The 46822-nt window shown below is 34.4% G+C and carries 40 protein-coding genes, 1 riboswitch and 2 other annotated features; of the genes, 31 read left to right on the forward strand and 9 right to left on the reverse strand.

Annotated features, from left to right (window positions below):
- Window positions 1–453 precede the first annotated feature (453 nt).
- The 10 genes from K5S59_RS22045 to K5S59_RS22090 all read left to right on the forward strand — a co-directional run bounded on the left by K5S59_RS22045 (window position 454) and on the right by K5S59_RS22090 (window position 17094).
- Window positions 454–1656: an L-lactate MFS transporter gene (locus tag K5S59_RS22045; protein WP_000749494.1), complete on the forward strand. Its 1203-nt coding sequence runs from the start codon at window positions 454–456 to the stop codon at window positions 1654–1656.
- Between the two features lie 633 nt (window positions 1657–2289).
- Entirely contained in the window at window positions 2290–3075 is a 786-nt protein-coding gene (gene dhbA / locus K5S59_RS22050; protein ID WP_098872184.1) for a 2,3-dihydro-2,3-dihydroxybenzoate dehydrogenase, read from the forward strand.
- 25 nt (window positions 3076–3100) lie between these two features.
- The gene (dhbC, locus tag K5S59_RS22055) at window positions 3101–4300 is read left to right on the forward strand and encodes an isochorismate synthase DhbC (RefSeq protein WP_120450121.1); all 1200 of its coding nucleotides are present in this window, start codon (window positions 3101–3103) and stop codon (window positions 4298–4300) included.
- A gap of 12 nt (window positions 4301–4312) precedes the next feature.
- Entirely contained in the window at window positions 4313–5929 is a 1617-nt protein-coding gene (locus K5S59_RS22060) for a (2,3-dihydroxybenzoyl)adenylate synthase (RefSeq protein ID WP_098872186.1), read from the forward strand.
- Window positions 5930–5959: 30 nt separating this feature from the next.
- The gene (dhbB, locus tag K5S59_RS22065; protein ID WP_220784089.1) at window positions 5960–6853 is read left to right on the forward strand and encodes an isochorismatase; all 894 of its coding nucleotides are present in this window, start codon (window positions 5960–5962) and stop codon (window positions 6851–6853) included.
- A 31-nt stretch (window positions 6854–6884) separates the two neighbouring features.
- Window positions 6885–14042, forward strand: coding sequence for an amino acid adenylation domain-containing protein (locus K5S59_RS22070; RefSeq protein ID WP_120450123.1), 7158 nt, complete (start codon window positions 6885–6887; stop codon window positions 14040–14042).
- Window positions 14039–14263 carry an MbtH family protein gene (locus K5S59_RS22075; protein WP_000184069.1) on the forward strand — a complete coding sequence of 75 codons (225 nt, stop codon included), beginning with the start codon at window positions 14039–14041 and terminating at the stop codon, window positions 14261–14263. The genes K5S59_RS22070 and K5S59_RS22075 overlap by 4 nt, the downstream gene beginning before the upstream one ends.
- On the forward strand, window positions 14263–15702 hold the full coding sequence (locus tag K5S59_RS22080; protein ID WP_000659964.1) for an MDR family MFS transporter: 1440 nt from the start codon (window positions 14263–14265) through the stop codon (window positions 15700–15702). The genes K5S59_RS22075 and K5S59_RS22080 overlap by 1 nt, the downstream gene beginning before the upstream one ends.
- 67 nt (window positions 15703–15769) lie before the next feature.
- A complete protein-coding gene (gene sfp / locus K5S59_RS22085) occupies window positions 15770–16519 on the forward strand; it encodes a 4'-phosphopantetheinyl transferase Sfp (protein ID WP_120450125.1) in 750 nt (249 codons plus the stop codon).
- 35 nt (window positions 16520–16554) lie between these two features.
- Window positions 16555–17094, forward strand: coding sequence for a hypothetical protein (locus K5S59_RS22090; protein ID WP_000959139.1), 540 nt, complete (start codon window positions 16555–16557; stop codon window positions 17092–17094).
- 42 nt (window positions 17095–17136) lie between these two features.
- On the opposite strand, the gene K5S59_RS22095 is transcribed toward K5S59_RS22090, so the two are convergent.
- Complete coding sequence (locus K5S59_RS22095; RefSeq protein ID WP_001043907.1) at window positions 17137–17409, reverse strand: HU family DNA-binding protein; 273 nt, start codon at window positions 17407–17409, stop codon at window positions 17137–17139.
- Window positions 17410–17614: 205 nt separating this feature from the next.
- Here K5S59_RS22095 and K5S59_RS22100 point away from each other — a divergent pair, with 205 nt between their 5' ends.
- Both K5S59_RS22100 and K5S59_RS22105 read left to right on the forward strand, forming a co-directional pair.
- Entirely contained in the window at window positions 17615–18382 is a 768-nt protein-coding gene (locus K5S59_RS22100) for a DUF3891 family protein (protein ID WP_120450127.1), read from the forward strand.
- Window positions 18383–18396: 14 nt separating this feature from the next.
- The gene (locus tag K5S59_RS22105) at window positions 18397–18927 is read left to right on the forward strand and encodes a DinB family protein (RefSeq protein ID WP_000666443.1); all 531 of its coding nucleotides are present in this window, start codon (window positions 18397–18399) and stop codon (window positions 18925–18927) included.
- Window positions 18928–18974: 47 nt separating this feature from the next.
- Here the strand turns inward: K5S59_RS22105 and K5S59_RS22110 are convergent, their stop codons facing one another.
- Window positions 18975–20342 carry an alanine/glycine:cation symporter family protein gene (locus K5S59_RS22110; RefSeq protein WP_120450128.1) on the reverse strand — a complete coding sequence of 456 codons (1368 nt, stop codon included), beginning with the start codon at window positions 20340–20342 and terminating at the stop codon, window positions 18975–18977.
- A 107-nt stretch (window positions 20343–20449) separates the two neighbouring features.
- Window positions 20450–20569: riboswitch (glycine riboswitch) on the reverse strand.
- Window positions 20570–20777: 208 nt separating this feature from the next.
- A complete protein-coding gene (locus tag K5S59_RS22115) occupies window positions 20778–21353 on the reverse strand; it encodes a hypothetical protein (protein ID WP_000732312.1) in 576 nt (191 codons plus the stop codon).
- A gap of 127 nt (window positions 21354–21480) precedes the next feature.
- Between K5S59_RS22115 and K5S59_RS22120 the strand changes: the two genes are divergently transcribed.
- The 12 genes from K5S59_RS22120 to K5S59_RS22175 all read left to right on the forward strand — a co-directional run bounded on the left by K5S59_RS22120 (window position 21481) and on the right by K5S59_RS22175 (window position 35501).
- Window positions 21481–21855 (forward strand): hypothetical protein, encoded by a 375-nt coding sequence (locus K5S59_RS22120; protein WP_002071661.1) that lies wholly within the window; start codon window positions 21481–21483, stop codon window positions 21853–21855.
- A 193-nt stretch (window positions 21856–22048) separates the two neighbouring features.
- Window positions 22049–22669 (forward strand): YdbC family protein, encoded by a 621-nt coding sequence (locus tag K5S59_RS22125; protein ID WP_098239504.1) that lies wholly within the window; start codon window positions 22049–22051, stop codon window positions 22667–22669.
- A gap of 186 nt (window positions 22670–22855) precedes the next feature.
- On the forward strand, window positions 22856–23563 hold the full coding sequence (locus K5S59_RS22130; RefSeq protein WP_001222159.1) for a pseudouridine synthase: 708 nt from the start codon (window positions 22856–22858) through the stop codon (window positions 23561–23563).
- A gap of 124 nt (window positions 23564–23687) precedes the next feature.
- Window positions 23688–23911, forward strand: a binding site (T-box leader).
- 37 nt (window positions 23912–23948) lie between these two features.
- Window positions 23949–24171 (forward strand) — a binding site (T-box leader).
- Window positions 24172–24215: 44 nt separating this feature from the next.
- On the forward strand, window positions 24216–26135 hold the full coding sequence (gene thrS, locus K5S59_RS22135; RefSeq protein ID WP_098259235.1) for a threonine--tRNA ligase: 1920 nt from the start codon (window positions 24216–24218) through the stop codon (window positions 26133–26135).
- Window positions 26136–26387: 252 nt separating this feature from the next.
- Complete coding sequence (locus K5S59_RS22140) at window positions 26388–27155, forward strand: ABC transporter ATP-binding protein (RefSeq protein WP_120450130.1); 768 nt, start codon at window positions 26388–26390, stop codon at window positions 27153–27155.
- An 11-nt stretch (window positions 27156–27166) separates the two neighbouring features.
- Complete coding sequence (locus tag K5S59_RS22145; protein WP_098259233.1) at window positions 27167–29050, forward strand: FtsX-like permease family protein; 1884 nt, start codon at window positions 27167–27169, stop codon at window positions 29048–29050.
- Window positions 29051–29324: 274 nt separating this feature from the next.
- Complete coding sequence (locus K5S59_RS22150) at window positions 29325–30356, forward strand: alpha/beta hydrolase (protein ID WP_000720314.1); 1032 nt, start codon at window positions 29325–29327, stop codon at window positions 30354–30356.
- Between the two features lie 213 nt (window positions 30357–30569).
- Window positions 30570–31856 carry an MFS transporter gene (locus tag K5S59_RS22155; protein ID WP_098259088.1) on the forward strand — a complete coding sequence of 429 codons (1287 nt, stop codon included), beginning with the start codon at window positions 30570–30572 and terminating at the stop codon, window positions 31854–31856.
- Window positions 31857–31910: 54 nt separating this feature from the next.
- On the forward strand, window positions 31911–32777 hold the full coding sequence (locus tag K5S59_RS22160) for an ABC transporter permease subunit (RefSeq protein ID WP_120450132.1): 867 nt from the start codon (window positions 31911–31913) through the stop codon (window positions 32775–32777).
- Window position 32778: 1 nt separating this feature from the next.
- Window positions 32779–33783 carry an ABC transporter permease subunit gene (locus K5S59_RS22165; protein WP_120450134.1) on the forward strand — a complete coding sequence of 335 codons (1005 nt, stop codon included), beginning with the start codon at window positions 32779–32781 and terminating at the stop codon, window positions 33781–33783.
- A 117-nt stretch (window positions 33784–33900) separates the two neighbouring features.
- Window positions 33901–34659, forward strand: a complete 759-nt coding sequence (locus tag K5S59_RS22170; protein WP_000166253.1) for an alpha/beta fold hydrolase — start codon at window positions 33901–33903, stop codon at window positions 34657–34659.
- Entirely contained in the window at window positions 34656–35501 is an 846-nt protein-coding gene (locus K5S59_RS22175) for a DUF2785 domain-containing protein (RefSeq protein ID WP_120450136.1), read from the forward strand. Before K5S59_RS22170 ends, K5S59_RS22175 begins: the two co-directional genes overlap by 4 nt.
- A 312-nt stretch (window positions 35502–35813) precedes the next feature.
- Here K5S59_RS22175 and K5S59_RS22180 read toward each other — a convergent pair whose 3' ends face one another.
- Complete coding sequence (locus tag K5S59_RS22180) at window positions 35814–37514, reverse strand: pyruvate oxidase (RefSeq protein WP_000462090.1); 1701 nt, start codon at window positions 37512–37514, stop codon at window positions 35814–35816.
- A gap of 83 nt (window positions 37515–37597) precedes the next feature.
- Window positions 37598–38335, reverse strand: a complete 738-nt coding sequence (locus K5S59_RS22185; RefSeq protein ID WP_120450138.1) for a ZIP family metal transporter — start codon at window positions 38333–38335, stop codon at window positions 37598–37600.
- A 135-nt stretch (window positions 38336–38470) separates the two neighbouring features.
- Between K5S59_RS22185 and K5S59_RS22190 the strand changes: the two genes are divergently transcribed.
- Together K5S59_RS22190 and K5S59_RS22195 are read left to right on the forward strand one after the other, a co-directional pair.
- The gene (locus tag K5S59_RS22190; protein WP_212981870.1) at window positions 38471–39259 is read left to right on the forward strand and encodes a class I SAM-dependent methyltransferase; all 789 of its coding nucleotides are present in this window, start codon (window positions 38471–38473) and stop codon (window positions 39257–39259) included.
- Window positions 39260–39338: 79 nt separating this feature from the next.
- Window positions 39339–40205, forward strand: a complete 867-nt coding sequence (locus tag K5S59_RS22195; RefSeq protein ID WP_001186123.1) for an MBL fold metallo-hydrolase — start codon at window positions 39339–39341, stop codon at window positions 40203–40205.
- Between the two features lie 154 nt (window positions 40206–40359).
- Here K5S59_RS22195 and K5S59_RS22200 read toward each other — a convergent pair whose 3' ends face one another.
- Complete coding sequence (locus K5S59_RS22200) at window positions 40360–41301, reverse strand: nucleoside hydrolase (protein ID WP_033656045.1); 942 nt, start codon at window positions 41299–41301, stop codon at window positions 40360–40362.
- 33 nt (window positions 41302–41334) lie between these two features.
- Entirely contained in the window at window positions 41335–41937 is a 603-nt protein-coding gene (locus tag K5S59_RS22205) for a DUF2441 domain-containing protein (RefSeq protein ID WP_000273208.1), read from the reverse strand.
- 212 nt (window positions 41938–42149) lie between these two features.
- Between K5S59_RS22205 and K5S59_RS22210 the strand changes: the two genes are divergently transcribed.
- The 4 genes from K5S59_RS22210 (at window position 42150) to K5S59_RS22225 (ending at window position 44439) form a co-directional block, all read left to right on the forward strand.
- On the forward strand, window positions 42150–42635 hold the full coding sequence (locus K5S59_RS22210) for a DUF2798 domain-containing protein (protein ID WP_097845106.1): 486 nt from the start codon (window positions 42150–42152) through the stop codon (window positions 42633–42635).
- Between the two features lie 176 nt (window positions 42636–42811).
- Window positions 42812–43237, forward strand: coding sequence for a DMT family transporter (locus tag K5S59_RS22215; RefSeq protein ID WP_120450140.1), 426 nt, complete (start codon window positions 42812–42814; stop codon window positions 43235–43237).
- Window positions 43238–43256: 19 nt separating this feature from the next.
- A complete protein-coding gene (locus K5S59_RS22220) occupies window positions 43257–43952 on the forward strand; it encodes a Crp/Fnr family transcriptional regulator (RefSeq protein ID WP_000431593.1) in 696 nt (231 codons plus the stop codon).
- 16 nt (window positions 43953–43968) lie between these two features.
- On the forward strand, window positions 43969–44439 hold the full coding sequence (locus tag K5S59_RS22225; RefSeq protein WP_000579005.1) for a DMT family transporter: 471 nt from the start codon (window positions 43969–43971) through the stop codon (window positions 44437–44439).
- 113 nt (window positions 44440–44552) lie between these two features.
- On the opposite strand, the gene K5S59_RS22230 is transcribed toward K5S59_RS22225, so the two are convergent.
- The gene (locus tag K5S59_RS22230) at window positions 44553–45377 is read right to left on the reverse strand and encodes a class I SAM-dependent methyltransferase (protein ID WP_000237857.1); all 825 of its coding nucleotides are present in this window, start codon (window positions 45375–45377) and stop codon (window positions 44553–44555) included.
- A gap of 37 nt (window positions 45378–45414) precedes the next feature.
- Window positions 45415–45855, reverse strand: a complete 441-nt coding sequence (locus K5S59_RS22235; protein WP_000192922.1) for a MarR family winged helix-turn-helix transcriptional regulator — start codon at window positions 45853–45855, stop codon at window positions 45415–45417.
- Window positions 45856–46359: 504 nt separating this feature from the next.
- Between K5S59_RS22235 and K5S59_RS22240 the strand changes: the two genes are divergently transcribed.
- The gene (locus K5S59_RS22240; RefSeq protein ID WP_001065746.1) at window positions 46360–46767 is read left to right on the forward strand and encodes a GNAT family N-acetyltransferase; all 408 of its coding nucleotides are present in this window, start codon (window positions 46360–46362) and stop codon (window positions 46765–46767) included.
- Window positions 46768–46822: the final 55 nt, after the last annotated feature.

The raw sequence follows: 46822 nt of genomic DNA on the forward strand, positions 1-46822 counted from the left end.
TTTTATTATATATATTAAACCACGTATAGATATATTAGTGAATATTTAGTTTTGTTTATCAATAAAATATTTTTTTATTTTATAAAAAATAAAGTGCATCGTAGTGTAAAAATCATTTTTTTCTCTTTGTATAGGAAAATCAAAATTTTGTAATCTAGCTATGATATAACTTGAGAAATAATTTTTATAAAAGAAGAGGATAAAACAGCTGTAAGTCATACGGATGTAAAACATGATAATAGCTACTTACGTATTTAATAATTCTTTTTTTGTATTTCGTCCTTCGTTTTCTGTAACTGATTCCATATTTTTGACGCTCTGTCTTGTAAGTGCTTACATAAGCGGGAACATCTTATACAATGAAGGTGTTAAATCAAAAGAGGTGGTCAATATGAACATAAAAAAAGTAAATTTAGCGAAAAGCATTGAAATAGAAAGAGGAGGCGGGAAGGTATGAAAAAATCAAATGTTAATCCATGGCTGGTTGTCCTTGGCACAGTCATCGTACAAATGGGGCTTGGAACAATATATACATGGAGTTTATTCAATCAGCCTTTAGTTAGCAAATACGGTTGGAGTCTTAACGCAGTTGCTATAACTTTCTCAATTACTAGTCTTTCCTTAGCATTTTCAACTTTATTTGCAAGTAAATTGCAAGAAAAATGGGGACTTCGTAAACTTATTATGATAGCTGGACTGGCATTAGGACTTGGGTTAGTACTTAGTTCACAAGCTTCTTCATTAATATTGCTGTATGTACTAGCAGGAGTTGTTGTAGGTTATGCAGATGGTACAGCATATATCACTTCACTATCCAATTTAATAAAGTGGTTTCCAAAGCGTAAAGGTTTAATTGCTGGAATTTCTGTCTCTGCATATGGTTCAGGTAGCTTAATCTTTAAATACGTTAACGCACAGTTAATTGAATCAGTTGGCGTATCACAAGCGTTTATATACTGGGGTTTAATTGTTACAGCTATGATTGTCCTTGGAGCTTGTTTAATCCATCAAGCTGCTGATCAAGGTGCGGTTCATGAAACAAAAACTCATGAATATACAACGAAAGAAATGTTAGGCACAAAACAAGTATACTTATTATTTATAATGTTATTTACATCATGTATGAGTGGCTTATACTTAATTGGTATGGTAAAAGATATTGGTGTTCAACTTGTAGGACTTAGCGCAGCGACAGCAGCTAATGCGGTGGCTATGGTTGCAATCTTCAATACATTAGGTCGTATTATTTTAGGACCGTTATCAGATAAAATCGGTCGTTTAAAAATCGTTACTGGTACTTTTGTTGTTATGGCAAGTTCAGTCTTAGTTCTAAGTTTCATAGATTTAAATTATGGTATTTACTTCGTATGTGTAGCAAGTGTAGCATTTTGCTTTGGTGGAAATATCACTATTTTCCCAGCTATCGTCGGTGATTTCTATGGTATGAAAAACCATAGTAAGAACTACGGAATTGTGTATCAAGGATTTGGATTTGGAGCGCTTGCAGGTTCCTTTATCGGTGCACTTCTGGGTGGATTCAAACCAACCTTTATGGTGATCGGCGTATTATGTGTCGTGTCATTTATTATAGCAATTGTAATTCAAGCACCTAAGCAGAAAAAAGAGCGAGAAGATGAGTATCGCAGCGTAGCATAAGTATATAAATCGTCTATCACACTATGATTACGAAAAAGCATCCTATTAAATAGGGTGCTTTTTTATGAATTATTCTAACGAGGTTATATAATCTTTGGGATCATTTGAGACAAAAAAAGTGAGTGAAACACTCATTTGGATTATATTGGAATATTAAAAGTAATACATTATATTCGAAATATGTATTAAATCTTAAATTATAAACAAGACATACATCAGTAATTGCAAGATATATTTTCTCGATATTTTCAGAAAAATGTTGAGAAAATATATACTTGAGTTTTTGATAAGGCTTTGTAAATGAAGGTATCTACAGTTTATCTTCTTCAATTTTACAAAAAAGGAGTTTAAATGTGTAATGTAGGTACTTATTATTGCTTTTAGATGTAATTGTATTGAGAATCACTAAAATATTTTGTCTGAAAAATAAAAATAGGTTGACAAGTTTATTGAGAAAGATTATCATTTCGATGTAAGAATATTAAATGAAAAACATTATCAATGAATAATATTTTGATGAAAAGTACACTTGACCAATTAGTTTAGTAAGTGTATTATTTTTTACATTGATAATGATAATCGTTATCATTATTTGTTTAATTAGATTAATTTTCAAATGAAAGGATAGAGGAAATGAACTTAGGGGAATTTGATGGGAAAACGGTTTTAGTAACAGGTGCAGCCCAAGGTATAGGTAGTGTTGTTGCCAAAATGTTTTTAGAAAGAGGAGCTACAGTTATTGCGGCTGATCAAAATGAAGAAGGGTTAAACGTACTCTTAAATCAAAATGAATTAAATGAAACACGCTTGAAAACGTTTCGTTTAGATGTGAGTGATAGTACCGCTGTTAAAGATATGGTAAACAGTATTGAAAATGATATAGCGCCGATAGATATATTAGTAAATGTTGCAGGGGTTTTACGTATGGGAGCAATTCACTCTTTAAGTGATGAAGATTGGAATAAAACATTCTCTGTAAATTCTACAGGAGTTTTCTATATGTCACGAGCGGTAAGTAAGTACATGATGCAAAGAAAGTCAGGGGCAATTGTTACAGTTGGTTCAAATGCAGCAAATACCCCGAGAATGGAGATGGCTGCGTACGCGGCATCCAAAGCTGCAACGACGATGTTTATGAAGTGTTTAGGATTAGAACTTGCAGCATGTAACATTCGCTGTAACTTAGTTTCTCCAGGTTCAACTGAAACTGAAATGCAACGCTTACTATGGGCAGATGAGAATGGAGCAAAAAATATCATTGCTGGTTCTCAAAGTACATATAGACTTGGTATACCATTACAAAAAATTGCAAAGCCTTCAGAAATTGCCGAAGCGGTATTGTTTTTAGCTTCAGATAAAGCAAGTCACATTACAATGCACAATTTATGTGTCGATGGCGGAGCTACATTAGGCGTTTAATAAAAAAATAGGGGGCTACTATACTATGAATGAACTTACGGCTGTAAAGGAACTGTCAGAACAATTATTAGAAGATTATAAGACTGAATCTTCATTCTTTTTTGCTTCACCAACTCGAACGATATTGACAGAAGGAGAGTTTACTACAGTAAAACATCGTGAAATTGAAAGTTTTCCAGAACTAGTACAGGCAGTATTACGTAATGCAAAACAAGCTGGAAATCCGAATCCTATCGTTGTCGGTGCTTTGCCATTTGATCGCAGAAAAGAAGTGCAACTTATCGTACCAGAATATAGCAGAATATCTGAACGATTACAATTAGATACAACAAATCAGCTTGAAACAAATGAAAACTTAACATTTGAAATGACGCCTATACCAGATCCGGAAGTGTATATGAATGGTGTGAAGCAAGGAATTGAAAAAATACAAAACGGAGATTTAAAGAAAATCGTTCTATCTAGATCGTTAGATGTTAAATCTTCCAAAAAGATTAATAAGCAAAAACTTCTTCGAGAATTAGCAGAGCATAATAACCACGGTTATACATTTGCTGTGAATTTACCGGAAGATGAAAACGAGTGTAATAAAACATTAATTGGAGCAAGTCCTGAATTACTCGTTTCACGTAATGGTATGCAAGTTATTTCTAATCCGTTAGCTGGTTCAAGACCACGTAGTGATGATTCAGTGGAAGATAAGAGAAGAGCAAAGGAATTAATTTCTTCACCAAAAGATTTACATGAACATGCGGTAGTAGTAGAAGCGGTTGCTGCTGCGCTTCGCCCATACTGTCACACATTACATGTTCCAGAAAAACCATCTGTTATTCATAGTGAAGCGATGTGGCATTTGTCTACTGAAGTGAAAGGTGAACTAAAGGATCCGAATACTACTTCTTTAGAATTAGCAATTGCACTTCATCCTACGCCAGCAGTTTGCGGAACGTCTATGGAAGAAGCGAGAGAGGCCATTCAAAAAATTGAGCCATTTGACCGTGAATTCTTTACAGGAATGCTAGGGTGGAGCGATTTAAATGGAGATGGTGAATGGATTGTTACAATTCGTTGTGCTGAAGTGCAAGAAAATACACTTCGACTATTTGCAGGAGCGGGAGTTGTTGCTGAGTCAAAACCAGAAGATGAGTTAGCAGAAACATCAGCTAAGTTCCAAACAATGCTGAAGGCTCTAGGTTTAAGTGATAATTCATTGAATGAAAAATAGGGGGAAGAAAGAATGTTAACAGGTTATACAAAGTGGCCAAAAGAATTTGCCGATCACTATCGAGAGGAAGGGTGTTGGCTTGGTGAAACATTTGGCGGGATGTTAAGAGAGCGGGCTGAAAAATATGGAGATCAAATTGCGGTTGTAAGTGGTAATACGCATATAACGTATAGTGAGCTTGATAAAAAAGTAGATCGCTTAGCGTCAGGTTTACTGAACTTAGGAATAAAGCAAGAGGATAGAGTTGTAATCCAATTACCTAACGTTATCGAGTTTTTCGAAATATGTTTTGCGCTATTTCGAATTGGAGCACTTCCTGTCTTTGCACTACCTTCGCATCGAAGCAGTGAAATTAGTTATTTTTGTGAATTTGGTGAGGCGAGTGCATATGTTATTTCAGATAAGGCCCTCGGCTTTGATTATCGAAAACTAGCAAGAGAAGTGAAAGAGAAAGTGCCAACTTTACAACATGTAATTGTAGTAGGAGAAGAAGAAGAGTTTGTGAACATAAGTGATCTGTATATAGATTCCATTCCATTACCAGAAGTTCAGCCAAGTGATGTTGCGTTTCTTCAATTGTCAGGAGGGACAACAGGACTTTCTAAATTAATTCCTAGAACACATGATGACTATATTTATAGTTTACGTGTTAGCGCTGAAATTTGTAATTTGAATACGGATAGCGTCTATATGGCAGTTCTTCCAGTAGCACACAATTACCCGATGAGTTCTCCAGGGACATTTGGAACTTTCTATGCGGGTGGAAAAGTAGTGTTGGCAAATGGAGGTAGTCCAGACGAGGCATTTGCTCTTATAGAAAAAGAAAAAGTTACGATTACTGCTCTCGTTCCGCCATTAGCAATGATCTGGCTTGATGCTGCATCTTCTCGTAATAACGATTTATCGAGCCTAGAAGTGATTCAAGTCGGAGGTGCGAAATTTGGCGCTGAGGTTGCAAAGCGTATACGCCCTACATTTGGATGTACGTTACAGCAAGTGTTCGGTATGGCAGAAGGTTTAGTAAATTACACAAGATTAAATGATCCTGAAGAAATCATCATTCATACACAAGGTAGACCGATGTCTACATACGACGAAGTAAGGGTTGTTGATGAAAATGATAACGATGTAAAAGTTGGTGAAGTAGGAAGTTTATTAACAAGAGGACCATATACAATTCGTGGTTATTATAAAGCGGAAGAGCATAATGCACGTTCATTTACAGAAGATGGATTTTATCGTACAGGTGATCTTGTGAAAGTAAATGAACAAGGCTACATCATTGTAGAAGGTAGGGATAAAGATCAAATTAACCGTGGTGGTGAGAAAGTTGCTGCGGAAGAGGTTGAAAATCATCTATTAGCACATGATGCAGTACATGATGTTGCAATTGTATCAATGCCTGACGATTATTTAGGAGAACGTACTTGTGCATTTGTTATAGCTCGCGGACAAGCTCCGACAGTAAGTGAATTAAAAATGTTTTTAAGAGAACGTGGTATAGCTGCTTATAAAATTCCAGATCGAATTGAATTTATTGAATCATTCCCGCAAACAGGTGTTGGAAAGGTAAGCAAAAAAGAATTACGTAAAGTCATTGCTGAAAAGCTTATTACCGTAAAACGATAAAGAATATAAAAATTGGAAGGAAGTGATTAGATGGCTATCCCATCTATTTCAGTATACAAAATGCCAGTTGAATCAGAACTACCAAAAAATAAAGTGAACTGGACGCCAGATCCAAAACGTGCGGTTCTTTTAATCCATGACATGCAAGAATATTTTCTTGATGCATATAGCGATAAAGAGTCACCGAAAGTAGAACTCATTTCAAATATTAAGGTGATAAGAGAAAGATGTAAGGAACTTGGTATACCAGTTGTTTATACAGCACAACCAGGTGGACAAACGTTAGAACAACGAGGGTTATTACAAGACTTCTGGGGTGATGGTATTCCTGCTGGACCAGATAAAAAGAAAATTGTCGATGAACTTACTCCTGATGAGAATGATATATTCTTAACAAAATGGAGATATAGTGCATTTAAAAAGACAAATCTATTAGAAATTTTAAATGAGCAAGGAAGAGATCAACTTATTATTTGCGGTATTTATGCGCATATTGGCTGCCTTTTAACAGCTTGTGAAGCGTTTATGGATGGTATAGAGCCGTTCTTTGTAGCAGATGCAGTTGCTGATTTTTCATTAGAGCATCATAAACAAGCATTAGAGTATGCATCTAATAGATGTGCAGTGACGACATCAACCAACTTACTATTAAAAGATTTACAAAATGTAAAAGGCGATAAGAGTGAAGGGATCACTTTACAGGAAGTACATGAACTAGTTGCACAATTACTTCGTGAACCAGTAGAAAGTGTTGAAACTGATGAAGATTTATTAAATAGAGGACTCGATTCGGTCAGAATTATGAGTCTAGTAGAGAAGTGGCGTCGCGAAGGAAAAGAAATCACTTTTTCAGATTTAGCAGAGAACCCAACCGTTGTCGATTGGTACCGCTTATTATCTCCGCAAACAGAACATGTACTTTAATATAGACTACATAATAAAGGGGTAGTAAAGAATGCCTAATAGTCAAAAGGTTCGTCATTCATTATCATCTGCGCAGACTGGTATGTGGTTTGCACAGCAATTAGATCCGTTGAATCCGATTTATAATACTGGGGAATATGTAGAAATAAACGGAAATATTAATCAAGATATTTTTGAATTAGCAGTACGTAAAGTTGTAACAGAAGCAGAAACACTACATGTTCGTTTCGAAGAGGATGAAATGGGACCATGGCAAGTTATTGAAGAATTACAGTTTCATATGCATTTTATTGATGTTCGTAAAGAAGAAAATCCTGAAGAAGCTGCTAAATTATGGATGAAAAATGATTTATCTATGCCAGTCGATTTGAAAACAGATACATTATTTACTGAAGCACTTATTCAAGTTGAAAATAATCGTTTCTTTTGGTATCAGCGCATCCATCACATTGTGATGGATGGCTATGGATTTTCACTTCTTAGCCAAAAGGTAGCGAAAGAGTATACATCTCTAATAGAAGAAACAAATAAGAAAGGGAAGCCATTTGGTTCTCTTTCAAAGATTGTACAAGAAGATATTGAATATCGTGAGTCGAAACAATTTCAGGAAGATCGTACTTTTTGGTTAGAGAAGTTTACAGATGAACCAGAAGTTGTAAGCTTAGCAGAACGAGCGCCGAGAACATCAAATGGATTTTTACGAGAAACAGCTTATTTATCCAGATCTAGCACGAAAATTTTATTAGAAGATATTAATGTTTCCTTAACAAGTTGGCCAGAATTTATTGTCGCTGTAACAAGTATTTATATGCATAAATTAACAGGTGCAAATGATATTGTTTTAGGTTTACCGATGATGGGGCGCCTAGGTTCAGCATCTATTTATACACCGAGTATGGTAATGAATTTAGTACCGCTTCGTCTCACAGTAACTCCAAATATAACTCTTGCGGAATTATTAAAGCAAGTTTCTAAAGAAATTCGAGACGTACGTCGTCATCATAAATACCGTCATGAGGAATTAAGAAGAGACTTAAAGTTACTAGGTGAAAATCAAAGGTTATTCGGACCGTTAGTGAATGTTATGCCTTTTGATTATGGGCTTAACTTTGCTGGGAATCGTGGTATTACACATAATTTATCAGCAGGACCTGTCGATGATTTATCGATAAATGTTTATAAAAGTTTCGATGAAAATGAGTTAATGATTCATTTTGATGCGAATCCGGAAGTATATAATGGCGCGGAACTAACGCTGCAAAAAGAGAGATTTATGAATGTATTAGAATTAATGATAAGTTCATATCAAAAAGACGCGTCGATTGGAAGCATAAACATTACTCTTCCTGAAGAAAATCATAAAGTTTTATTGGAATGGAATGAAACTAAGGAAGCTGATAAGTTAATCTCTCTACCTATATTATTTGAAAAACAAGTACAAAAAAATCAAAATAAAATAGCGGTTACGTGTAACGGAGTAAACCTTACGTATAAAGAGCTAAATGAACGGGCGAATGAACTAGCGCACTATTTAGTAGAAGAAGGAATAGGGTCAAATCAGTTTGTAGCTTTAGTGTTTCCAAGATCAATAGAAATGGTAGTTAGCATGCTAGCAGTTTTAAAGGCTGGTGCAGCGTATTTACCGATAGATCCAGAATATCCAGCTGAGCGGATAAATTATATAGTAAATGATGCAAAACCAATTTATATCATCACACATTCATCTGTTTCATCTACTTTAGTTATAGAAAATGATATAAAAAAAATCGAATTAGATCGAGAAGAAACAGAACTAGCATTAAAAGCATATTCTCATATGAATCTACCATTTAGGAAAGATGAATCACTTTTAAAGCCTGCGTATACAATTTACACTTCAGGATCAACGGGAAATCCAAAAGGTGTAATTGTTCCTATGAGAGCTTTAAGTAACTTTTTATTGGCTATGGACGATATGTTTTCATTAAATGAAAATGATCATTTAGTAGCAGTTACCACGTTTGCGTTTGATATTTCTGCACTAGAAATTTATTTACCTCTTATTAGTGGTGCAAGTTTAACAATCGCACAAAAAGAAGTAATTCAAGAACCTTCTGCGTTAACGGCATTGTTACAAGAAGAAAGAGCGACAATTATGCAAGCTACACCAACGCTTTGGCAGGCGTTAGTAACGGAATATCCAGAGAGACTACAAGGGCTAAAAGCGCTCGTTGGTGGTGAAGCACTTCCAGCTCATTTAGCAAATACATTAAAAGAATTAGGTTGCTCTATTACAAACTTATATGGACCTACTGAAACGACTATTTGGTCTACTTTCAAGAACATCGACGAAAATGAAATTGGTATACCTTCTATTGGAAAACCGATTTGGAGTACAGACGTGTATGTATTAGATGCAGGATTACAACCAGTTCCACCTGGAGTAATTGGTGAATTATATATCGCGGGTGAAGGACTTGCAAACGGATATTTAAGAAAACCAGAGTTAACGGCGGAACGATTTGTTGCAAATCCTTTTGGAGAACGAGGGAAGCGCATGTACCGCACAGGTGATCTTGTGAAATGGCGTAACGATGGTGTGCTGGAATACGTGAGCCGAGCAGATCATCAAATAAAAATCCGTGGTTTCCGAATTGAATTAGCTGAAATTGAAATGGTATTACAACGACATGAAAATATTAAACAAGCAGTAGTAATGGTACGAGAAGATCGCCCGAATGATAAACGAATTATTGCGTATATCGTTGCTGAAGAGAAGGATACAATTAACTTTGCAGAAATTCGATCTTATGTTTCAGAAAGTTTAGCGAATTATATGGTACCATCAGCGTTTGTGTTGTTAGAAGAATTACCATTAACACCAAATGGAAAGGTTGATAGAAAGAAATTACCCGCTCCTGATTTTAATGAAATGAACAAGGAGAGAGTTGCTAGAAATCCGAAAGAAGAAATATTATGTGATTTATTTGCAGGAGTACTTGGTGTTTCTCGTATTAGTATAGACGATAATTTCTTTGAAATGGGAGGCCATTCACTTCTTGCATCTCGTTTAATGGCAAGAATTCGTGAAACGTTAAGTGTTGAATTAGGAATTGGAAAACTATTTGAATCGCCAACTGTTGCTGAACTAGCGAAGCAATTGGATCAAGCAAAAAATGCACGACCAGCTATTAAGAAAGTAAGTAGACCAAGTGAAGTTCCACTTTCATTTGCACAGCGTAGGTTATGGTTCTTAAATTGTTTAGAAGGTCCAAGCCCTACTTATAATATTCCGTTAGTCATTCGTTTGACTGGAAAGTTGAATGAGGAAGCATTGCAAGGTGCCCTTTATGATGTAATTGAGAAACATGAAACGCTTAGAACAATTTTCCCTAACGTATTAGGTAGTTCCTATCAGAAAATTTTAGATATGGAAAATTTAAATTTAGAAATGATTGTAACAAGAACGTGTAAAGATGAATTAGAAAGTGTGCTTGCAGAGGCGGTAAGATATAGCTTTAACCTCGATGTTGAACCAGCAGTTCGTTTGCAACTATTTACAGTGAATGAAAACGAACATGTATTGCTAATTCTATTGCACCATATTGTAGGGGATGGCTGGTCATTACAACCGTTAACGAGAGATTTTACAACGGCATATAAAGCGCGATGTCAAGGTGACAGAGTACAGCTGGAGACACTTCCAGTTCAATACGCAGATTATGCCCTTTGGCAACAGAAATTGCTAGGTGATGAAACAACACGAGAGAGTCTCATTTCAACACAATTAGATTTTTGGAAACAAGAGCTAAAGGGTTTACCAGATCAATTGGAGTTACCTACAGATTACCAGCGTCCAATTGAAACGAGTTACCGAGGAGAAACAATTCATTTTAAAATAGATGCAGGCATGCATAGTAGGTTAGTAGAGCTTGCACGGAAAAACGGAGTTAGTTTGTTTATGGTGTTGCAAGCAGGACTTAGTGCACTATTTACAAGATTAGGTGCAGGTACTGATATACCAATCGGAAGTCCAATTGCTGGAAGAAACGATGATGCTCTCTCTGATATTGTCGGTTTATTTGTAAATACATTAGTGTTACGTACAAATACATCAGGAGATCCAAGCTTTAAAGAATTATTGAATAGAGTGAAGCAGTCAAATCTTGCAGCTTATGAAAATCAAGATATTCCATTCGAACGACTCGTTGAAGTGTTAAATCCAGTACGTACTCGAAATAGTCATCCGCTGTTTCAAGTTATGTTAGCTTTCCAAAATACGCCAGAAGCAACCTTTGATGCTCCGGATATAGAAGCGAGCCTTGAAATTCAAAGCGTTGGCTCTGCGAAATTTGATTTAACATTTGAAATTAGCGAGAGTAACGGAGTTGATGGTACGCCAAATGGCTTACATGGATTGTTAGAGTTTAGTACTGACTTATATAAACGTGAAACGGTTCAAAAATTAATAGAAAGATACATTCTATTATTAGACGATGCGGCGAAAAATCAGGATCAATCAATTGGTAGATTAGAAATATTAACTTTGGCAGAGAAAAATACAGTGTTAGAAAAGTGGAATGGTGGTTTTCAAATTGTACCAGAAATGACAATACCACAATTATTTGAAAAACAGGCTTATATAAATCCAAATTCTATTGCTGTCGTCTTTGAAGATGAAAAATTAACTTATGAAGAATTGAATAAAAAAGCGAATAAAATAGCTCGATTGCTAATAGCAAAAGGGGTCGGTCCTGATCAACTTGTTGCATTAGCAATGCCGAGATCTTTAAATATGGTTGTGAGTTTACTTGCGGTTCTTAAAGCAGGAGCAGGCTATCTTCCATTAGATCCAGATTACCCGTCTGAACGTATTTCATTTATGCTCCATGATGCGAAACCATCATGTGTTTTAACAAATTCAGATGTGGAAATTGAATGTGATGAGGAACTGAAAATTTTAGTTGATGATATAAAAATAATAAAAGAGATTGAGAAATATAGTGAAGAAAATATTGATGAAATGGAGCGTATGAAGCCAATATTGCCTTCACATATTGCTTACGTTATTTATACGTCAGGTTCAACAGGTAGACCGAAAGGCGTTATGATACCTCATCAAAACGTAGTAAGACTTTTAGGAGCAACTGATCATTGGTTCCAGTTTGACGCGAACGATGTTTGGACGATGTTCCATTCCTATGCTTTTGATTTCTCGGTTTGGGAAATTTGGGGACCTTTATTATATGGAGGGCGTCTAGTCGTAGTACCACATACTGTAAGTCGTTCGCCGAAAGAATTTTTACAACTTCTTGTTAAGGAAAAGGTTACTGTTTTAAACCAAACACCATCAGCGTTCTATCAATTGATGCAAGCAGATCGTGAAAATGAAGAGATTAGTCAAACATTATCTTTACGATACGTTGTTTTTGGAGGAGAAGCACTTGAGCTAAGTCGATTAGAAGATTGGTATAGTCGACATCCTCATAACGCACCAAAGCTTATTAATATGTACGGTATTACAGAGACGACAGTACATGTTAGTTATATTGAGTTAGATGAGAATATTGTTTCTTTACGCGCGAATAGTTTAATTGGTTGCAGTATACCAGACCTTAAAGTATACGTATTAGACAACTATTTACAACCAGTGCCACCTGGAGTAGTGGGAGAAATGTATGTTGCAGGTGCTGGGCTTGCTCGTGGTTATTTAGGAAGAGCGGGCTTAACTGCAGAACGCTTTATCGCAGATCCATTTGGTAAGCCAGGTACAAGAATGTATCGTACAGGAGACTTAGCTCGTTGGCGTAAAGATGGGACGCTAGATTATATAGGGCGTGCAGATCACCAAATAAAAATTCGTGGATTCCGAATTGAATTAGGGGAAATAGAAGCGGTTATAATGAAACACCCTAAAGTTGAGCAAGTAGCCGTTATTGTACGGGAAGATCAACCAGGGGATAAACGATTAGTATCTTATATCGTCGCATCTAATCATGAAATGATTGATACGAATGATATGCGTCAGTATGCTGGAGGTAGTTTACCAGATTACATGGTTCCATACGCTTTTGTAGTAGTAAATGAGTTACCTTTAACTCCAAACGGTAAATTAGATAGAAAGGCATTGCCAGCTCCAGAATTTATCGCATCATCTTCTAGTCGTGGACCAAGAACACCGCAAGAAGAAATGTTATGTGACTTATTTACAGAGATTTTAAGTGTACCTCAAATTGGAATTGATGACGGATTCTTTGATCTTGGTGGTCATTCACTTCTTGCGGTGCAGCTTATGAGCCGAATTAAAGAAGCGCTTGGAGTGGAATTAAATATTGGAACTTTATTTGCAGCACCTACTGTTGCAGGGCTTGCAGAAAGACTTGAAATGGGAAATAGTCAAAGTGCACTTGATGTGTTGCTTCCATTACGAGCAAGCGGAGACCAATTGCCACTATTTTGTGTACACCCAGCAGGTGGATTAAGTTGGTGCTATGCAGGACTTATGAAATCTTTAGGAACAGATTATCCAATCTACGGTGTCCAAGCACGCGGTATCGCTAAAAATGAAGAACTTCCAAAAAGTTTAGAGGAGATGGCGGCGGATTATTTAAAACACGTTCGTGAAGTACAGCCTCACGGACCATATCGTATACTCGGTTGGTCGCTCGGAGGAAATGTTGTGCATGCAATGGCGGCGCAACTGCAAAATGAAGGGGAAGAAGTAGAATTACTCGTTATGCTAGATTCTTATCCTGGTCACTTCTTACCGAATACGGAAGCACCTACTGAAGAAGAAGCATTAATCGCCTTACTTGCTTTAGGTGGATATGATCCAGATAACATGGATGGTAAACCACTTACGATGGAAAGTGCAGCAGAAATACTTCGTAAAGATGGAAGTGCATTAGCAAGTCTTGAAGAAGAGACGATTTTGAATTTGAAAGAAACGTATGTAAATTCGGTAGGATTGTTAGGGAAATATGTACCGAAAGTTTATAACGGAGATATTTTATTCTTTAGATCTACTGTTATACCAGACTGGTTTGATCCTATTTCTCCAAATACGTGGCTAAATTATTTAGACGGGGAAATTGTGCAACACGATATTGATTGTAGACATAAAGATTTATGTCAACCAGGACCACTTACAGAAATTGGACAAGTATTAGCGAAATATTTGCAGGATAAGAAAGGGGTAAGTACAGTATGACGAATCCATTCGAAAATGATAATTACACATATAAAGTATTAAAAAATGAGGAGGGTCAGTATTCTCTCTGGCCTGTCTTTCTCGATGTACCTATTGGTTGGAATGTCGTACATGAAGAGGCTAGTAGGAATGATTGTTTACAATATGTTGAAAATAACTGGGAAGATTTGAATCCAAAAAGTAATCAAGTTGGCGAAAAAATATTAGTAGGAAAACGATAATGAAGGAAAAAATAAATCCAAAACTAGTTGTAAGTATCGTATATATAACAGCGATGTTTATGGCTGCGATGGATGCAACAATTGTGAATGTAGCACTGCAAACGATAAGTAAAGAATTACAAGTTCCTCCATCTGCGATGGGGACAGTTAATGTTGGGTATTTAGTTAGCTTAGCTGTTTTTATTCCGATTTCTGGTTGGTTAGGAGATCGCTTCGGTACGAAAAGAGTATTTCTAACAGCTCTTTTCGTATTTACAACTGCGTCTGCATTATGCGGAGTAGCAAACGATATTACTTCATTGAATATATTTCGTATCATGCAAGGTGCTGGTGGGGGGCTTTTAACACCAGTTGGGATGGCAATGTTATTCCGAACATTTTCACCAGAGGAAAGGCCGAAAATTTCACGGTTTATTGTGTTGCCAATTGCTGTCGCACCGGCAGTAGGACCAATTATTGGCGGTTTTTTTGTAGATCAAATGTCTTGGCGCTGGGCATTTTATATTAATGTACCGTTTGGAATCGTAGCGTTACTATTCGGTCTACTATTTTTAAAAGAGCATATTGAAAAATCAGCTGGTCGCTTTGATTCTCTCGGTTTTGTTCTTTCAGCACCAGGATTTGCGATGCTTATCTATGCACTTAGCCAAGGTCCATCAAAAGGCTGGGATTCTCCAGAGATTATATGTACTGGAATAGCTGGGATTATATTCATTACATTGTTTATCATTGTTGAACTTAAAGTACAGCAACCGATGTTAGATTTACGCTTATTAAAAGAACCAGTCTTTAGAAAAATGAGTCTAATTTCATTGTTTTCATCCGCTGGTTTACTAGGAATGTTATTTGTTTTTCCGCTTATGTATCAAAATGTAATAGGAGTTTCCGCACTGGAATCAGGTCTTACGACATTCCCAGAGGCGATTGGATTAATGATATCGTCACAGATTGTACCATGGTCATATAAGAAATTAGGAGCTCGCAAGGTAATTTCTATTGGATTAGCTTGTACAGCGGTTATCTTTGTTTTATTAAGTTTTGTAAATCACGATACGAATCCATGGCAAATACGGGCATTATTGTTTGGTATCGGTATTTTCTTAGGTCAGTCTGTCGGTGCAGTTCAATTTTCTGCATTTAACAATATAATGCCACCTTCTATGGGAAGAGCAACGACTATATTCAATGTGCAAAATCGATTAGGTTCAGCAATAGGAGTTGCTGTATTAGCTAGCATATTATCTGGGTTTGGAAGTAATGAAATACAGAATCATACACAGGCAGATTTCTTGCCGTATCAAGCTGCGTTAATTGGATCTGCACTATTTTTACTCGTAGCATTACTATTTTCTTTACGTATTTCTGATAAAGAGATAATGTCAAAGAAGAAGAAAAAGCCGTTACCTGTATTACAAAAAGAGAAAGAAGTTGTAAATTAATAAGTTATAAAATAATAATAATCTTTTGAAATAAAATGATATTGTTTGTTAGAAGGAGAGAGTTTACATGATAGAGAGTAAATTTGTAGATTCTGTACCAACTCTTAGTGAGAATGATTGTCAAATATGGTGGGCAAGAATTTCAGATTTACAATCATGGCATTACAATTTACTAAATGACGTTGAACGAGAGAAAGCAAATTCTTATCACCACTCGACAGATCGTGTCCGTTTTATAATAGGTTGTGTAATTAGTAGATTAGTTCTTGGGCAAATACTTTCTATTTCACCTGTTCAAGTACCGATTAGTCGAATATGCCCAGTATGTAAGTTACAACATGGTAGACCACAATTACCAGAAGGCATGCCGCAGTTATCTGTTTCACATTCAGGTGAGTGGGTTGTTGTTGCATTTACTAAATCTGCGCCTGTAGGCGTTGATGTTGAACAAATGAATCCAAATGTAGATGTTATGAAAATGGCAGAGGGTGTATTAACGGACATTGAAATAGCGCAAATTATGAAATTACCTAATGAAAAGAAAATAGAAGGTTTTTTAACATATTGGACCCGAAAAGAAGCAGTACTAAAAGCGACAGGTGAAGGACTAATGATTCCGCCAGTACATATTACTGTATCGGCTCCAAATGATTCTCCAAATTTGTTAGTTTTTAAGGATAGGCAAGAATTAGTAGAAAATACAATGATAGCAGATATAAGGCCGAGTGTAGATTATATGGCTTCAATTGCAATATTTAGTAAAGCAGTAATTGAAATCACACAGTTAGATGCAGTAGCGCTTTTAAATTATAAATAAGCTAAATAAAAAATCTTATAGAAGAGGTGTTCCTCATGTTAGTAGCGGAAAATAGAACAAATGAATTCACTTATAATGTACAAGCAATTAAAAATATTTTATTTTCTGGAGATACATCATCTATTCATGCTTTAGAAAAGCTTTTGAATGATACAGTTCAGTTTGATGTTCTCGAACAAGAGGTACTTGATAGACAGTACATCCCGAAAGAAGCAAAGAATTTTTTTGATAAAAACGGAACATTTCTTTACCGTGTATCCAATGTTAGTTATAAAGGAAAAGTATTATCTGAAAATCTCATTTTTGCCGATACTTCGTTTTTACCAAATACAATAAAGTGTGAGTTAGAGAGGGGAAACATTCCAGTTGAAAAACTTATAGAAAAGATGGAGGTAAGAAGGAACGTATTATATGAAGGATATCAGCCATCTGGAAATATTATTGAATTGTTTGATGGATGCTCTGTTACGGCGAATGTGTATCCAACTAGAAAATATCAAATTGTAAGTAACTGCAAATGTATATTTTATATTTGTGAAGTGTATCATGCAGAGAATATAAAAACTCTGCTTTAATAGAAAACAAAAAACCAGCCATTTTATAGGCTGGTTTCTTGTTTATTTCACAGCTTCTTTTAACTCTTTACCCGCTTTAAATGCTGGCACTTTACCAGCAGCGATTTGAATTTCTTCGCCAGTTTGTGGGTTACGTCCTGTACGAGCAGACCTTTCGCGCACTTCAAAAGTTCCAAAGCCAATCAATTGAACTTTATCGCCAGATTGTAATGCAGTAGCAATTGTGTCAAAAACAGATTGTACAGCTGCAGAAGCATCCTTTTGAGAAATATCAGCTGATTGTGCTACATTTTTAATTAATTCTGTTTTGTTCATGTTTTCACCTCATAAAAAAATTTTTTGGAATGAATGATTTAGTATAATGGATAGTAAAGATAAAGCTATTTATATTGTTAGAAAGAATGCTATATAGTTATGTTAATTTCGTTGCAAGAAACTGAATCCCTGCTAATAATTAGGGATTAATTAAGAATTGATGCATAGAAAACAATGTAATATGAGGATGAGGGGGAGTATACAGATGATTTTTCGTGAAAAAGATGAGAAAGAAAGTATATTAATTCGTCAACATGATCACGGTTTTTTAGCTGGGGAAATTGCGAAGTATATAAAAGAAGATTTTTTTGAAGATGACGAATATTTAAAAGCGGCTATTGATGCAATATATGAGCATGATAGAGGATGGATAGAACTTGATAAAGTTCCAATTTTGAATGATGCTAAAAATATCCCATATACATTTATGGACTGTCCAAGTTCATTACGATTTGTTTTTTATAAGATTGGTTTGAATGAAATTGAAGATTCAAATCCATACGGAGCATTACTTTGTAGTAAACATTTTTTATCATTTCCATTAAATGAGGAAGATGAAGAGATGATGTCATTTTATACAGGGGAATTGGAACGACAAAAAAGAATATTGAAAACGTTAACAAAAGAACAATTTGCGATGTTCGATAAACATTATAGATTATTAAAATTTTGCGATGAACTTTCTTTATATGTATGTATGAATAAACCTGGTGTAGAAAAGGAAAATGAAATTGATTTGTTTAAAGATGGTTTTGAAGGAACAGAAATGTTTAATAGTAAAGAAGGGAAAACTATTCAAGCTGAATGGGTAGATGAGGAAACAATTCGGATTACACCGTTTCCATTTCAAACTGAATTTCATACGTATGTAAAATATAAAACTATAAATAAACGTGAAATTGAAGAAAAAGGAATTGTAAAGGCTGATAGAGAATCAAAAGTGAAGAAACATACCATTCATTTCATACAATAGGGGGGCGATTTTGATTGAAAGAGTACATGTTAAAACAGGTGGATTACCATGCTTGGGCTAATATACGATTAATCAATCGACTAAAAGAATTACCAAACTATGAGACTATTATTAATGAACAGATACAGAGTGTATTTCCATCAATTAAGGATACTTTTGCACATATGTATATTACAGATCAAGTGTGGTTACACATATTGCATGGTAAAAGTATGAATGAAGCAATACAAGACCGAGAAATTTTACGAACACAAATTGAAAATAAATCGTTATATGAATTAGAAAAAATGTTTGAAAACATGGTAAATCAATATAAAGACTTTTTAAATACAATACAAGACGTGAATGCTGTGTTTGTTATCGAGAATCCATATGCAGGGAAATTAGAAACTTCAATTTTAGAGTTAGTACAACATGTCGTAAATCATGGGACATATCATAGAGGAAATATAACAGCAATGATTCGTCAACTTGGTCATTCATCGACAATGACGGATTTTGTGCTGTATTTACATATGGTGCAAAAGGGAAAGGAATTGAAATAGAGAAAAAAAGAATGGTTATTATAGATAAGCCATTCTTTTTTTAGTGATTAACTTGCCTGTTTTTTATGATTTTCTTTCAATTTCTCTGCTTGTAAAAAGCGATTCGTTTCAGATACAACAATACCACTTAATCCAATCAGGCCAATTAAGTTTGGAATTGCCATAAGTCCATTTGCAATATCAGCAAATGTCCATACGATACCTAATTTTAAATTTGCACCAATTGCAATCATGACGATAAAGATTGCTTTATAATATTTAACGGCACTTTCTCCAAATAAATAAGCCACGCATTTCTCTCCGTAATACGACCATCCTAAAATAGTAGAGTAGGCAAATAATATAATCGCGATACCGAGAATCATACTACCTGCAGTACCAAATACAGATTGGAATGCTAATGTTGTAGCTTCAACACCGGTTTTTCCTGACTTCCATGCACCTGTAGTAATTAATACAAGTCCTGTAATAGTACATACAATAAATGTATCTAGAAAAGTACCAGTCATTGAAACTAAAGCTTGTTTTGCAGGCGAATCTGTTTTTGCAGCCGCTGCTGCAATAGGTGCGCTCCCTAAACCAGCTTCGTTCGCAAATACACCGCGCGCCATTCCGATTTGAATAGCTGATGCAACTGTTGCACCGATAAAACCTCCAGCAGCTGCAGTACCAGTAAACGCACCAGAAAAAATAAGTGAAAATGCTTCTGGAATTTGATCGTAGTGATAGAAAATAATAATAAGACCAGCAATGATATAAAAGAAAGCTTTAATAGGAACAATATATCCTGTCACTTTCCCAATTTTTTTAACGCCACCTAAAATAACAATAGCAATTAAAAACGACATGAATATACCAGTTAAAGCAGGGGGGAAAGAGAAATTAATTCGCATTGCCTCTGCAACTGAGTTAGATTGCACCATATTACCGATACCGAAAGAAGCAGTTGTACCGAATATAGCGAATAAAACAGCAAGCCATTTCTTGCCTAAACCACGTTCTAAATAGTACATTGGTCCACCTGAATATTCACCATTTTCATTACTAACTCGGTATTTCACCGCAAGAATTGCTTCCGCATACTTTGTTGCCATACCGAATAACGCGGTAATCCACATCCAAAAGATTGCACCTGGTCCACCAATCGTCACAGCAGTTGCAACACCGGCTATATTTCCCATTCCAATCGTTGCCGCCATAGCTGTCATAAGAGCTTGGAAGTGGCTAATATCTCCAGAGGAAGATGTATCTTCTGATTTTTTAAATGCTAGTTTGTGAGCGTATAATAGTTTACTAAATTGTAAACCTTTTAAACGCACTGTGAGAATGATACCAGTACCAACGAGTAACAACAATGTTGGTAATCCCCACACATAGTGATTGATTTGTTCTAATACTGTACTTACTGTCTCCATCTGTATTCTCCTTTTTTAGAAAAAATAAAAACCACTTCAAGTAAATGAAATGGTCTCTGGAGAAACAAGGGATAGAAAAATAAACCGATACAAATCGGCTTTTTCTTTCGCTTGTCTCTGTCCTTTTACCTGAGAGATTATCCGCTATAGTAGCGGATTTGCTCCTTCGGTGCTCGTTTTCCTCTGCGCTATATAAAGCGAGAGGGAGTCTCTCCAGAGATTCGTCCCCATGCAGTTCTACTTGTAACCAAGACCTGAGAGTTTCAAAGTTGGTTGTACAACTTTTTGCCCCGTCGGTAGATCAATTGATCTTCTCCTGAATGGTTCATCCGAATTATAAAAATTATAAGAACATTGATTGTAAATCAATAAAAATATTATAGACAGACAAAATGTGAAATGCAATCTTTTTTTATTTTAAAATAGTAACCAGTTTTATTTTTTTGCAAGTCTTAACTTAACTTCAACTTCAGTTAACGTAGATAAAGCGATGACAATATGTTGATCTGCAAGCCCTAAAGCATGTTTAGTATTTTCAATTGTTTCATTGGATCGAGTAGAGTTATTTGCTCCGTCTATAATTAAATCTGCTGCGTTTTTCATAAATTTAGAAGCAGTCTTAAATTCAGTTGTGAAATAAATTAGTTGTTCTTGTATTTGTACTTCCGATATGTTTTCTTTAATTTTCAGAGTGTCTATTTCGTTCATAATTTTTTCGTATTGTTTGGAAATAGCAGTCATTGTGACTAATAGTTTATCTCTGTCTACTGAATCTCCGTTCGTGTTAATTTCTTCCCAGGCAGGCAACCAATCTTTTTCGATTATGTCATTATAATTTGTAGTTAATTCATCAATTTTTGGTTGTAATTTAGTTTTAAAACTTTTTGTATCAACTGTTTCTACGGTAGTTTTTGCGTTATTATTTTTATCTTTAGTTGCGTAGAAAATCGTACAGGTAATAATAAAAATAGAAATAGCTATTGTCCATTTATTAAAAAATAATTTCTTCAACGGGTAATACCTCCAAAAAATCTTTTAATTGTAATATATAACAATAATATTGTTAATGGTAGAGAAAATAGTCTGGAATTGATTTTAATTATGTTTTTTCTATACATAAATAATTAATATTAGTAAAATGATGAAAGTTATATGTGAGAAGAGAGGGTTTTTAGTGAAAATGAATAGAAGAAAACTAGTTTCAAATATTTCAACAGCTGTGTTATTAGTTGGTTTATTTACACTTATATATTTAGACAAAGAATCTAAAATTGAAGATTTTCCAGTACCAATGTCAGCAATCCATATTAACGATGATAAGAAAGAGGATTATAAATATATAAGTGTAATGCCTATTACAAAGGCAAGTGGATGGGAGAACTTAGGGGAAAACGGGCATACTGTTAGTTTTAAAAAAGGGGAGAGGAATGTAACTGTAATACATTATCCGGGAGAACTAACGTATTATTTATTTGAGCAAAAGGTGAATAAGGGAGATAAGAAAAAGATGTAATTCGTTACGGAGTACATCTTTTCTTTTGATTCAGAATTATTTGAAATAAAAACGGATAGATGGTTTGATAGATGTAGTGATAAATATGATTAGTTCTATATGTGGATAAGGAATACTAAAGAGATCATAAAAATATTATGTAAACTAATAGTTGTAAGTGGAATATAAATTATAGAATAAGGGGGAATTAAAAATGATACTAAAAACAATCTACTGTAAAGTGGAAGAAGAGAAAAAAGAGTTATTTTCAATCGCACAAGAAAAATGGCGTGATATACAGCATCTAGATGGATTTCATGGACAATTTGGTGGTTGGAATGAAAATGAGGCGTGTGTATTTACTTTATGGGAAGATAGAAGAGCATATCAATCATTTATGAATGGTGCACACGATATAATTTATGTAAATAGTAATCAAGAGGATACGTTTCTTTCATGTGAAATTGAATTGTTTCAAACGTTGTATGATATAACTGATATGCCTTTGAAAGATGTTGTTACAAAAGGAAAATTCGTAAGAGTTGCTATATGTGATGTAAAGGTGGGAAAGGAAAAGTATTTCTTACATAAACAAGAAACAATTTGGAATAAAGGAATGGAAAAAGCAAACGGGATGATAGGTGGAGTAGTTGGGAAGTCTTTAAAAACTGAAAATCGTTACATAGTGTTAACTTATTGGAAAGATGAAATGGCGCATCGAAATTATGTAGAAGAGATTTTCCATGAGCTGTATAAACTAGCTAATATTCATGAGGATTTAAAAGACATAAGAGGTAAACAAGCTATATGTAAGGAAGAGTGGCTTGTATATTAAGTGTACAATACGTGCATAAATGAATGTATAATAAAGACATTTTCTTATAAACGAGTAATTAATAGAAGACGTTATATACCCTTTCATGTTAATATATTTAAGTTATAATAGAAGGCTTACCCTTTTGTATTGTACGGTAGAAGCAGTGTGAGCTTGAAATTTTGTTTAGAAAAGGATGTGCCTAATTTGCGTATCAATAAATTTATTAGTGAAGCTGGAAAAGCGTCTCGACGTGGAGCAGATAAATTAATTAATGAGAGAAGAGTAATTATTAACGGTAAGGTTGCAAAAATTGGTGACCAAGTCAATCCAGGTGATGATGTACGCGTAAATGGAGAGCAACTTCGTATTGCTCGAGATCATGTATATATTGCTTTAAATAAACCAGTAGGTATTACATGTACAAGTGAAAAAGCTGTAAAAGGTAACATTATCGATTTAGTGAATCATCCATTACGAATTAGTCACATTGGACGTCTTGATAAAGACTCGGACGGTTTAATTTTGTTAACGAATGATGGTGATATCGTTAATGAAATTTTACGTGCTGAAAACAAACATGAGAAAGAATATATCGTTTCAGTAGATAAGCCAATTACACCTGATTTCTTAGAAAAAATGGCAGCTGGTGTGAAGATTTTAGGAACGAAAACACTTCCTTGTGAGATCACACAGTTATCAAAATATGAGTTCAACATTATTTTAACACAAGGGCTAAATCGCCAAATTCGTCGTATGTGTGAAGCTTTAGGTTATCAAGTATACACGTTAAAACGTACGAGAATTATGAATATTGAATTGAATAATTTACCTGTTGGACAGTGGAGAGATTTATCGAAGAAAGAGAAACGACGTCTATTTTCAGACTTAAATTACGAACCACAAGATTGGTAAAATTGAGAAGGGGAAACCAAAAATCTATTTTGGTTTCTTTTTTTATTAAATAAAAAAACTTTTTTAAACACTTGCAATAATAAAATGAATAGGATATAGTAAATAACAATTAATGGATGTACTTATAAAAGCAAAGAAAAGGACACGAGTTATTTTATCCGGTTATACAGAGAAGGAAGGAAAGCTGAGAACTTCCTAACGCAGAAAAATGACTTACCACCTTAGAGCTGCACTAGGGAAATTAAGTATCTAGTGCCGTGTAAGCGACGTTATCGCAAAAGAAGCCATTATGTTTTTTGTGATGGGAATCTGGGTGGAACCACGAATATAAGCATATTCGTCCCTAATTTTTAGGGATGAATATGCTTTTTTGCATTCAATTTCATAATAAGCGAAGAAAAGGACACGAGTTATTTTACCCGGTTATACAGAGAAGGAAGGAAAGCTGAGAACTTCCTAACGCAGAAAAATAACTTACCACCTTAGAGCTGCACTGGGGAAATTAAGTATCTAGTGCCGTGTAAACGACGTTACCGTAAAAGAAGCCGTTGTATATTTACAATGGGAATCTGGGTGGAACCACGGGTAAAAGCACACTCGTCCCTATTTTAGGGATGAGTGTGCTTTTTATTATGAAATGGAGAGATGAAAAATGAAAGAACAAATGATTGAAATTAAGTTTCCAGATGGTAGCGTTAAAGAATTTGCAAAAGGAATTACTTTAGAAGAAATTGCTGGATCCATTAGCAGTAGTTTAAAAAAGAAAGCAGTAGCGGGGAAAGTAAATAATCAGTTATATGATTTACGCCGAAATATTGAAGGAAATGCGGAAGTAGAAATCGTTACTATAGATTCTAATGAAGGGGTAGAAATTGCAAGACACTCTGCGGCACATATTTTAGCGCAAGCTGTAAAGAGAATGTATGGCAATGTAAACCTTGGTGTAGGGCCGGTTATTGAAAATGGATTTTATTATGATATGGACCTTCCAAGTAGTGTAAACGTAGAAGATTTACCGAAAATCGAAAAAGAAATGAAAAAGATAATAAATGAAAATGTAATAATAGAGCGAGTTGAGGTTTCTCGAGAAGAAGCAGCAAAACTGTTTCAAGAAATGAATGATTACCTGAAATTAGAATTGTTAGAAGCAATTCCTAGTGGGGAAAGTGTAACACTATATAAACAAGGTGAATTTGTAGATTTATGTAGAGGACCACATTTACCGTCAACAGGCTATTTGAAAGCATTCCAATTAACTCACGTTTCTGGTGCATATTGGCGAGGGGATAGTAACAATCAAGTGCTTCAGCGTATATATGGCGTTGCGTTCTCTTCTCAAAAAGAATTAGAAGAGTATTTACATTTCGTAGAAGAAGCAGCAAAAAGAAATCATCGTAAGTTAGGTAGTGAGTTAGAGTTATTTATGTTTTCAGAAGAGGCTCCGGGAATGCCATTTTATTTACCGAAAGGACAGATTATCCGAAATGAATTAGAAGCATTTTTAAGAGAAATTCAAAAAGAGTATAAGTATCAAGAAGTACGTACTCCGTTTATGATGAACCAAGAATTATGGGAGAAATCAGGACACTGGGGACATTACAAGGACAACATGTATTTCTCTGAAGTGGATAATAAAAGCTTCGCATTAAAACCGATGAACTGCCCAGGACATATGTTAATGTTCAAAAATAAATTACACTCTTATCGCGAATTGCCAATTCGTATGTGTGAGTTCGGTCAAGTACACCGACACGAATTTAGCGGGGCATTAAATGGATTATTAAGAGTACGTACTTTCTGCCAAGATGATGCTCATTTATTTGTAACACCAGAACAAATTGAAGATGAAATTAAATCCGTAATGGCGCAAATTGATTACGTTTATAAAACTTTCGGATTCGAATATGAAGTAGAGCTTTCTACTCGTCCAGAAGATTCAATGGGTGATGATAAGTTATGGGAGCAAGCAGAGGCATCATTAGAAAATGTATTACATTCATTGGATTATAAATATAGACTAAATGAAGGTGACGGTGCATTTTACGGACCGAAAATCGATTTTCATATTAAAGACGCTTTAAATAGAAGTCATCAGTGCGGAACAATCCAGCTAGATTTCCAAATGCCAGAGAAGTTTGATTTAAATTATATAGATGAGAAGAATGAAAAGAGAAGGCCAGTTGTTATTCACAGAGCAGTTTTAGGATCTTTAGACCGCTTTTTAGCAATATTAATTGAGCACTTTGGAGGTGCATTCCCAGCATGGGTGGCACCAGTTCAAGTGAAAGTCATTCCAGTTTCGAATGCAGTCCATGTACAATATGCAGAAGCGGTTGCAGAAAAATTAGCACAAGCTGGTGTTCGTGTAGAACGAGATATGCGAGAAGAAAAATTAGGATATAAAATAAGAGAAGCACAAATGCAAAAAGTTCCTTATGTACTTGTTATTGGGGATAAGGAAATGGAGAACGGAGCTGTAAATGTACGTAAATATGGGGAAGAAAAATCAGAAGTTGTTGAACTAAATGGATTTGTGGAAAGTATGAAAGAGGAAATAAATAATCGGAAATAGAGTTTGAAAAGAAAACACACTACTTCATAATGGTGTGTTTTCTTTTTTACCTTACAAAAATGTAAGGTAAATGTAAGCAAAATCGAAGGAACGAGTTTTAGAAAAGTGAGAATATGAAATAGGAAAAAGGTTTACATAACTCGTGTAATCCTTTCTAATTGAAAAATTAAAAAATTATTAAGGGTTTACATGAGAAAAAGATAAGAAATATGTGAGAAATTAATTTTATACAAAAGGGATGGAGTGAAAGAGATGTCAACAAATGTAGTTACTGTAGAAAGTGTAGAAAAAACGTATGGGAAAAGAAATGAGAATCAGTCAAAAGCGTTAAGGGGCGTATCATTAAATATTAAAGAAGGGGAATTCGTCGGGATTATGGGTCCTTCTGGTTCTGGAAAAACGACACTACTTAATGTGATTAGTACATTGGATCAAGCGACAGGAGGCAGTGTGACAATAGCTGGCACAAATATTACTTCAATGAAGGGGAATGCTTTATCAGATTTTCGATCTCAAAAATTAGGTTTCATTTTTCAAGATTTTAACTTACTTGAAAACTTATCAATTTATGAAAATATCGCTTTACCACTTTCTTTGCAAGGCGTACCTTCAAGTGAGATTACTGGAAAGGTGAATGAGGTTGCGAAGAAATTAGGGATTACTGAAATTTTAACGAAATATCCAACTGCTGTTTCTGGGGGACAAAAACAAAGAACAGCGGCAGCACGAGCTTTAGTACATAATCCAGCAATCGTATTAGCAGATGAACCGACTGGTGCGCTTGATAGTAAAAATGCAAAAAGCTTATTAGAAGCGATGCAAGATTTACATGAAAATCACAATGTAAGTATTTTGATGGTTACACACGATGCATTTAGTGCGAGTTATTGTGAGCGTATTTTATTTATTCAAGACGGTCTTCTTTATAAAGAGTTAACGCGTCAAGGAACGCGAGAAAATTTCTATCAAGACATTTTAGGCGTGCTCGCTCATATGGGCTCAGCTGCTGAGTCTAAGTAGGGGGTGAGACTATGTTATTCAAATTATCACGTCATAGTATGAAAAAGATGTTAAAAGATTATATGGTTTTACTTATTGGTCTCGTTATTAGTATTAGTATTTTCTACATGTTCCAAACGATGGCGATGAATAGTGAATTTACGAAGGATAATAGTCTTATTAGTAGTATTAGACTCGTATTCTGGGTAGGTGCCATACTATTATCGTTCATTACTGTATTTTATATTATATATGCCAATTCTTTCTTACTCACATTAAGAAGAAAAGAACTCGGTATGTACATGATGCTCGGTGCGAAAAAGAAAAAAGTAGCACAGTTATTATTTATTGAAACATTCGGTATGGGGATTGTCAGTATTATTATCGGGATCTTAGTGGGGATGTTGCTTGCAAGTGTAGCAGGAAACTTTTTAATGAATGGTATGGAAATTTCAGCGAAAGGTAGTTATTCATCTGTATATACACCAGCAATCTTAGTTACAGCTATTTTCTTCTTAATACTATTTTTTATTACTGGTTTAATGAATAGCATCCGGTTATTACGTAAAACAGAATTGGAGTTAATTCGTGAAGATGAAACACTAGATGAAGTAAAGCAAAGTAAAACACGCATTATTATAATGACGGTACTTGGTATATTGCTAGTAAGTATAGGATACTACTTTATGATCAATGTAAAAATATATGCTGAATTAGGCTTTATAATAGCGACAATCGTTACAACTCTTGGAACATATTTTATCTTTAGTTCATTGCTCCCATTTTTTGTGATGAAAATTAAAGGGAATAAAAAACGAAATGAAACGGGCTTAAATAGCTTTACATATGCACAGCTGCGCTTTCGCGTAAATAGTTTGTCGAGAGTATTAGGCACTGTAGCGATGTTAATTGCATTAGGCGCAGGTGCGATGACGGCAGGGATGGCATTTCAAAAAAATGTAGGTATTATGACAGACTTCTCACGTGTATATGATGTTGTAATTCATGATCCAAATGATCAAGATAAAGCGGCATTAAAAGAAATGGAAATTGTGGAAGAAAGCAAGTATAAATATAAAGTAGATGGAGAAGCGGTTTATTATTTACGTAACGACTTAATTGAGAAACCGCCACTTGTTTCCGATCACTTTGATACAAAAACTTTAAAAGAGCCAGTTCGTAAACGTGTGGCTGAACCTTTAACTGAACCTGTTTATTCTGCTTTGGAAGCTCCCGAAGCAGCCAATAAACTTCCTCGTATGCCAAGGGATTGGGAAGATGCGGTTGTAAGAGAAATACAAATTACACATAATCAATTTAACGGAAAACCTGTAAGAATTGCAGATGAAGAGCATTACAAAGCAGTTCAAGGAGCGGAACATAATGTAACATTAGCAAAAGTAGATGATATGAAAAAATATAAACCGTTGTTAATTGAAATAGACAAGAGACAAAAAGAACAAATTGAAAAAACAACAGGTACAAAAGTAGACTTATTTACAAAAATGACAATTTATCAGTTTATGAACAGTTTCATGAGTGGAACAATGTTTATGGGGTTTTTCCTTGGAATTGCCTTTTTAGCAATGATGGCAAGTTCACTAATGTTCAAAATATTAACAGGTGCTTCTCGTGATGTACGCCGTTATGAAATGTTACGAAAAATCGGTGTGAGACGTAGTATGTTAACAAAAAGTATATATAAAGAAATTTCATATTTATTTATCTTCCCAGCAATCATTGGAATTTCTCACGTGTTAGTAGGGCTTAACTTATTTAGCTTTATATTAGTTGACCCGTTTGTGAAGGTATGGGTGCCGATAGGGATCTTCTTAGTCATTTATTTCATCTATTACTGGATTACTGTCCAGCTTTATAAAGGTATGGTAATGCCGAAAGAAGAGGTTGCGAAATAGTTAAAGGAAAAAAGTCTTTGTTTTGAAAACAAGGACTTTTTTCTTTATTTTTAATACATTTTGACTGAGTCTTTCTATAAAGTTTATATTTGAAAATTAAGAAAATATTAAGAGTTTATATAGGGGAAAATTAAGAAGTGTATGGGATATTAAAAATGTGCAAACGAGCAAGATGAAATTAGAGAGAGAAATTGTTATATATTCATATTATTTTGAGGGAGTTTTGCAGAATTAAATTGATGTTTTTATAAATTTAAAAGAAAGGAGACTACGTATGAAGAAGATAATAAAATTAATAAAACTTATTGGAGTCATTACTATACTATTATTAATCGTAGCACTAATATTTCCTACATGGACCTCGCAAATAAAAGGGAAGAACAGTATAAGTATATTAGAGCAAGTAGAGGTAAATGGAAGTGGTCATGAAATTATGATACGCGGAAAAGATAAGAACAATCCAGTTATTATTTTTGTACATGGTGGACCAGGTACTTCAGAAATACCATATGCTCAAAAATACCAAGACTTATTGGAAGAGAAATTCACAGTTGTTAATTACGATCAAAGAGCGAGCGGGAAGTCTTATCATTTCTTTGAACACTACTCGAATCTTACATCAGATCTTCTTGTACAAGACTTATTAGCTATGACAGATTATATTTCAAAACGTCTTGGTAAAGAAAAAGTAATATTGGTTGGTCATTCTTACGGTACATATATCGGAATGCAAGCTACCAATAAAGCTCCTGAAAAATATGAAGCATATGTTGGCATAGGGCAGATGAGTGATACAGTAGAAAGTGAAATGGATAGTTTAAACTATGTGATTGAACAGGCACAAAATGCTGGGAATACAGATGAGGTTTCCTATTTAAATGGGTTGACTGAAAAAATTAAAAATGGTGATACATACACTCCGCGAAATTATGTTGCGAAATATGGTGGAACATCAAGACGTATTGAAAATCCAGATGGTGATAATATCGGGATGTTACTTAGTAATGAATATAACTTGTTAGATGTAATTCGTTATAACGTTGGACTATCACATTCTCAAACGGTCTTATTAGAAAAGGATTTAAAGAATCCATTGCCTAATAAGGTGACTAAAATGAAGCTACCGTTTTATTTCCTTATGGGGAAATATGACTATAACACTTCATATCATGCAGCAAAAACATATTTTGATAAGATTGAAGCAGTTCAAAAAGAATTTATTACTTTTGAGAAATCAGCTCATTATCCACAATTTGAAGAGAAAGAAAAATTTTATAAGTGGATGTGCGATACATTCATAAAATAAACAAAGTATATCCGAATTTTAGAGAATTAAAAAAGGTAGTGAGACGTATCAAGATTTTTTGATACATTGTATTAACTGAAGCGAAGTTATATAAAAAGACTCTTGTATAAATGACAAGAGTCTTTTTACAATGTTCTCTATATAGAAGGAAAAGATTGGATAATGGTCGAAAAATATAATATAACTTCCAAGAAATGACTAAAAAATAAAATTTTGTCGAGGGAAAGGGTTAGAAGTATGAAAGAAATGCTACAGTTATTTCGCAACAAAGTGTATGCACGTTTTTTTCTAGCAAATATTTTAGAGCGACTCGGTTCTATGATTGCTGGAATTTCTTTAATGTTTTATTTGCTAGATCAATACGGAAAACAGCCAGTTTACGCAACGATGACACAAATTATGATGGCATTGCCTGCATTAATCTTTTTTCTATTAGTAGGGACAGTAGTGGATCGTTTTGATAGACAGCGTATTTGTACGGTAAGTAACATATGTTGTTCGCTCTGTAATATCGGAATTCTAATTTCGCTTTATTACGGAATGATTATACTCGTCTTTATATTTTTATTTTTGGAAAATGCATGTATACAATTTTTCTCTCCATCAGAACAGTCGATGATACAGGGAGTAGTTGAATCAGACCAATACGGTGCAGCAGCAGGTGTGAATCAAATGGTGAATAGTTTGTATGCCTTGTTTGGTGTAGGAATTGCAACGATGGTGTACTGGACTTTTGGAATATACGGGAGTATTTTAGTAAATACGCTCACTTTTATTATGAGTGGTATTTTGATTCAAACGATCTCCATTCCAGAAAAAGTGCGTTTGCCAAACGGTAGAACAAAATGGAAAGAAGTTAATTTGAAAATGTTAATAACAGAGTTTCAAGAGGGGATCAAGTATATATATCAAAATGACACTTTAAAAAAATTACTTTTAGGATTTATCGTATTTGGACTATTAAATGGTATTTTAAGTGTATCCACTACTTACATATTAAAATATAAATTAGCACCAGCAACGTATGAAAGTTTAGCGATGGTGGGCGGTGTAGTTGGAGGGATTTCATTACTAATTGGAAGTATAGTAGCAACAAGTGTAGGGAAGAAATATGCACCCAAGCCTATTATTGTCTTTGGTATGGCAGGCTCAGGGGTCTTTTTCGGTATGTGTTACTTTGTAAACCACGTATGGTCTTTTTATGTATGTATCGCTTTTGCGACTTTCTTTTTACCGTTTATTAATGTTGCAATTATGGGCTGGATGTATGAAATTGTAGAAGAATCATTCATGGGACGTGTTCAAAGTTTACTTAGTCCATTAACGACAGGATTTCAGCTGTTATCTCTCGGTGCGATAGCGATGTTGTTCCCGAAATGGATTCGTGCAGATACGTTGTTTATTATTTTATTTGGTTTATTATTTTTTGTTACGTGTTTATATCAAACCATTTTACCTAGTGGGAAGAAACGTGTGCAAGGTATAGTTGAAGAGATGTAATAAATGTGGTTTTTGATTTCTGAATATTCTATTGGATGGTAAGGGGAAATCGTTATGTTGATGCGAATTGTTAAATGGTGTGGGGTTACTTGTTTACAACTAGTAGCTGCAATTTTATGTATAATCTGCCTAGGTGCGCTGCCACGTTTATTTAAGGGATTGCAAATCGATTTAATCGGTTTTTGGAACACGATTGTATTTCTTGGAGGGAAGTTACTACAACCGGGTGAAATTACATATGGATTTCGGGACTCAAGAAAATTATTTCCGCAAATATGGATTCATTATTTTGAAACGATGATTGTATTTCTATCAGCGTTTTTACTATCTTTGCTTATAGCGTATATACTTGTCGTTTGGGTATTGCAGCGTTCTCATATGAAACAGAAAATGTGGAACGGGGTTTTTCTTACGTTTGAGAGTATACCGGATATTTTACTTATTTTATTATCACAACTTCTTGTCGTAATTATGTTTCAAAAAACAGGATTTATGCCGGTCAAACTGGCTGGATTAGGGGAAGAAAGGATACGTTTGTTACCAATTATATGTCTTACAATACCAACAACATTATTGTTTATTAAACTATTGTTATTACGATTTAAAGAAGAATTAGAGAAAGAATATAGTTTGTTTGCCAAGAGTAAAGGGTTAAGCTTACGGCATATTTTGACACATCATATTTCAAGAAATGTTTTATTGACGACAATTTATTATGCGAAAACAAATATTTTATTTATGCTTTCCAATTTATATATTATTGAATGGATATTTAATACATATGGTATGTTTGTTTTTGTAAGAGAAAATTCTAAATTAGAAATATTTACAGTGAGTCTAGTAATATTATATGTACCGCTTTTTATACTATTTCGTATATTACATACGCTTTTACAAAATGTGATAAAGGAGCGTGTGTAACATGTGGCAAGTTGTAAAAAGAGATGTGAGATTTTGGGTAGGTATTACTTTTTTGAGTGTACTAATGATTGTTAGTATTGGATATACGGTGTTTTTTGATGGGAATATTCGTGAACTTACGATGATGTATAACGAAAAAGGGGAACTAGAGGCAGCTCCATTTTCACCATCAAGTAAATTTTGGTTTGGAAGTGATGTGAAAGGCCGCGATCTTGTTCAATTAATAATAGAAGGCGCGAAATGGACAGTTGGAGCGAGTATAATTATAGCGATATTACGAGTTATAGTTGGAGGGGGAATTGGTTTACTTCTTGGTATGTATGGTAAACGTTCTTTTCCAGTTATTTCATCCTTTTTTGATCCTTTTAGTATTGTACCGATGGTTATGATTTCTTATTTTATATTAAATGAAGTTTTAACGTTTGATAGTGGAGCAGAAGTTGTGCCATTATATTTGCGTGTGGCATTTCAAATTATAGTACTTGTATGCCTTGCTGTACCAACAGTTATGTTGTATGTAGCGCAAGAAGTAAAGCGTGTTAAGAAAGAAGAATTTATGTTGGCAGCTACTGTGCTCGGCGGAAGTAAGTGGCATAGGTTGAAGCGCCATATATGGCCGCATATGTTACCATCATTTCTTTTATTAGTAGCTCAACAGTTTGTGAGTACTTTATTACTTCTTTTACACCTTGGTTTGTTGCAATTATTTTTTGGTGGAACAATAACCTTCAGTGGAATGGATCCAGATAGTGTAACAAAAGAATGGACGGGCCTAATTGGTCAAAACTTCCGCCACTTAACGACTCATACATGGATTGTACTTATACCAATTGCTTTTTATAGTATGACAATATTGGCGGGGAATTTAGTAAGTAATAGTATGCAAGATGCGATTAAACTAGGGAATGTAAGAATATCTAAGAACAAGGATAAAGAAGTGAAGGAAGAGAAACAAATACAGCATACTGTGAATGATTTTTCTTTCTATAGAGAGATACAAAAATAAAGAGAGATAGCTGAAGTTACAAAATGAAAAACAGTAAAATTATAAAAATATATAATAATCAAATTATTGTAGGGATATCGATAGCATAAAGCCTATAATTGAACTGGGTGATTAAAAGTGACTAAACAAAATAAAAAGATAATTGATATATGTGATAACTATAGACTATTAAATAAATATTCACGTAACAGTATTCCAAGTGTAATCTTCATAGCAGGGTTAGGCGATAGCTATGAAACATGGAATAAAGTCCAAGACCGAATATCGCAAAAAACATCAACCTTTTCCTATAACAGGTCGGTTATTGGCAGGGGGCAAGTCGCATCCGTCCCGACGACTTGCTATGATCTAGTCGAGGAGCTCAACGAATTGTTGCTAGCGCTTGAAGTGGAGAAGCCCTATATATTGGTGGGACATTCTTTTGGTGGTTTGGTCGCTAGATTATATGCCAGCCTTTATCCACTGAACATCTGCGGTATGATTTTGGTTGACGCTGCACCGGAATATAAAGAACTTGCCTATGAAAAGGTTCTACCCGAAAATCTGCTTGCAAGAAATAGGGAATATTACGAGAATCCTATGTTGAATAGTGAGAAGATTGATAAAATACAAAGTTATAAGCAAATCGTTGATCATTCAAAGCAAAGTAACCTCCCTCTTGTAATTATTACAAGAGGTTTACCTGACAATGTTGAAGAGGGATGGCCATCTCAAGAAATATTGGAAATTGAGCAAAGACTCCAAGCAGAATTCCAATGGCTATCAACGTCAAGCAAGTACCGGATTGCTAGTCGAAGTGGACATTATATTCATCATGATGAGCCAGAAGTTGTTATAGAGGAGATTATGTTAATGTTGAAGGAGATGGGGAAATGAACGATACAAGGACTAAATTGATGCTGGATTTGCAAAGAATTGAGAAGGATGAGTATCAGTTACTCGAAGGTGAGCAGCATCAAGACTTCTTACCTTTGTTACTTCAATATATTGGCGATCCTCAGCCAGAATTACGGGATAACCTGATTTATTCGATGTTTTATATGTGGATTAGAGAAGAGAATAGATTCAGTGAAGAGGAGTTACGAAGCCTCTTAACTGTTCTGACTGATGAGAACCATTTGTTCTATAGTATTGGTAGCGAGGATGATCAGTCAGTTTTTACAAGGACGTTCTCTGCTTTACCTATCGCTTTGATTGTGCAACGTCACAGACAGAATCCATTTTTTAATCAAGCGGAAATTGAGCAATTAATACATGCGATGCTCCGTTATTATAAAGAGGAGAAGGATCTGCGAGGTTACATTTCAGTAGGAGGCTGGGCTCACAGCGCGTCTCATGGTGCGGATGTTTTTGTCGAGCTGGTGCAGTGCGAGGAGAGCAGCGTCGCAATGCTGCGTGAGGTTCTTGTCGCTATTTCTGGCATGCTTCATAATGGTAGACACATTTTTAGCGATGAGGATGATGAGCGGTTGGTAAACATCGTGGATACGATGATTGACAAAGAGTTACTTCCACATCAAGAAATCGCTGATTGGATTAGCGGCTTAGCGCAATGCTGCAATTTGCCGAGAAGTCGCAGTCAGGTGATTGCTCGCGTGAACAGCAAAAATTTTTTACGCAGTCTCTATTTCAGAAGGGGAAAAGATAGCCGAGGGAATGAGCTTAACACTGTCATACTTAGTACTGAGGCAATTTTGAACAGGTTTTCTTTCAGTTAAAGGGTTAGAGGGGCCGTCCCAAAAGCCATGGAAAATTGGCTGAGGGACTTTGCCCCTTTTTATGTCAAGAAAAACAAAAAGAAACCATCCATTGGTAAAATGGAAGTACCACCCACCACGCACAAAAGGAGAGGCAATGGCTGCAACTAAGGCCGTTTTTTCTCATTGAACTAAAGGGCAGCATTTCTATAAAGCTTATTGAATTAACGAATGCTTTAGTTCAATAAGGCCTAAAAATGTGTTTTAGTACATGTACAAAAAAGGATAGATAATGCATAATACTTTCTGCTTTATCTATCCTCGTCTTTTCGTTTAAAGTGGTGGTAAATCAATCTTACCTTCTTCAAATAATTCTTTTATCATATGCTTCGTATAACCAGCTGCTTGACCAAATGTGATTTTTGCTGGCATTGGTGCTTCGTTAGCATCAACAACTATATCAATAATACACGGTCTATTTTGCTTTACCGCACTTTCGAAAGCAGGAAGTAGTTCATCTACATTCTCAACACGGTATCCAATACCTCCGCACGCCTCTGCGTATTTTGCAAAATCAGGGTTTGTTAAGTCTGTACCAAATTCGATATTCCCCATAACTTCTTGTTCGAATTTAATCATGGCGATCTTATTATTATTTAAAACGATGACAACGATTGGCAGTTTATATTTAACAGCTGTTACGAAATCGTTCATTGTCATTCCGAAACCACCATCACCACAAACAGCAAATACTTGTTTATCCGGGAAAGCAATTTTTCCAGCAAGGGCACCAGGTAAACCGCAGCCAAGAGTTGCGAGCCAGCTAGAAATAATAAATTGCTGATTTGTCATACGGAAGTGCCTTGCTGTCCAAACGGTTACATTTCCGACATCGACTGATAATATTGCATCATCATGAGCTACTTGTTGCAGTGCATGCAAAACACGTTGTGGCTTAATTGGAGTAGAAGTATCGTCTTCTTGATCGTGTAATTTTTCCTCCCACTTTTTCATCATTTCTTGATGATGCTCTAAGAAGGAATGGTCCTCGTGTTTTTCTACATTTTCAATTAACCATTTTAATGTTTTATCAGCATCACCAGCTAAGCCAATATCTGTTACGTAACGTTTTCCGATTTGGGCAGGATCAGTATCGATATGGATTGTTTTTGCTTTTTCGGGTAAGAAACCAGTGAACGGATAAGAAGTACCAATCATAATTAAAGTATCTGCATGTTTCATTGCATCATAAGAAGGTTTCGTTCCAATTAATCCTAATCCACCGATGCAAAGTGGATGTTCATCAGGGATAATCCCTTTAGCTGGTAATGTAAGTACGATTGGAGCACCAATGTGTTCCGCGAATGTAAGTAAAGATTCTCTCGCATGTTTCGCACCTTTTCCAGCTAAAATAACAGGCTTTTTTGCTTCATTTATTGCGAGTTTGGCAGCATGTAAATCTTCTTCTTGCGGAAATAATTCAGGTAATGTAAAAGAAGTATTTGTAACACGAGCACCACTTTTTACTTCGAATTTCGGAACATCATCTGGAATTGTAAGAACGGATACCCCTTTTTTCGTATAAGCCATTCGAATCGCTTGATTCACGACAGCTGGTAGCTGTTCTGCTGACATAATGCGCTGGTTATAAACCGCAACATCATCGAATAATCTTTCTAAGTTTACTTCTTGGAAAAAATCCGTCCCGAGTAAATCGGTTTCTACTTGACCTGAAATTGCTAGAACAGGGGCTTTATCGAGTTTTGCATCATACAAACCATTTAATAAATGAATAGCACCTGGCCCTGCGATTGCCATACAAACGCCGAGTTTTCCTGTTAACTTAGCATAGGCAGCAGCAGCTAGTGCGCCAGCTTCTTCATGGCGAACTTGAATAAATTTGATTTTATCTTGTTTTTTTCTTAAAGCTTCAATGATAGAGTTGATAGAATCTCCAGGCATTCCGTATATGTGTTCTACTCCCCAGTCAATTAATAGGTCAACTAGTGCTTCACCGGCTGTTTTCTCAAACATAATTTTTTCCTCCTTATAATAGGTAGTTACTATTATGTTTTGGAGAAAAAGGAAAAATATACAAATGATAAAATATATTAGTTTTAATGGTGACCAGTAAATAGTGTAAATACTGTTATAAGTAAAAATCCACTAGTAGCCCACGTAAGAAATGAAAGGAAAGAGAGCTGTTTCTTTGCCTTCCAAAGCATTTCATGAATTGTGACATAGCCAAGGGAACCGATAGCGCTCCCCATAATGAGTCCTTGTAAATGTAGGGCTTTTCCTTCCATCAAAATGCCAAAAACAGTACCGGTACCGAGAATAAGGGAAAGTAATAAAGTTGTTAATAAAAAGGAAATATATTTATGTTTTGTAAAGAGGAAGGGGATAATTAAAGCTAATCCTTCAGGAATATGGTGAATTACAATCGCAAGTAAGAAAGGAATGGCAGAATCATTATGATTTATAAATGCTGTACCTAATGCAAAGCCACTCGGCAAATTATGAATAAATATAGCAAGAGAAAGAAAAAGGAAAGTTTGCCATGCTTGTTGATCTTTTTTATGTATCATTGGATGATGACAATAGTTATCTAATAAGCTCATAACTAAAATACCGATAGCTATACCGAGTATAGGGCCGATTATTTCATAGCTTGCAAATGTTTCAGGAATAATTTCAAGGGATAAAAGCCCAAGCAAAATTCCGCCACATAATGCATATAAACGATGCATTTTTTCCTCAATTAGCTGGCGCGTAGCAATGCCGACAGCACCGCCTAATAGTAATCCACCGAATGAAAAAAATGTAACTATCATAGGAATCCATAATCGTTCCATCGTATCACACTCCGATTCTTCCACTTATTTTTAGCTTACGAAAAGGAAAGTTAGATTAGTCCAAGTAATTGTGTTTGATTATAGAGAAAAAACTAATAATTCGTTATAATTTATATATTAAACTTAAGTGGAAATATGAAATGGGGAATATGTTTGCAAACAAAGTGGAGTCTATCTGAATATGAAAATCCAAAACGATATGATGTGGAAAATAAAAGTTTGTCAGATTTTCCGTTTTTACTATCATGGGCAAAAAAACTAAATATACAAAATGAATGGATACTAGATATCGCCTGCGGAACAGGAAGGATTACAATTCCATTTATAGAAAACGGATATCAAATGATTGGTGTAGATATACATGAAGGTATGCTTGCTGAGGCGAAGAGAAAATCTACGGAGTGTAAAAAAGTAAAATGGCTACAACAAGACTGCTTACAATTAAAGATTGAAGAAACGATTCTGTTAGCTTTTATGGTTGGCCACGGATTTCAGCATTTTCTTACGAATACTGATCAAAATAATTTATTAACATCTATTCATCATGTGTTAGCTGATAATGGTATATTTATATTCGATACACGTTTTCCTTCAAAAGAAGAATTAATACAACCATCTACAGAAGAATATTGGACAACTATTAGTGATGAAATGGGAAGAAAATGTAATTTATATACTGAAATGACATACGATTCAATTCAGCAAATACAGCACTACATAACAACAAGAAGATTTTATGAGGATGATGGGCAAGTTGAGGAACTGAAAACAACGATTGATCTGCGCTATACATATCCGCAGGAGTTAGAAAGATTATTAGCAGCGAATGGTTTTGAATTATTACATATATATAATGATTGGGAAGGAAATGAGTTAGGGGAAGACTGCTATTTTATGGTAGTAGTTTGCCGGAAGAAAAAATAGTGTCATTTCATGCTATGTGCTGGATGAAGGTTTTACAGATAATAATTGAAAAGAATAGTAGTAAATGGAGGAACTAATTATGCAACAAATTAAAAAAATAGGAAACTCATTTTGGTATATGACACCTGTTTCTGAAACAGATAGACCTATATTAGGAATGGTCGTTGGACAAGAAAAAACTGTAATGATTGATGCAGGGAATTCAGAAGAACATGCACAATTATTTCTAGAAATGCTACAAGAACAGAATGTACCAAGTCCGGATTTCGTAGCATTAACGCATTGGCACTGGGATCATATTTTTGGATTGCCTGTACTACAAGATGCATTAACTATTGCGCATGCTGAAACGAAAAAAGAAATGCAATCACTAGTATCTTATGAATGGACAGATGAAGCGTTGGACTCACGCGTAAAAGAGGGTACTGAAATTGCATTTTGTGCGGATTGCATCAAGAAAGAGTTTGAAGAAAAAGAGAGAAATATTAAAATTATTCCTCCAACCTTAACGTTCCAGGATCAAATTGAATTAGACCTTGGTGAAGTGACATGCGTGTTAAAACATGTCGGCGGAGATCATGCACATGATTCAGTTGTTATTTACGTGAAAGAAGAAAAGATATTATTTTTAGGAGACTGTATATATGCAAATATCTTTTCTTCAAAGTGGAACTATTCGACGAAACGAACGTTTAAATTAATAGAAGAGTTGGAGGCATTTGATGCTGAAACTTATATTCTTTCTCATGGGACAGCTATAAGCCGGGCTGAGTTTTTACAAGAAATGCATTTATTAAAAACAGTGGGAACTTATACAGAAATTCATAAAGGCGTTGAAGAGAGCATAAAGGAAGCATATAAACAAAACGTAAATAGAGAATTAAATGAAGATGAAATAGAAACAATAACGTTTTTTGTAAATGGTTATGAAATGAATAATCTGTAAGACACTACATTAATCAAATTGGACAAAAAGAGTATTGAAATATAATTCAATACTCTTTTCAATAGTTAAATATGTAGTTTCAACCACATTCTAAATATCAGGGTTCATAGTCTGAAGCGATGTCACTCTATTGATTTTTCGTATAGATACTGGTTTAAGTAGAAGCTTTCTTGGCTAATTCAGTTATATAGTTAAAAAATCCATTGTGGTGTACATCATATACTACGTTTACAGGTCGCCCACCATCAAATTCCACTGTACGCCCCTGGCTAGGTCCATTTGTATGAACACTACTATTAATTGTTTGTAATTTTGCAAGATCAGGTTTTCCTACAAACGCAGCAGTTAATACATCCCACAAATAGTAAGTAGAGTTCGTTGAGAAGTGAACGAGAGGAGGGACCATTGCATAGCATTGACCAAGGAAATCAATACCAATATATTTTCTCTCTTTTGCCCAACGTTCACGTATGTCTATAGTTAATGGGACTTGGTTTGTACTTTCTAGTGTCACTAAGTCAATTTTAATTTTTGATTCCCAAACACGAGCTACTGCTTCAGGGTCCCAAAACGAATTCCACTCAGCTGTTCCATCATGTTCGGGTTCATGAACATTGCCGGCAGTACGAAATGTTCCTCCCATCCAAACAAGGCGCTCAATTTTTTCTTCGATTACAGGTGCTTCATATAGTGCACGGGCTAAATCGGTAAGCGGACCTGTAAATAATAAAGTTGTCTTCTCTTCAGTTTGTAGTAGGGTTTCAATTAAGTGGTGATGTGCAGGTTTTGCCGCTATAGGTGTTACAACTTTTCCAGACTCATTTAAAATTGGTAAAGCATCTACATAAAATGCATGCATCCGCCAGTCTTTTGGAAATGGATTTTTCGCACGGGAATTTGATGCAGCTACTTCAATATTTCCATTGCCGAAGCGATCAATAATTTTGCGACTTGCAGACATTGCTGGTTCTAAATAGCAATCTGCAGGGATAACGGAAACACCTGTAAGCTTGACATTATCCATCTGGAGTAATAAAAATAGTGAAATTAAATCATCTACACCACCATCATGATTGAAGTACACTTTTTGCATCATTGTAATCTCCATCCTATATAATTTAGTAAGGAATTAAATATGAATTGCGGAAAAATCATCAATAATTTCCACCACTTCAATTTTCCCATTAATCAGTAACTCAGGAAGTTCATTACTAACGTTTCCTTTCCAATACTCTCTAGCTTGTTCAATTTTTTTGGAGAAAGGAATACCGTCTTCTTTCGGTAAAAGGTTACCGTCACCTTCAAAACAATGTCCAATCACTCGTATTTTAACAATCTGTAACACTTCTCGATTGTAAGAATCAAATAATGTTTTCCATTTTAAAGCATTTTCATAGCTCTTTGCAGCATATAAACAAGATAACCTGGAAGGGTATTCAGGGAATTCTTGTAGTCTTACCATTTCTACAATCGTTTCTCTAACAGCTCTAATTGTTTGATCCATATAATTCAAAACTACTTTAGCATCTTCATTCTTTATATGTAGTTCTTTATTTGTATAATGTTCTTTTAAAATTTGCATAGTATCTTCACCGTTAGAATTTATATGTTCTCTTTCAAAAAAGAAATGAAATAGGGTATTCATTTGATTTTTATCAAAATGAATGTTTTGTCCTATCTTCATTTTTTTCCTTGTTACGATGTGATATGCATAAAATTCTTGTTCATACATGTTTATCCTCCTAGTAGTAATGTAATTCAATGTTAAATTTAGTAATTCAACATTGAAATATATAAAACCTTTATAAATAAAAGTGAGAATATGAGTAGAAAGTATAGTAAATATATGATAACGCTTTAAAAATGTTCACAAAATGTTCACTTACGAAGAGGTTTCCATAATCGATATAATGACAAAGACTTAAACAGAAAGGATGATAGACATTGCCAACAACAAGAAAGGAAAACCTCCAGTTTGGTATGATGATGTGCCTTGGGATGGTTATTGTAATGACGTTTTATAATTTATTCATGAACGGAACAGGGGGACCAATTCATATTAAGGAGATCGCATTAGAACTACTAATTGGATTCATTATTGCACTATTAATTGAAATATGTATCGTTGGACCTTGTGCGAAAAAACTTGTCCTCGCGTTACCGTTTGATAAATCCAAAAAAGCAAATATTATTATTGCGATGGCGACAGCTATGGTAATGGGAATGGTTTTCTTTATGTCTTTTTACGGAATGGCTATGATGTATTTACATGGTGGACTACAAGGAGACTCGTTTATTTCGATGTATTTTTCAATTTTTATTAAAAATTTCATTATGGCGTATCCATTACAATTAATAATTATGGGGCCGCTTGTGCGTTTCATATTTGGAAAGTTTGTTATGAAGAATAAACCTGTTAATGTAGCGTAGTTATTATTATTAAAATTACATATATTAATGAACAAAAAAACACACTTCAATTATTTTGATGTGTGTTTTTTTGTTCATTCGCAGTTATTTTCATACTGATGTGACATTTGTCCTTTTGCCTTTATAGGAATATAGCGTTTAATTAAGTCAGAAATAGAAGGTTAGGAGATGATTCTTTGAAAGGTATTATATTTGCTGTTTTAGCTGGCGTATTTATTACACTACAAGGCACATTTAATGCGAAACTTAGTTCACATATCGGTATATGGTCGACGAGTATTATTACGCATTTCATTGGATTCCTTATTGCAACAACAATATTTTTGTTAAAGAAAGAAGAGAAAATAGCGGATTTGAAGGATATGAAAAAAATATATTTAGTAGCTGGTGCACTTGGCGGGTTAATTATTTGTGCAGAAACAGTAGCGATACATTCAATGGGAGTTACATTAACAGCTGGAACACTTATGGTTGCTCAATTATTAACAGCAACTCTTATTGAAATGAAGGGATTATTTCAAATAAAAAAGATACAGATGGAGAGATATCATATTGTGGGAACCATAGTAATAATTATAGGGATTGTTGTATTTAATATGTAAATGGAAGGAGGAAATGAATGTGGAGAACAGATCAGATTTAATTATTCATTATTTGAAAACCAATAAAACGCTCGAGGCTTTTTCAGAAATAGGTACAGCTTATTTTCAATTAAATCATTTTGAAAAAGGCGAGCTTATTTGCAATATAGATGACGAAATGGATCGTTTATATTTTGTTGTTAAAGGTAAAGTAAAAGTTTACACGATTACACCAGAAGGAAAGAAACTAATCCTGCGCTTTATCAATCCATTGGCGGTTGTTGGTGATATTGAATTCATACAAAATAGCAAAGCACATAATGTCGTTGAAGCATGTTCAGATGTTGTAGCAATCTCCATTTCTCATACAATTATTAGGAACAAGTTATTACAGGATCCTATATTAATGAACTTCTTGCTTGAAAACATTGCAAACACATTAAAAATATCAACTCGTTTTACAGCACTTAATTTACTTTATCCAGTAGAAGTACGTGTAGCTAGTTATTTACTTTCTATTTCCACTGACAGTAACGGGAATATGTATAAAGAAGATTTGGATGCAACTTCGGTATCAAGTATTGCGGATTTTATAGGAGTAAGTTATCGGCACGTAATTCGGGTGTTACAAAAATTTTATAAAGAAAAATTAATTGAAAAGAACAATGGAGTTATTGTAATTAAAGATTTTTTTAGAATGAAGGAAGTTGCTAAAAATAATATATATGAGCAATGAATAGGGGAGAGGGAATATGATTGGATTTAGTTTAGCTATAATAGCTGGCGTATTAATTAGCTTACAATCTGTTTTTAATGCAAAGGTAAATGAAAGTGTAGGACAGTGGTTAACAACAGCATGTGTTCTTGGAATAGGTCTCATAAGTTCTATTCTATTTTATATCATTACAGAAAACAGTATTAGCATTAAAGTGTATACTACAAATTATTTGTTTTATGTAAGTGGATTGTTTGGCATCGGGTTAATTATTTGTATAATGGGTGCAATAAAGAGTTTAGGTCCAGCGTATACGGTGTTAATTAGCCTTATTACTCAATTAGTTGTTGCGTTATGTATTGATACATTCGGATTATTTGGAATGGAGAGCATTCCATTGCAAATAAATAAATTAGTTGGGATCGGTCTATTAATTGTAGGGGTAGGAATTTTTAAAAATCTATTTTCGAGTAAGAAAACTATTCTTATAAATGAGGATAAGAAGTAGTGAATATATTTTTGTGAAGAATTTACATCTATACAATACAATTATAAGTCAGTAACTAAAGCTGTTGAAAAATAAGAAAAGAAGAAGACCTTGTAAACTTAAGGTCTTCTTTTTTATTTTCTATTGAATCGCACATGAACAAATTTTAACATCTTTATTAAGTTTACAATTCGCATCATAATGCGCGTACTACCATCCCAATCTTTATTTGTAGGTATATCTTTAAAGAAAGGAGAGCAGCTTAATACTTTTATAGTAGAAGACCATTTTTCTATTGATTTTGGATTGTTTACATAAAAATGCATCATTGCGCCGTTATTACCGGATTTCTTTACAGTAGCATTTGAAAGATTCAGTGCGAATTTTGATTCAGCGTCAAAGTATAATTCGCCTCCAGGGAAACGTTTTGACATAGCGACTATGATTTTCTTCAAATCCTCTTCTTTAAAGTAATAAAACACGCCAGCTGATATAAAAAGAATACCATCGTCTGGATTATATTTTATATCGTCAAACCAAGAAGTATTAAAAAATGATTTAGCGATGCTCATGTTTCTTGGTGTATCTACAATTAATGTTTTTCGAAATGAAATAGCATCGGGCAAATCAAGATTATACCAATGTATCGTACCGTTATCAATTCTAGAAAAAGTAGTGTCTAGTCCAGAACCGATATTTACAATAGTAGCATTTGGATGTTTTATAATGAATTTTTTTATCGTATCATCAATTTTTCGTGCGCGAGTAATGTATGTGATACATCCGTATTCACCAAATGTATTTGCTATTGTTGAGAAGTCAAAATCACATGCTTTAATAATATAAATAGCCTCTGTATCATCTAAAATATCTTTATTGTTCTCACTGCCATACGCACGTCCCCATAGTGGAATAAGCATCGTCCCTTGTACTGAATGTATATCTATTTCTTTAACCATGAAATATCCTCCGTGTAATATAAAATTATTTGTATTTTTAATTGTTATTTAACATTTTTGAGAGCATTTTATTTGTTTTATACAATCCGTAAGTTAAATCACGTTGATCTTCTTCACTTAGTTTCTCAAGATTATGAGTGAAATTATTATATATTTGTTTCCATCTCTCATAATGTACCTTTTCAGCTTTTTCTGTCAGAGAGATGAGTACAGCTCTTTTGTCTACCGTATCTTGTTTTTTTATAATGTATCCGTTTACTTCTAAATTACGAACTGTTACGCTTAATTGTTGTTTAGGAATGTTTAAATAACTGGCAATCATTTTTAAATTTACAGGCATCTTTTGTTGTGCGATGTATTCGACTACGTGTTGCTCTATATGTGTAAATTCAGATGATTTTTCCGATAATAATTTGAAAGTACCTGACATATTTAATAACAAATTCATGTATTCGTTTAATAATTCGTTTTGGGTCATCATTTTCGCTTCCTTTATGTATTTAGTAATTATTTTATTACTATTTTAATGGTAAATCAAATAATTTAATCTATTATAGTAAATTAATGTTTACTATATTTCTTTAAAAAAATTATATGAATTGAAATAGGAGAGGAGATTATGACCGGAAAGGAAATATTACTAAATACAAATAAGTAATGCATGCAATGTCTTTTTTAGTTATTATGTTGTAAATAATTTTATGTTAAAATCTTTTACATAATGAAATAAAGGGGTAGTATTCTATGGGTTATTTCTCAAACAGTTTATTAGTTTTGTTTGTCCTGATCGTCTGTAGTTGTATGATTTTTGGTTAATAATATAATGATAGATTTATATAAAAGAAGTTAACTGAGGTGAAGTTAACTTCTTTTTATTTTATGATAAGAAGGAATTATATTGTTCTTATGGAAGTTTGTTTAAGTTAATTTCATATTAAGGCTAATTTTATGAAGTACAAACGAGAAAATAAGGAGTATTCACATGAATAATAGTATAAATTACACAATGGAACACCCGACAGATTTCAATGGATTATTAGCGTTATATGAATCTTTAGGATGGAATTCGCTACAATTAACGGTTAACGAGTTAGAACAAATGTGTAAACAAAGTTGGTATGCAATGTATGCTTTTGATGATAAGAAATTAGTAGGGATGGGGCGTATTATATCAGATGGTGTAATTACGGGTGTTATTTGTGGTGTTTGTGTATTGCCAGAGTATCAGTCCATAGGTATCGGAAAAGAAATAGTAAAGCGATTAATCCGGCACTGTGAACAAAACAAGGTTATTCCCCAACTTATGTGTGTGGAAAAATTGCAAGCTTATTATGAATCTATAGGATTTGAGGCATTTTCTGTTGGAATGACAAAACATATAATAAGATAGTGGGGCTTCTTCTTTTTGGTTTACTTATATATATTTTTAATAAAAGAGCATGTTT

This window comes from Bacillus sp. BML-BC051 (assembly GCF_019656175.1).
In the GTDB taxonomy this organism is placed as follows: Bacteria; Bacillota; Bacilli; order Bacillales; family Bacillaceae_G; genus Bacillus_A; species Bacillus_A mobilis.

Bases quoted from the DNA above. Each gene is read 5' to 3' on its own strand.
- K5S59_RS22045 (WP_000749494.1), top strand. From the start codon at position 454: ATGAAAAAATCAAATGTTAATCCATGGCTGGTTGTCCTTGGCACAGTC.
- dhbA (WP_098872184.1), top strand. From the start codon at position 2,290: ATGAACTTAGGGGAATTTGATGGGAAAACGGTTTTAGTAACAGGTGCA.
- dhbC (WP_120450121.1), top strand. From the start codon at position 3,101: ATGAATGAACTTACGGCTGTAAAGGAACTGTCAGAACAATTATTAGAA.
- K5S59_RS22060 (WP_098872186.1), top strand. From the start codon at position 4,313: ATGTTAACAGGTTATACAAAGTGGCCAAAAGAATTTGCCGATCACTAT.
- dhbB (WP_220784089.1), top strand. From the start codon at position 5,960: ATGGCTATCCCATCTATTTCAGTATACAAAATGCCAGTTGAATCAGAA.
- K5S59_RS22070 (WP_120450123.1), top strand. From the start codon at position 6,885: ATGCCTAATAGTCAAAAGGTTCGTCATTCATTATCATCTGCGCAGACT.
- K5S59_RS22075 (WP_000184069.1), top strand. From the start codon at position 14,039: ATGACGAATCCATTCGAAAATGATAATTACACATATAAAGTATTAAAA.
- K5S59_RS22080 (WP_000659964.1), top strand. From the start codon at position 14,263: ATGAAGGAAAAAATAAATCCAAAACTAGTTGTAAGTATCGTATATATA.
- sfp (WP_120450125.1), top strand. From the start codon at position 15,770: ATGATAGAGAGTAAATTTGTAGATTCTGTACCAACTCTTAGTGAGAAT.
- K5S59_RS22090 (WP_000959139.1), top strand. From the start codon at position 16,555: ATGTTAGTAGCGGAAAATAGAACAAATGAATTCACTTATAATGTACAA.
- K5S59_RS22095 (WP_001043907.1), bottom strand. From the start codon at position 17,409: ATGAACAAAACAGAATTAATTAAAAATGTAGCACAATCAGCTGATATT.
- K5S59_RS22100 (WP_120450127.1), top strand. From the start codon at position 17,615: ATGATTTTTCGTGAAAAAGATGAGAAAGAAAGTATATTAATTCGTCAA.
- K5S59_RS22110 (WP_120450128.1), bottom strand. From the start codon at position 20,342: ATGGAGACAGTAAGTACAGTATTAGAACAAATCAATCACTATGTGTGG.
- K5S59_RS22120 (WP_002071661.1), top strand. From the start codon at position 21,481: ATGATGAAAGTTATATGTGAGAAGAGAGGGTTTTTAGTGAAAATGAAT.
- K5S59_RS22125 (WP_098239504.1), top strand. From the start codon at position 22,049: ATGATACTAAAAACAATCTACTGTAAAGTGGAAGAAGAGAAAAAAGAG.
- thrS (WP_098259235.1), top strand. From the start codon at position 24,216: ATGAAAGAACAAATGATTGAAATTAAGTTTCCAGATGGTAGCGTTAAA.
- K5S59_RS22140 (WP_120450130.1), top strand. From the start codon at position 26,388: ATGTCAACAAATGTAGTTACTGTAGAAAGTGTAGAAAAAACGTATGGG.
- K5S59_RS22145 (WP_098259233.1), top strand. From the start codon at position 27,167: ATGTTATTCAAATTATCACGTCATAGTATGAAAAAGATGTTAAAAGAT.
- K5S59_RS22150 (WP_000720314.1), top strand. From the start codon at position 29,325: ATGAAGAAGATAATAAAATTAATAAAACTTATTGGAGTCATTACTATA.
- K5S59_RS22160 (WP_120450132.1), top strand. From the start codon at position 31,911: ATGTTGATGCGAATTGTTAAATGGTGTGGGGTTACTTGTTTACAACTA.
- K5S59_RS22165 (WP_120450134.1), top strand. From the start codon at position 32,779: ATGTGGCAAGTTGTAAAAAGAGATGTGAGATTTTGGGTAGGTATTACT.
- K5S59_RS22175 (WP_120450136.1), top strand. From the start codon at position 34,656: ATGAACGATACAAGGACTAAATTGATGCTGGATTTGCAAAGAATTGAG.
- K5S59_RS22180 (WP_000462090.1), bottom strand. From the start codon at position 37,514: ATGTTTGAGAAAACAGCCGGTGAAGCACTAGTTGACCTATTAATTGAC.
- K5S59_RS22185 (WP_120450138.1), bottom strand. From the start codon at position 38,335: ATGGAACGATTATGGATTCCTATGATAGTTACATTTTTTTCATTCGGT.
- K5S59_RS22190 (WP_212981870.1), top strand. From the start codon at position 38,471: ATGAAATGGGGAATATGTTTGCAAACAAAGTGGAGTCTATCTGAATAT.
- K5S59_RS22195 (WP_001186123.1), top strand. From the start codon at position 39,339: ATGCAACAAATTAAAAAAATAGGAAACTCATTTTGGTATATGACACCT.
- K5S59_RS22200 (WP_033656045.1), bottom strand. From the start codon at position 41,301: ATGATGCAAAAAGTGTACTTCAATCATGATGGTGGTGTAGATGATTTA.
- K5S59_RS22205 (WP_000273208.1), bottom strand. From the start codon at position 41,937: ATGTATGAACAAGAATTTTATGCATATCACATCGTAACAAGGAAAAAA.
- K5S59_RS22225 (WP_000579005.1), top strand. From the start codon at position 43,969: ATGATTGGATTTAGTTTAGCTATAATAGCTGGCGTATTAATTAGCTTA.
- K5S59_RS22230 (WP_000237857.1), bottom strand. From the start codon at position 45,377: ATGGTTAAAGAAATAGATATACATTCAGTACAAGGGACGATGCTTATT.
- K5S59_RS22235 (WP_000192922.1), bottom strand. From the start codon at position 45,855: ATGACCCAAAACGAATTATTAAACGAATACATGAATTTGTTATTAAAT.
- K5S59_RS22240 (WP_001065746.1), top strand. From the start codon at position 46,360: ATGAATAATAGTATAAATTACACAATGGAACACCCGACAGATTTCAAT.